Below are 56866 nucleotides of genomic sequence, written 5' to 3'. Positions count from 1 at the left end.
CTCATGGTCACCGTCGTCTTCGCGACGTACGCGGTGGGCGTGCTGGCCGCACTCCTGCTCGTCGGTCACGTGTCGGACGAAGTGGGCCGCCGCCGGACCCTGTTGCCGGGACTGCTGCTGGCGCTGCTCAGCACAGTCGTCTTCCTCACCGCTCACAACCTGGCGCTGCTCTTCGTCGGGCGACTGCTGTCCGGACTGTCGGCGGGCGTCTTCACCGGGACGGCGACCGCCGCGCTCGTCGACCTCGCCGGGGGCCGCAACACCGGCCGGGGCAGCCTCGTCGCCACGGTCGTGCAGATGGGCGGCCTCGGCAGCGGGCCCCTGGTGGCGGGGGTCCTCGCCGAGTTCGCGCCCGGGCCGCTGCGCCTCCCGTACGCCACACACCTGGTACTGGTCCTGCTGGTCGCTGCCGGGATGTGGTTCATGCCGGAACCGGTCGCGGGCGCCGTGCCGTTGCGGCGGGCCCGCCTGCGGGTGACGAAGCCGGGGATTCCGCAGGGGATGCGCGGCACGTTCGTACGGGCGGGGATCGCCGGGTTCGCGGGCTTCGCGGTGCTGGGGCTGTTCACGGCGGTGTCGCCGGCGTTCCTCGGGAAGCTGCTGGGGATCGGGGACTTCGCGCTCCAAGGTGCCGTGATCTTCACGGTGTTCGCGTCTTCCGCGGTCGGGCAGATCGCGCTGGTGCCGCGGTTCGGCGACGCGTCCCTGCCGCTGGGCTGCGCGGGGCTCGTCATCGGCATGGGGCTGCTGACGGCGGGATTCGCCGTGCTGTCCTTCGAACTGTTCGTCGCGGGCGCTGTGATCGCCGGACTCGGGCAGGGCACGAGCTTCCGCGCGGGGCTCGCCGCCGTCAACGCCGAAGCCCCCGTCGCACAGCGCGCCGACGTAGCCTCCACGTACTTCGTGGTGCTGTACGTGGCGCTGTCCCTGCCGGTGATCGGGGTGGGGGTGGCCGCGGACCTCGTGGGGCTGCGGATCGCGGGGATCGCCTTCAGCGTGGTCGTCGCGGCGCTGGCGGGCTCGGTGCTGGTGGCGCTGCGCCGCCGCGCCGCATGACGTACGTACGAGCCTCGTCACGTACGGAACTCATCACGTAGGGGCCCCATCACGTACGGAACTCATCACGTACGGATGAGGACTTGGAAAGAACCCGCCGTGCGCGGAACTCACCGCGCGGGCGCCTCCCGCTCCGCGAGCCCGACGTCCGTCTGCCGGGACTCCTCCGAGTACCAGAACGCCACCAGCGAGACCGCGGCCGTCGCCGCCATGAACGCCGCGACGAGCCACGGATCCCCGTCCGCGTACCCCAGCAGCGCCGCCGCCACGAACGGCGAGAAACCGGCGAGCGCGGCACCCGTCTCCCGTGACGCCGCGAAGCCGGTGTAGCGCACGCGCGCCCCGAACAGCTCGGCGTAGAAGACCGGTTGGACGGCGATCATCGGCGCCAGCCCCAGCGAGGTGGCCACGATCATCGCCAGCCAGATGACGACCGGGACCCCGGTGTCCAGCAGCAGGAAGAACGGATACGCGAAGAGCCCGGTGAAGATCACGCTGAAGAGGTTCAGCGGCCTGCGCCCGATGCGGTCCGACAGCGCCCCGTACAGCGGCTGCAACGCGATCACGACGATCCCGAAGGAGATCACGCCGGTCAGCGCGACCCACTTGGGCTGCTCGACCTGGACCGTCAGATACGACACGGAGAACGTCGCGTAGATGTAGACGACGGAGGTGTCGCAGATGTGCGCGCCGACCCCCACCAGGAAGCTCCGCGGATAGCGGCGCAGCGCCTCGCGCACGGGCAGCTTCACGACGTCGCGGTTCTCCTGCATGCGGCGGAAGACCGGGGACTCGGCGACGCGCAGCCGCAGATACAGCGACACGGCGATCAACAGGAAGCTGAGCAGGAACGGCAGCCGCCAGCCCCAACTCCGCATGCCCGCCTCCGGGATCATCCCCACGAAGAGGAAGACCACCATGCCGAGCACCAGGCCCGCCTGCACGCCCGTCTGCGCGAACGAGGCGTAGAACCCCCGGCGTTCGGCGGGCGCGTGCTCGGCGAGCAGCGTGGACGCTCCCCCGAACTCGGCGCCCGCGCCCAGCCCTTGGCACACGCGCATCAGCGTCAGCAGCACGGGCGCCGCGACGCCGATCGTCGCGTACGTGGGCAGCAGGCCGATGACGCCCGTGGACAGGCCCATGACGAGCGTGGTCAGTACGAGCGTCGAACGCCTGCCGATGCGGTCGCCGAGCGCCCCGAAGAGGAAGCCGCCGACGGGACGGAAGACGAAGCCGACGCCGAAGGTCGCGAGGCCGATGAGGGTGCCGGCCGCGGGATCGTCCTGGACGAAGAAGAGGTCGTTGAAGACGAGGACGACGGCCGTGCCGTAGATGAAGAAGTCGTACCACTCCAGCGCGGTGCCGACGACGGACGCGGTGACCACGCGCCGCAGCTCGCGGTCGGTGCGCATGGTGCGCGCGGCGCCCGTCTCCGCCGCCCCCGCCGTCTCCGCCGCTTCCGGCGCCCTCGCCGTCTCCGCCGACGCTCCGGGAGCCGGGGCGGGAACGGGGCCGGAAGCAGGAGTTGAGGTGGGTGCGGGGGTGGATGCGGGGGTGGGGGTCCCGGTCGGTGCTGGTTCCTCGGACATCGCCGTCTCGATTCATCCGTGCCGTACCTGCCGCCTGGGCCCGCCACCTTCCGTTCTGCTCAGCGGAATTCTGTTCCGGAAAACTGGCCCGGGGTGCCGAGATGGTGCCACAGCCCCCGGAGGCTGTGAACCCGCGCGGCAGCGCCGGGCGTCCGCCGGACGGCCACCCGCCCTCGCGGTCGCTGCTTAGACTGGGCCGATGGCCAGCGAGGGGCACCGTACGGCGGCGGACAAAACACTCGACGTGCTGGAGGCGCTGGCCGCCCACCGCAGCGTCGCGGAGATCTCCGAGGCCACGTCGCTGCCCAAGCCCACCGTCCACCGCATCCTCCAGACCCTCGTCGAGCGCGGCTTCGCCCGCTCGCTCGGGCGCGGCAGCTACGCGGGCGGCCCGCGCATCCTCACCCTCGTCGGCAGCCATCAGCACGAAGGCGATCTGGCCGACCAGGCCCGTCCCGTGCTGGAGGCGCTGCGCGAAGAGACGGACTGGACGGTCCACTTCGCGCTCCTCAGCGGCGACGAGGCGGTCTACGCGGCCAAGCTGGAGGCCGACAAGCCCTACCGGCTGGCCTCGCGCGTCGGCATGAGCCTCGCCCTGCACTCCACTTCCGTGGGCAAGTCGGTGCTCGCCACGCTCGCCGACGAGTCCGTCCTCGCCCTGCTCAAGCGCACCGGCATGCCCGCACGTACGGAACGTACGCACACCGATCCCGCGAAGCTGCTCGACGAACTGTCCGCTGCCCGCGAGCGCGGTTACGCAGAGGACCGCGAGGAGAACGAGGCGGGCGTGGTCGCCGTGGGCGCCCCCGTCTTCGACCACTCGGCGCGCGCGGTCGGCGGCATGAGCGCCGTCACCCTCAGCAGCTTCCCGGACGAGGCGTCGCTGGCCCGCTCGGGAACGGCGGTCGCCGCGGCGGCGGAACGCTTCTCGCTCACGCTGGGCGCACCGGCGCACCGCTGCGCGCTGGCTCCACGACGGGACTGAGGAAACGGGGCGAAGGGACTCAGGGGACGGGGCGGGGGCTCGCCGTCGGGGCGGAGTCGACGGGGCGCGGAGTCGGTGGACTCGGCGGCCGTGAGGCTCGGTTGAAGGCCGGACGCTTCTGGGAGAGGCTGTGGGACGGCCGCGCCTCCCGGCTACGGCCGTACCGGTAGGTGGCGCGAGGCGAGGAGGGCACGGTGGTACGTCGGGTACGCCGAGTCCGCCCTGTGCGCGATCCGATGACGCCCACGGCGGCCGGTGCGTACGGGACCGTGTCGCCGTACGAAGCCACCGCCTCGTACGGGCCCGCCTCGCCGGAGCCGTCCGCGTTCACGGCGTACTCGCGAAGGCGGCGGCGCCTGCCGGGCATCCTGCTCGCGGTGCTGCTCGCCGTGTTCGGCGGCTCCATGGCGGCGGCGCATCAGGTCGCCGCCGGCGCCCAGCGCACCCACGGCACCCAGGCCGTCCAACTCGCCCACGGCGGCGGGCAGTCGGCCGTCTCGCACCAGCACCAGGAACCGCCGCAGCATTTCCACGGCGCGATCGTCAATCCCGGGCACGCCGCCGCACAGGCGCCCCTGCCGCTGCTTCCCGCGGTGGAGCAGGACGCCCGGGAGCCCCGGCGCGGCTCCGTACTGCCGGACGCCCCACGGCTGTCCGCCACTCAACTCACCCACCGCTCGCCCCGCCAGGGACGCGCCCCTCCGGCCGGCACAGGCATCTGACGGCTGACGGCTGACGGCTGACGGCTGACGGCTGACGGCTGACGGCTGACGGCTGACGGCTGACAGATAACGGCTGACAGCTGACGGCTGACAGACAGCAACTTCTGTCATTCCACGACACCCCTCTCTGCGGTGTCGCATCCCCACCCGCGCCCCTCCGGGGCCCAGGTGTGCCTGTGTAGGAGGCAATCCCATGACTCGCGCCAACAGGGTGCGGGCGGTGATCGCGCTTGCCGTAATGGCCCTTGCCGCGGTCCTCGCCGTGACCAAGCAACCACGCCTCGGCATCGATCTCCGCGGCGGAACCCAGATCGTCCTGGAGGCACGCGACTCCGCGACGACCCAAGCGACCCCGTCCACGACCGACGACACCATGGAGGTGCTGCGCCAGCGCGTGGACGCACTCGGAGTCGCCGAGCCCAACCTCGTACGTTCCGGAGACGACCGCATCATCGTCGAACTCCCCGGCCTCCAGGACCCCCGGCAGGCCACCGAGGTCCTCGGCCGCACCGCCCAGCTCACCTTCCACCCCGTCGAGGGCGCCCCGGACCGCGGCTCCGCGAACCCCGGGCCCGCGCCCAGCCCCGGCCCCGGCAATGCAACCGACGAGCCCGGCGACGCCAACGGCAAGCAAGGCGACGCAACCGACCAGCCCGGCAAGAAGAGCGGCGAGGGCGGCGCCACCCCCCGCACCGACGAGTCGGGCCGCCCCGTCGAACTCGGCCGCACCGCCATGACCGGGGACGAGGTCAAGTCCGCCAGGGCGGCGGTCGACCCGCAGCGCGGCTCCGGCTGGTTCGTCGACCTCGGCTTCCGCGACGAGGGCGAGGACGCGTGGGCGGACCTGACCGGAAAGGCGGCCTGCTCACCGCCCGGAGACCCGCAGCGGCGGGTGGCGATCGTGCTGGACGACAAGGTCATCTCCTCGCCTCAGGTCGACCCGTCCGTCTCGTGCCACCACGGCATCTCCGGCGGGAACACCCAGATCACCGGCGACTTCGGCGAGAAGGAGGCGAAGGAGCTGGCGACCCTGATCGAGGGCGGCTCGCTGCCCGTACCCGTCGAGGTGATCGAGCATCACACCGTGGGCCCGACGCTGGGCGCCGACGCGATCGCGGCGAGCACCTGGGCCGCGGCCATCGGCGTCCTGCTCACCTCCGGCTTCGTGATCTGCGTGTACCGGCTCTTCGGCGCACTGACCGCCGTGGGCCTGCTCTGCTACGGGCTGATCTCGTACTCGGCGCTGCTCGCGTTCGGAGCGACGCTCACGCTCCCCGGCCTGGCCGGCTTCGTGCTGGCGATCGGCATGGCCGTCGACGCGAACGTCCTGGTCTTCGAGCGCGCCCGCGAGGAGTACGCGCAGGCCGGGCGCGGCAGAAGTCCGCGCAGTGCCGCGACGAAGGGCTTCCGCGGCGCGTTCGCGGCGATCGTCGACTCGAACGTCACCACCCTCCTCGCCGCGCTGCTGCTCTTCACGCTCTCCTCGGGGCCGGTACGCGGCTTCGGCGTGACGCTCTCCATCGGCGTGCTCTCCTCGATGGTGAGCGCGCTCGTCGTCACGAGAGCGCTTGTGGACTTCGCGGTCGCACGCCCTGCCGTACGGGCCAGGCCGCGGATCACGGGCCTCGCCGGTCTGGGCCGCGTACGGACCCGCCTGACGAAGCGGAACCCGGACTGGATGCGCTGCGGGAGGAGCTGGCTCGCGGTCTCGGCCGCGGCCGTCGTACTCGCGGTGTGCGGAATCGTGCTGCGCGGGCTGGACTTCGGCGTCGAGTTCACCGGCGGCAGGCTCGTGGAGTACTCGACCAGCCACGCCGTCGATCCGGAAGCCGCACGCTCCGCGCTCGCCGACGCGGGCCTCCCGGACACCGTCGTGCAGAGCTCCGGCGACGGAGGGGACGGCGGCAGCGAAGCCGCCGGGAGCGGAGAGGGGAGCGGGCACGAGATCACGGTGCGCTCCGAGGGACTGACCGACGGCCAGGAGGAGACGGTCCGTTCGACGCTGGACGGCCTCGGCGGGGACGCGGAGAAGGTACGCGACGAACTGTTCGGCCCGAGCCTCGGCGACGAGCTGCGGCGGAACGCGGTGATCGCACTCGGGGTGGCGCTCGGGGCCCAACTGCTCTATCTGGCCTTCCGGTTCCGCTGGACGTTCGGCGCTTCGGCGGTGCTCGCACTCGCCCATGACGCGGTGATCCTCGTCGGCGCCTTCGCCTGGCTGGGGAAGCCCGTGGACGGAGTGTTCCTCGCGGCGCTGCTGACCGTCATCGGCTACTCGGTCAACGACTCGGTCGTCATCTTCGACCGCGTCCGCTCCGAATGGCGGGACGGGCAGAAGAAGCCCTTCCGGAAGGTGGTCAACAACGCTGTCGTGCAGACGGTGCCGCGCACCATCAACACAGGCATGGGCGCGCTGTTCATCATCGCCGCGCTGGCGGTGCTGGGCGGAGACTCTCTCGGCGACTTCGCCCTCGCACTACTCATCGGGATCGCGGTCGGCTCGTACTCGTCGCTGTTCGTCGGCGCGCCGCTGGCCGTCGAGTTCGAGACCCGTACGTCCGGTACGCCCGCGCCACCACGCCCGGGCACCCGACGCACGGCCTCCGCGAAGCCGAGGCAGCGCCGCTCCCCGAACGACAACGGAGCCCGCGTCTGAGGAAGCCCATCCGACGGGGTGCGCCCGTGCACGCGCCTGCCCGGCGCACCCCGGCATCGCGCACACCGAGCGCGCACACACGCCGAGGGCGGCACCCCTTCCGGGATGCCGCCCTCGGTCCGTATCCGTGCCGGGAGGCCGGAGCTTCCGATCGCCGCGCGATCAGAAGTCCATGCCACCGCCCATGCCACCGGTCGGGTCGCCGCCACCGGCGGCGGCCTTCTCCGGCTTGTCGGCGATGACGGCCTCCGTCGTCAGGAAGAGCGCCGCGATGGAAGCGGCGTTCTGAAGCGCGGAACGGGTCACCTTGGCCGGGTCGTTGATGCCCTCGGCGAGCATGTCGACGTACTCGCCCGTGGCGGCGTTGAGCCCGTGGCCCGCCTTCAGGTTGCGCACCTTCTCCGTCACGACGCCGCCCTCGAGGCCGGCGTTGACCGCGATCTGCTTGAGCGGCGCCTCCAGCGCGAGCTTGACGGCCTGCGCACCGGTCGCCTCGTCGCCTTCCAGCTCCAGCTTCTCGAAGACGCTGGAAGCCTGGAGCAGAGCCACGCCACCACCGGCGACGATGCCCTCCTCGACGGCTGCCTTGGCGTTGCGCACCGCGTCCTCGATGCGGTGCTTGCGCTCCTTCAGCTCGACCTCGGTGGCGGCACCGGCCTTGATGACGGCGACGCCGCCGGCCAGCTTCGCCAGACGCTCCTGGAGCTTCTCGCGGTCGTAGTCCGAGTCGGAGTTGTCGATCTCGGCGCGGATCTGCGCGACGCGGCCGGCGACCTGGTCGCTCTCGCCCGCACCGTCGACGATCGTCGTCTCGTCCTTGGTGATGACGACCTTGCGGGCGCGGCCCAGCAGCTCCAGACCGGCGTTCTCCAGCTTGAGGCCGACCTCTTCGGAGATGACGGTGCCGCCGGTGAGGATGGCGATGTCGCCGAGCATCGCCTTGCGGCGGTCGCCGAAGCCCGGAGCCTTGACGGCGACGGACTTGAAGGTGCCGCGGATCTTGTTGACGACGAGCGTGGACAGGGCCTCGCCCTCGACGTCCTCCGCGATGATCAGCAGCGGCTTGCCCGACTGCATGACCTTCTCCAGCAGCGGAAGGAGGTCCTTCACGCTGCCGATCTTGGAGTTGACGATGAGGATGTACGGGTCCTCGAGCTCCGCCTCCATGCGCTCCATGTCGGTGGCGAAGTACGCGGAGATGTAGCCCTTGTCGAAGCGCATGCCCTCGGTGAGCTCCAGCTCGAGCCCGAAGGTCTGCGACTCCTCGACGGTGATGACGCCTTCCTTGCCGACCTTGTCCATCGCCTCGGCGATCAGCTCGCCGATCTGCGGGTCGCCGGCGGAGATGGAGGCCGTGGAGGCGATCTGCTCCTTGGTCTCCACGTCCTTCGCCTGCTCCAGCAGGGCGGCGGAGACGGCCTCGGTGGCGCGCTCGATGCCGCGCTTGAGCGCCATCGGGTTGGCGCCTGCGGCTACGTTGCGCAGGCCCTCCTTGACGAGCGCCTGGGCGAGGACGGTCGCGGTCGTCGTGCCGTCACCGGCGACGTCGTCCGTCTTCTTGGCGACCTCCTTGACCAGCTCGGCGCCGATCTTCTCGTACTCGCCCTCGAGCTCGATCTCCTTGGCGATGGAGACGCCGTCGTTGGTGATCGTGGGGGCGCCCCACTTCTTCTCCAGCACGACGTTACGGCCCTTGGGGCCGAGCGTGACCTTGACGGCGTCGGCGAGCTGGTTCATCCCGCGCTCGAGGCCGCGCCGCGCCTCCTCGTCGAACGCGATGATCTTGGCCATGTGAAGTGGTCCCTCCCGGACTGGGGATCCCCCTGCACAACCAGGGGACGGGTATACCGGACCGCGCTGGCGCCCGCGACGGACGGCCCGAGCCGCATGGTTCCTTGCTCCACCCGGCGAACGAGCCTCACCGACCCGGTCCTTGATTGTCACTCTCACTCATAGAGTGCTAACGCAATGATTAGCACTCGACCCCTGCGAGTGCAAGCGCCCCCAGGACATCACACCGGGCCGGGACGTACGCAAGCGCGCGGGAGCAGGGCACCCCTGGGACGTTCTCGCGGGCGCCCTCGCGCACGGAGCCGCGGCCGGACACAGCACCGAGCCGCACCCCACCGAGCCCCGACAGCGCACGGAGCCGGACAGCACAGAAGGGCCGTACCCCTTCCCGGAGTACGGCCCCTCGTACGGCTGTTGTTACGGCTGTTTGCAGCTCTGCGCAGTGTTGCGGGTGCTCAGGCAGTCACACGGACCATGTCCGCCTGCGGCCCCTTCTGACCCTGCGAGATCTCGAACTCGACCCGCTGTCCTTCGTCCAGGGTGCGGTAGCCGTCCATCTGAATCGCGCTGTAGTGGACGAATACGTCTGCACCACCGTCGACCGCGATGAAGCCGTATCCCTTCTCCGCGTTGAACCACTTGACGGTGCCCTGAGCCATCCCTAACTCCCCTATTACTGGCCCTTGCGCGAGCCCGCACTTCACGAACCCGGGTCAGACCTCACCTCCGGCAAGCCCCGCAGACAGGCGGATGCGAACGCGGAAGGCGTCGACCGCGGCTGAATGTATCTGTACGGACGCCCTCTGCAACAGGTCACGAAGACGAGAAATCTGCGTACCACTCGAAGCCCCAAAAGCCCGCAATCCCCGCACAAGCGGGGCAAGCAAGGCCGGGCATAGAGCACCAACGCGACAATTGCCGCCGCGAATTCGGGCACAAGTTGTCGCGTTCTCATATGCTCCCGGCACGTGCCGGGTGAGTCACTGGGGGTGGGATTCTGCGTAACCCTATCGCGTCCCCACACGCGGAACCGCCCCCTCCGTTTCGTTCACGTGTTCCCGGAGGAGGCGGTTCGACGGTAGGCGGATCGGGGCCGGGCGCAAGGGGCCTTCACCGACCTCTCACGAGACCTCAGCAGGGCCCCGCCACGGCGGACTTCAGCAGCCCCCGGCCACCGCCGGGATGATGGAGACGCTGGCGCCGTCCGGCGTGGGGGTCTCCAGGCCCTGCTCGAAGCGGACGTCGTCGTCGTTGACGTAGACGTTGACGAAGCGGCGCAGCTTGCCCGAGTCGTCCAGCACGCGGGCGCCGATGCCGGTGTGGTTCTTCTCCAGGTCGGCCAGCACCTCGGACAGGGTCGCGCCCTCGGCGCTCACCTCCGCCTGCCCGCCGGTGTAGGTGCGCAGGATCGTCGGGATACGGACGTTCACGCTCATGATGCGAGACCAGCCTCTCGGAAGGAGTCCAGGTTGGGACGGATGACGGCGGTCGGACCGGTGGTGGGAGCCACCGCGTCCAGGGTCTTCAGGCCGTCGCCGGTGTTGAGCACGACGGTCGTGAGGGTCGGGTCGAGCCGGCCCTCCTCGATCAGCTTCTTCGTGACGCCCACGGTCACCCCGCCCGCGGTCTCGGCGAAGATCCCCTCGGTGCGCGCCAGCAGCTTGATCGCGTCGACGATCCGCGGGTCGTCGACGTCCTCCACCGCGCCGCCCGTGCGGCGGGCGATGTCCAGCACGTAAGGGCCGTCGGCCGGGTTGCCGATGGCCAGCGACTTGGCGATGGTCTCCGGGCGCACCGGGCGTACGACGTCGTGCCCGTCCTTGTACGCGCGGGAGACCGGGGAGCAGCCCTCCGCCTGTGCGCCGAAGATCTTGTACGGGCTGGGGGCACCTCCCGGGCCGCCAGGCCCAGGGGGAGTCTCGACCAGGCCGAGGGCGATCAGCTCCTTCAGCCCCTTGTCGATCTTCGTCAGCTGGGAGCCGGAGGCGATGGGCACGACGAGCTGGTCGGGGAGCCGCCAGCCGAGCTGCTCGCAGATCTCGTACGCGAGGGTCTTGGAGCCCTCCGCGTAGTAGGGCCGGAGGTTGACGTTGACGAAGCCCCAGCCCTCGCCGGCGGGGTCGCCGATCAGCTCGGAGCAGAAGCGGTTCACGTCGTCGTAGTTGCCCTCGATGCCGACGAGTTCGCCGCCGTAGACGGCCGCCATGACGACCTTGCCCTGCTCCAGGTCGTGCGGGATGAACACGCACGAGCGCAGTCCCGCGCGGGCGGCGGCGGCTCCGACGGCGCCCGCGAGGTTGCCCGTGGAGGAGCAGGAGAGGGTGGTGAAGCCGAAGGCGCGGGCGGCCTCGACCGCTATGGCGACGACGCGGTCCTTGAAGGAGTGCGTCGGGTTCCCCGAGTCGTCCTTGATGTGGAGGGAGCCGGTGACGCCGAGCTCCCGGGCGAGCCGGTCCGCCCGTACGAGCTTGGTGAACCCGGGGTTGGTGTTGGGCTTGGCGGCCACGTCCTCGGGGACGGGCAGCAGCGGTGCGTACCGCCAGATGTTGTCGGGGCCGGACTCGATCCGTTCACGAAGCGCCGCCGGGTCGCCGCCGGGAAAGTCGTAGGCGATCTCCAGCGGCCCGAAACACGCCTCGCAAGCGAAGACCGGACCGAGCGGGGTGCGCTCGCCGCACTCGCGGCAGGAGAGCGCGGCGGCGGGACCGAGCAGGGCTCCCCCGGTGTCGGCGGGAGCGCTGGCGGCAGCTTGAACAGCCATGATTCGGCGAGGCCCTTTCTCCTCATCTTCCCCGTGACGTATCTCGCCACGAGACGGAATTGGCACCTTCCCGAGCCGGGAGCCTCGCGCTGTCATGTCACTGGTACGAGACCGGCTGGAGGGTTGCCGGGGCTTCAACGGGCCGTTCCCTCTGCCCCTCTGGATGAGCGGTGTGAAGTTGTACGTCGGTACGGGCGGCGCTTCGGTGCGGTCTCCGGGCCGGACCCGGCATGCGCTCGCCTTCCGCGTTGTTCAAGACTGTAACCGACAGGCCCGGGCGTTGAGACAGGCGTCCGAACCGCGAGATGGATCACAGGGAGTGGCCGGGTGCTGGACGAAGTCGAGCAGTGGTTGGAGCGCCGGTCGTACACATGCGCCGATCGTCCCATCCCGCGGCTGCTCGCGGCGAAGCGGGCCACCGGCTCCCGGGTCAGCGTCGTACTGCCCGCGCTGAACGAGGAGCGGACCGTCGGCGGGATCGTGTCGGTGATCCGGCGCGAGCTGATGGCCGCCTCCCACACGGCTCCCGCGGGGACGCCCCCGCTCGTGGACGAGCTGGTGGTGCTGGACTCCGGCTCGACGGACCGTACGGCCGCGGTCGCCGCCGAGGCCGGCGCGAGGGTCGTGCACCGCGACGAGGTGCTGCCGCGGCTGCCGGCGCTGCCCGGCAAGGGCGAGGTGCTGTGGCGTTCGCTGCTCGTGACGAGCGGCGACGTCGTCTGCTTCGTCGACGCCGACCTCCGCGACTTCACGGCCGACTTCGTATCCGGCGTCGTGGGGCCGCTGCTGACCGATCCGCGGCTGCGGCTCGTCAAGGCGATGTACGACCGGCCGCTCGGCGACGACCCGGCGGGCGGCGGCCGGGTCACGGAGCTGGTCGCGCGCCCGCTGCTCAACCTCCACTGGCCGCGGCTCGCGGGCTTCGTGCAGCCGCTCGGCGGAGAGTACGCGGCCCGCCGCACGCTGCTGGAGCAGCTGCCCTTCCCGGTGGGCTACGGCGTCGAACTGGGCCTGCTCATCGACTCGTTGCACACCGTGGGGCTCGACGCGCTCGCCCAGGTCGACGTCGGCGTGCGGCGCCACCGGCACCAGGACGGGATGGCCCTCGGGCGGATGGCGGCGGCGATCCACCACACGGCGCAGCTGCGGCTGGCGCGCGGCAGCCGGCTCGTGCGTCCGACGCTGACGCAGTTCGAACGGAGCGCGGGTGGCGGCGGCGCCGGCTCGGGCGCCGGGACCGGGACCGGGACCGGCACCGGCGGCTTCGAGGCGCACAGCCACGCCGTCGACACGGTCGAGCGGCCGCCGATGCGCGAGATCGAGGAGTACGCGGCGCGCCGGGCGGCCTAGGCGGCAGGCGGAACTTCGCCGGGCACGGCATTTCGCGGCACCGGCACGGCCCCGGCCCGTCCGCGCGGTCGACCGGACGTACGTCACGTTTGTGCGGAACGCGGCGCGGCTAGGCTCGGGCCATGGTCGCCGAACGCTCATCCCGGCAGGGCCGCGAGGCCCCGCGAGGCCTCGCGGACGTACTGGTCGCGTCGAACAGGGGCCCGGTCTCCTACTCCGTGGCCGGAGGCTCCGGGGGAGGCTCGCTCTCCGCCAAGCGCGGGGGCGGCGGGCTGGTCTCGGGGCTCTCCGCCATCGCGACGCAGCGCGAGGACGGTTCGGGCAACGGTTCCGGCAGTGGCTCCGGCAACGGTTCCGGCGGGGACGCCGTGTGGGTGTGCGCGGCGCTCGGCGACGGCGACCGCGAGGCGGTGCGACGCACGGGCGGCAAGCTCGACCCGGCGGACACCGGCGGCCACTCGGTACGCATGCTGGACATCCCCGAGGACACCTTCGCCGACGCCTACAACGGCATCGCCAACTCCGTGCTCTGGTTCGTCCACCACATGCTCTACCAGACGCCTCTGGAGCCCTCGTTCGACGCGGAGTTCGAGCGGCAGTGGGCCTCGTACGAGCGCTACAACGCGGCCTTCGCCGACGCCCTCGCCGAAGAGGCCGCCGACGGCGCCACGGTGCTCGTGCAGGACTACCACCTGACGCTGGTGCCGGGGCTGCTCCGCGAGCGCCGTCCCGATCTGCGCATCGGGCACTTCTCGCACACCCCGTGGGCGCCGCCGGACTACTACGGGATGCTGCCCGGCGCCGTCGCGGAGCAGGTGCTGCGCGGAGTGCTGGGCGCCGACCGCGCCGCGTTCCTCACCCGCCGCTGGGCGCGCGGCTTCGCCGACTGCTGCGCGCGGGTGCTGGGCGCGGCGGTCGCCGAGGACGAGTCGACCGGCGAGCTGGAGGTCGTCTGCGACGGCCGCAGGACCCGGCTCGGGGTGCACGGGCTGGGCGCGGACCCGGAGTTCCTGCGGGAGCGCGCCGGGCGCGAGGACGTCGGCGAGCGGATCGCCATACTGCGCGAGGAGATCGGCAGCGACCCCGAGGGCAGGCCGCGCAGTGCGGTCGTACGGGTGGACCGCACCGAGCTGTCGAAGAACATCGTGCGCGGGCTGCACGCGTACGCCCGGCTGCTGGCGGACCGGCCCGAGTGGCACGGCCGCGTCGTCCACCTGGCGCTCGCCTACCCGTCGCGGCAGGACCTGGCGGTCTACCGCGACTACATGAGCGAGGTCTCACGTGTCGCCGACGAGATCAACTCGACGTACGGGACGGAGAGTTGGACCCCGGTCGTGCTGTTCCTGAAGGACGACTTCGCGCGCTCGCTCGCGGCGTACCGGGTGGCGGACGTGGCGCTGGTCAACCCGATCCGGGACGGGATGAACCTCGTGGCGAAGGAGGTCCCGGTCGTCTCGGACGACGGCTGCGCGCTGGTCCTCTCCCGCGAGGCCGGGGCGTACGAGGAGCTGGGCGAGGACGCGATCGTGGTCAATCCGTACGACATCGCGGAGACGGCGCGCGCGCTGCACGAGGCGCTGACGATGGACCACGGGCGGCGCGCGGAGCGCACCAAGCGGCTGGCCGCGGCGGCGACGGCGACGCCTCCGACGCGCTGGTTCCTCGACCAGCTGCACGCCCTGCGCGAGGGCTGACCCGGCCTGGCCCGACCTGACCCGGCCGGGGACGACAGCGGCCGCAACGGCGGGCGCCGGCGGCGAGGCCGCGGCCAGCCGCGGACCCGAAACGAAACGGACCGCGAGCCCGGACCGCGTCTCCGGCCAACCGGCTAACCGGCCCATTCCTCCAGGGAGTCGGCCATCGCCTCCAGCAAGCCGACGAGGCCCGCGGGCCCTTCGACGACGATGTCCGCGCGGTCGGCCACCTCGGGCACCGACTCTCCCGTGTCGCCGCCGCTGCTGCACACCAGCAGACCGGGCACGCCCTCGCCGCGAAGTTTCTCCACGGCGGCGAAGGCGGCGAGGTCCCCGAGGTCGTCGCCCGCGTACAGCACCGCCCCGGCGCCGGTTTCACGAAGGTGGGCGGTGAGCGCGGCTCCCTTGTCTATGCCGGGTGCGCGCAACTCCATGACCATGCGGCCCGGTTCGACCACGAGGCCGTGCCGCTCCGCGAGCGCGTACAGGGGCGCCCGCAGCAACTCGAAGGCGGCGGCGGGGTCTTCCGTACGCCGGGTGTGCACCGCGACGGCCCGTCCCTTGTCCTCGGTCCAGGTGCCGGGCGGTGCGCCCGACTCCGCCAGCAGCGACGGGAGTTCGGCCCGTACGGCGTCGACACCGGGAGGCGGCGGGGCGGCGCTCAGCCTGCCGGTGGCGGCGTCCCAGCGCTCCGCTCCGTACGCGCCGAGCACGGTGAGGTGGTCCAGCCCCTCCGCGCCCACGAGACCGCCGTAGCGCACGGCCGCCTCGGCGGGGCGTCCGGTGACGACGGCCACCGAGCACAGGCGCGGTGCGAGGCGGGAGAGCACCGGCACGGCGCCGGGATGTGCCCGGGCGTCGGCGGGGTCTTCGACGATGGGGGCGAGGGTGCCGTCGAAGTCGACGGCCACGGCGGCTCGGCGGGGCCGGGAGAGGATCGCGGCGAGCCCCTCCCGGCCTGCGTCGGTACGGGGTGTCGGTAGCGCGGCCATGCCGCGACCATACCCGGCGGCGGGGGACGGGCAGCGCGGCTCGATGCGCGCCGCAGGTGCTCGGCGCCGCCGATCGCCGACTCCCGTCAGCGGCGGGCCCGTTGGGCCTCGCGGCGGCGGCGCAGGCGGTTGACGGTCACCGGGTCGTGCGCGAGGGCGCGCGGGTCGTCGAGCAGGGCGTTGAGCAACTGGTAGTAGCGGGTGGGCGACATGTCCAGCTGCTCGCGTATGGCGCGCTCCTTCGTTCCGGACCCGGACCAGCCGCGGCGTTCCATGGCGAGCACCGCGAGGTCACGCTCGGAGAGGGCGGACGGCGGCTGCGGCTGTGCGGGCGTCTGCGGCCGTGTGTGGCCGTCCCGTTCCCCACTCCCGCTTCCGTCCCGTGCCCCGTCGTCCGGCCCGACCGGCGGCGAGCCAGGCCCGTCCGGCTCATGCGGCCCGACCGGCCCGTCCGGCGTGCCGGGCCCGTCCGGCGTGCCGGGCCCGTCCGGCTGTACGTCGCTCATCCGTCCAACCTAACTCCGGGCCCGGAGCGGCACATCCGCGCGTTCAGCGCTCGCCGATCGCCGTGTCCTGCGCCTCCGCGCGCCGCTGGATGCCGCCCAGCACCTTCGCCGGGTCCCCGTGCGGGCCGACGGCCTTGCCGATGCTCCGCTTGATGTCCCCGCTCACCTTCGCCCACGAGACCTTGCCCACCGGGTAGAACTCGGCGCTCAGCAGCTCCTGTTGGAAGCGGCGCAGCGGCTTGTGCGCGGGCCGCTCGCGCATCCGGTCGTTCGCGGAGGTCGTCACCGGGAGCAGGTCGTAGCGGTCGGCGAACTCGTAGTGGTTCTCCTCGCTGAAGACGAAGTCCAGGAAACGGCCCACGTCTTCGCGCCTGCCGTTCTGCTTGAACGCCATCACCCAGTCCGCGACGCCCAGCGTGGCGCCCGAGGGTCCGTTCGCGCCCGGCGGCACCGCCGTGCCGTACTTCAGGCCGCGGCGCCGCGTCTCCCTCAGCAGCGTCGGATGGCCGTTGAGCATGCCGACGTCGCCGCGGGTGAAGGCGGCGAAGAGGTCGCGGCGGTCCGTGCCGCCCGGGTCGGGGTTGGTGAGCTTCGGCCCGACGAGGTTCTCGCGCAGCCAGTCGAAGGTCTTGATGTTCGCGGCGGCGTCGATGGTGTAGTTGCCGACCTTGTCGGTGTACGCGCCGCCGCCGCTGAGCATCCACATCAGCGCCTCCGCGGGGGCCTCCTCGGGACCGAGCGGCAGCCCGTACGGGATCTTGACGCCCGCGGCGTTCAACCGGGCGGCTGCGCGGGCGAGTTGGTGCCAGGTGCGGGGCGGGGTGTCCGGGTCGAGCCCGGCCTTCTCGAAGAGGGTCTTGTTGTAGAAGAGCAGCCGGGTGCTGGCGACGAAGGGCATCCCGTACTGCACCCGGCGCACCTCCCCGGCCTCCGCGAGCGCGGACAGGAAGTCGGCCTGCACGGGTATGGAGAGCACCTCGCCCGCGCTGTAGAGCTTGCCGGCCGCGGCGAAGTCGGCGTATGCGCCGATCTGCGCGATGTCCGGCGGTCTGCCCGCGTCGACCATCGCGGCGACCTTCCGGTCGACGTCCTTCCAGCTGAACACCTCGACGTCGACGTCGAGTCCGGGGTGCCGGCGGCGGAAGCGGCGCACGAGGTCGTCCCAGTAGCGCTGCGAGCCGTCGCCGCGGCCGGGTGCGCCGTAGTCCGCCGCCACGACCTTGAGGGCCGCGCTCTGCGTTCCCGTGTCGGCGCCGCAGCCGGCGGTGAGCACACCGCCCGCCGCCGCTCCTGTCGCCGCTGTCAGCCCGAGGAACCTGCGACGTTCCACAGCACTACCCCTCCACCCTGCGCACGGCACGTGCGTGTGCCGTGCTGCGCTCCGTACCACCCCCGCGTCCGGTGCCCGACCGGACGTGTACAGGACAGGAGTCTCCACGGGAGACGGTTGAAGGTCTACACCAAGGGCGAAATCTGTTTGCAACGGCCCCTCCCGTTTCTTCCGGTACCTCCAACGACGAGCATGGAAGCGGCAGTTCTCCATGCCAGACCAGGACACTTGCGGGCCTTCCGTGCCGGGCCGCGTCCGCCCGGCCTCGGGAATCTCAAAGAGATCGCAAGAGTGGACTAGACCTGTTATGGGTTATCGCGGGAGACTTGGCCCGTGACCACGACCTTCCGGAAAGAGCAGTACGTCATCGCCCTCGACGTCGGCGGCACAGGCATCAAGGCCGCACTCGTCGGCGGCGGCGGAGACGGCGAGCTGCTGTACGAGGCGCGCCGCGAGACCCGGCGCGAGCACGGCCCGGAAGCCGTCGTCGACGGGATCCTCGACTTCGCCGCCGAGCTGCACGCGCACGGCTCCGAGCGCTTCGGCGCGGGCCCGTCGGCCGCCGGAGTCGCCGTCCCGGGAGTCCTCGACGAGTCCGCCGGCACCGCCGTCTACTCCGCCAACCTCGGCTGGCGCGACGTACCGCTGCGCGCGCTGCTGGCCGAACGGCTCGGTGTCCCGGTCGCGCTCGGGCACGACGTACGCACCGGCGGCCTCGCGGAGGGGCGGATCGGCGCGGGCGAAGGCGTCGACAGGTTCTTCTTCATTGCGCTGGGCACGGGCATCGCGGGAGCCGCCGGCACGGACGGCCGGGTCGACCCGGGTGCGCACGGCGGCGCGGGCGAGATCGGCCACATCGTGGTGCGGCCCGACGGGCCCCGTTGCGGGTGCGGGCAGCACGGCTGCCTGGAGGCACTCGCGTCGGCGGCCGCGGTCGGCCGGGCGTGGGCCGCGGCGAGCGGCGACGCCTCGGCCACGGCCGCCGATGCCGCGCGGGCGGTCGAGGCCGGCGACGAGCGGGCGATCACCATCTGGCGCGACTCCGTGGACGCGCTGGCGGCCGGGCTGGTCACGGCCGTCACGCTCCTCGACCCGCGCACGGTGATCATCGGCGGCGGGCTGGCGGAGGCCGGCGACATCCTCTTCGTACCGCTGCGGGAGGCAGTGCGCGCACGCGTCACCTTCCAGCAGCTCCCCACGATCGTCCCGGCGGCGCTGGGGGACGCCGCGGGCTGCCTGGGCGCGGGACTTCTCGCCCGGGACCTACTCTCCGCGGAGGTTGCGAGCCGATGAGCCCGACGAGCCCGACTGCCCCGACCGGTACGGCCGGACCGACGCGCGGGCGCACCGTGCTGACCGGCGCGCGTGTGGTGCTGCCGGACGGCGTGGCGGACGCCGCGCTGAGGGTCGAGGGAGAGCTGATCACCGGCGTCATCGCGGGCGCCGGGCGCTCCGGGGAGTCAGGGGACGCCGGGCCCACCGGGCACGGACGGGAGGAAGCCCGCGAGCACGAACGCGGCGCGCAGATCGTCGACTTGAGCGGCCACTGGATCGTGCCGGGCTTCGTGGACATGCACGTGCACGGCGGCGGCGGCGCCTCGTTCTCCGCGGGCACGGCTGAGGAGGCGCTGCGGGTCGTCGCCACGCACAGACGGCACGGCACGACCACCATGGTCGCCTCGACCGTCACGGGCGAACTCGGCGACCTGGCCCAACAGGCGGGCGCGCTCAGTGAGTTGGCCGAGCAGGGCGATCTGGCCGGCGTCCACTTCGAGGGCCCGTTCATCTCGCCCGGACGCTGCGGGGCACACGACCCGGCGCTGCTGCGCCACCCCGACCCGACCGAGGTACGCAAGCTCGTCGACGCCGCGCGCGGCACGGCGAGGATGATGACCCTCGCACCCGAACTCCCGGGCGGGCTCGACTCGGTGCGGCTGCTCGCGGACAGCGGCGTCATCGCCGCCGTCGGCCACACCGACTCCACGTACGAGGCGACGGCGGAAGCCGTCGACGCCGGCGCGACGGTCGCCACCCACCTCTTCAACGCCATGCCCGCCCTCGGCCACCGCGCCCCCGGGCCCGTGGCCGCGCTGCTGGAGGACGAGCGGATCACCGTCGAGCTGATCAACGACGGAGTCCATCTGCACCCGGCTGTACTGGAGTTGGCCTTCCACCGGGCGGGCGCCGCCCGTGTCGCCCTGATCACCGACGCGATGGGCGCCGCGGGCATGGGCGACGGGCGCTACCCGCTGGGGCCGCTCGAAGTGGAGGTACGGGACGGCGTCGCACGGCTGACCGAGGGCGGCTCGATCGCCGGCTCAACGCTCACCCTGGACGTGGCGTTCCGCCGGGCGGTGACGCTCGACGGCATCCCGGTGGAGGACGCCGTGCGCGCGCTCTCCGCCAACCCGGCGCGGCTGCTGGGCGTGTACGACCGCACGGGCTCGGTGGAGGCCGGCAAGCACGCCGACCTGGTGGTACTGGACGCCGCCTTCGAGGTGGCGGGCGTGATGCGCCGCGGCGCGTGGACGGTACGCCCTGACGTGGGGTGACCCGGGGTACGTACGATGGCCCGTCACCGGGGCGCCGACCGGCCGGTAGGGGTCGCGACCCCGTAGATCAAATGGCATGATCCCTCGGGCGGTTGTCCCCCCACGCGTCTACGCGCGTCCCGCCCCGTCCCCCTGGAGTGGTCCCCCGTGATCCTGACGGTCACGCTCAACACCGCCCTCGACCTGACCTACCGCGTGCCCCGTCTCGACGTGCACGGCTCGCACCAGGTGCGCGAGGTGGTGCAGCGGCCGGGCGGCAAGGGACTCAACGTGGCGCGGGTGCTCGCGGCCCTCGGCCACGACACGGTCGTCACGGGCTTCGCCGGCGGCCTGACGGGCAGGGAGCTGCGCGAACTGCTCGCGGACGAGGGCGACATCACCGACGAGCTCGTACCGACGCGGGGCAGCACGCGACGCACGGTCGGCGTCGTCGACGAGGCGGGCGGCGCGTCCACGCAGTTCAACGAGCCGGGCCCGCACATCTCTCCGGAGGAGTGGTCCGCGTTCCGGGACGCCTACGCACGGCTGCTGCGCGAGCGCGGCGCGCAGGCGGTGGCGCTGTGCGGGAGCCTGCCGCCGGGCGTGCCCGTCGGGGCGTACGCACAGCTGACGCGGGAGGCGCACGCGGCGGGCGTGCCCGTCGTGCTCGACACCAGCGGCGAACCGCTGCGCCGCGGCCTCGCCGCGCGCCCCGACCTCGTCAAGCCCAACGCCGGTGAGCTCGCCGGGATCACCGGCACCACCGAGCCGCTGCGTGCGGCGCGCGCGGCACAGCGCCGCGGGGCGCACTCCGTCGCGGCGTCGCTCGGGCCCGAGGGCATGCTGCTGGTGACCCCGGATGGCACGTGGCAGGCGGGCCCACCGCGCTCCCTCACGGGCAACCCCACCGGAGCGGGCGATTCCGCGGTGGCGGGGCTGCTGTCCGGGCTGGTCGAGGGGCTGCCGTGGCCGGACAGGCTCGCGCGGGCGGTGGCGCTGTCGGCCGCGACCGTACGGGCGCCCACGGCAGGGGAGTTCGACGAGGAGGTCCATGCGGACCTGCTGTCGCGGGTGACGGTCGAGAAGAGCGGCGAACCGCTGCCCGAGTAGGGAAGCCCCCGCACCCGGAGGGCGCCGCTCGTCGCCGGGCCCCGGCCGGGCCGCCAGGTCGACCGCTCCGGTCCGCCGGGCCGATCCGGCCCGCGGGTCAGCGGATCTTGCCCGCCTTCAGCCAGACCTGGTCGAGGTTGAAGTCGCAGTTGTTGCCGTCCTCGCAGGAGATCTTGAAGGTGTTGGTCCCCTTCTTCAGATCGACGTAGGCGTACGTACGGGTCCAGCCCTTCTCCCAGTCGCCCTCCTCGGCCTGGGCGAAGTTGGACATGTTGAGCGGCTGCGACCGTGCCCGCCCGTTGACCGTGAGAGTCCCGTTCGCGTCCTTGCCGGGCACGCCGTAGCGCACATACAGGGTGTAGACGCCCGGCTTCGGCACGTTGTCCGCGGTCCATGTCGCGGAGGCGCCCGTCGCGTTCATGGAGCCGACGTACGAGCCGTCGCGGCCCACCGCCCCCGGTACGTCACTGGCCGCTGCCGCGCCGCCCGCGAGCTGGAAGGAGGCGGCGTCCTGCTTCTTGCCGATCTGCTTGCCCTTGCGCACCTGGCCGTCGGGCTGCTGCTGGTCCTTGCCGCCGTCGTCGGCGCCGGCGGAGGCGGCACCTGCGTTCTGGGCCTCGTCCTTGCCGCCGGAGTTGAAGTAGATCGCCGCGCCTATGCCCACGACGACGGCCGCGACGACCGCCAGCGCACCTATGAGCAGGCCGTTGCGGCTGCGCCCGGCGCCGTATCCGCCGTGCCCCCCGCCGCCGTTCACGGCGGCGTGCTGCTGGGTGGCCGCGCGCCCGCCGGGCATCGTCTCCGGTGCCGCGTAGTGCGCGTTGGGCTGCTGCTGGCCGTAGGGCGCGGTCTGCTGGGTGCCGGGACCGCCGCCGTACTGACCGCCGTACTGACCGCCGTAGCCGCCGTACTGGCGCTCACCGACGGCGCGGACCTGGTTGAACGAGCGCCTGGGGGCGCCGCCTTGGGGTGCGGGAGCGCCGTCGCCGCCCTCCTGGCGGTAGAGGTAGCCGAACGGGTCGTCGCCTTCCGGCGTCGTACCGGTGCCGTCGTTCTCGGCGGTCATCCCCTGTCACTCCCAACTGCGTCACGTATCCGGCCGAGCCTACCTCCCAAGGGTGAGGGCTACGCCAACGCTGAATGATCGCGCAATGACCGTCAGGGGTGGCGAAGCGCACTTCACGGCCACGATTCGCGGTCGTCCGCGCGAGCCCCGAGCTAGCCGGCCCTCCGCTGGCTCTTCGAACGGGAGCGCTTCTCCACGTACATCCGCTGGTCGGCCGACTGAAGGACCTCCTCGGCAGTCATGCCGCAGCCCGCCCAGCCGATGCCGAAGCTGGCGCCGACCCGCACCGCACGGCCGTCGACACGGATCGGCGGGATGATCGCGTTGCGCAGCCGGACCGCCAGGTCCTGTGCCTCCGCCGGACCCACCCCGTCGGTTAGCACCACGAATTCGTCGCCGCCCATGCGGGCCACGGTGTCGTGGTCGCGGACGCCGGCCGAGAGGCGGCGGGCGACCTCGACGAGCACGGCGTCGCCGCAGTTGTGCCCGAAGCGGTCGTTGATCGACTTGAAGCCGTCGAGGTCGCAGAAGAGTACGGCGAGACCTTTCTCACCCTGGACGGTGCCGGTCGGCGGCACCGCGTGCGTGTGATGCGGGTCATACATGCCCGTGGAGGCGAGGACTCCCGAGCCGGCGTCCTCGAACTGGAGGCCGGGGCCGAATCCCGCGCCGTCCGGGTCCCGGTCGGCGCCGCCCTCGCCGTTGAGGTCGGTGTGCATGACGCCTGAGATCACGGGTGTGGGGCGGGCGCAGAGCCTGCTGTTGAGACGGGCGCGCAGCTCGGCGCTGTTGGGCAGGCCGGTGAGGGAGTCGTGGCTCGCGCGGTGGGCCAGTTGCAGCTCGTGCCGCTTGCGGTCCTCGATGTCCTCGACGTGGGTCAGCAGGAAGCGCGGCCCGTCGGCGGTGTCGGCCACCACGGAGTTGCGCAGCGACACCCATACATAGGAGCCGTCGCGCCGGGCCAGGCGAAGCTCGGCACGGCCGCCCTCGGCGGACGTACGCAGCAGGGTCCCGATGTCCTCGGGATGGACGATGTCGGAGAAGGAGTACCGGCGCATCGCGGAGGCGGGCCTGCCGAGCAGCCGGCACAGGGCGTCGTTGATGCGTATCAGCCGGCCGTGCTGGTCGCCGCCCATCTCCGCGACGGCCATACCGCTCGGCGCGTACTCGAACGCCTGCCGGAAGCTCTCCTCGCTCGCGCGCAGCGCCGACTGCTCCCGCTCCAGCCGTACGAGCGCGCGCTGCATGTTGGAACGCAGCCGAGCGTTGCTCAGGGCGATGGCGGCCTGCGAGGAGTAGAGCTGGAGCGCCTCGCGGCCCCAGGCGCCGGGGCGCCGGCCGTTGCGCGGCTTGTCCACGGACAGGACGCCGAGCAGCTCGTTGTCCGACGCGTACAGCGGCGCGAAGAGGCGGTCCATCGGGTGCCAGTCGTCGCTGGTCTGCGGGGCGGGGCCGGCGGAGTGCCACTGCGGTACGTCGTCGTCGTCGAGGACCCAGCCCTCCGTGTAGGGGATGAAGCGCAGGTTCCCCCACGCCTCGCCCATCGACAGACGGCGCTCCCAGGAAGGGCGCGAGCCGACGCGGCCCGCCATCATCGCCTCGGCGCCCTGGCTGCCGGCGACGGCGGCGACGACGAGGTCGCCCTCGGGACGTACGAGATTGACGGCGGCGATCTCGAAGCCGAGCCCGTCGACCACGCCGTCGGCGACGGTCTGAAGGGTGTCGGCGAGGCTGCGGGCAGTGCTCAACTGGGCCACTACGAGGTGCAGTCGACGCAGGCTGGCAAGGCGGACGTAGGGCTCCGACTCGGTTTCCATCGCCCTCCCCCTGAGCCTCGTTCGTCAACTCCAGGTGTTCGCGGGACGTCGTTGTCCGACTGCCACGGCCACTGAATCACAGCGAGCTGTGCTCCAGGTACACAGGGTCAACAATTATTGCCCGCTGTGACTCAAGTCACAACTGTGTGCAGCCCGTTGACTCCTCTCCGTACAGCCTGGCACACCCTCCGGACCTCGGCCGACGCTCTCGACCGAATGACCGGTCATGAGACAGTACGGCCTTACCGGAGCGTAGAACGTCGAATGCGCCCCTTTTCGCGCCCCTCGTCTGCCGCCGGCGTGCGCCCCAAGTCCCCTACCCAGGACGGAACTTGACCACCAGCCGGTTTCCGCCCCGGCCATCGGCCGGTCACCGCTCACCCTTCATTCGTGCACACAAAAAGCACGATCCGGTCACAAATCCGCGCGGGCGGCCTCGCGCGGCATGTGGGCCGGAGGTCCTGGTCCCGGGGGCCGATGCGGGGGGCGCACGCCAGCGGTTAGCGTTTTTGACGTGTCACACGCAGTGCAGCAGCAGACGAGCCCGGCGCCGGATGTCCCGATGGCCCATGCTGATGGGGTGAGCGAGGACGAGTTCCGGGCCGCCATGGCGAGACTGGCGGCCGGCGTGGTGCTGGTGACGGCATACGACCCCGACGACGGCCCGGAGGGCGCGGACGTCGGCATGACCGCCACCGCCTTCATGTCCGTCTCACTGGAACCCCCGCTGGCCATGGTCAGCGTCCGCGACGGCTCCCGCATGGACGAACTGCTGGAGCGCCGCCCGCTGTGGGCCGCCTCCCTGCTCACCGAGGGCCAGCGCCAGACCGCGGGCCGCTTCGCGATGAAGGGCAGGCTGAGCGACAGGCTCCTCTTCCGCGAGCTGCCCCACACGCGGGGCGAGGCCTCCGAGGCACCGCTGGTCGACGGGGCGCTGGCCACGGTCGAGTGCCGCACCGAGCAGCGGGTGCGGGCGGGCGACCACACGCTCGTCATCGGGCGGGTGCTGGCCGTGGGGCTGCCGCATGCCGCGGACAGCGGGCCGCTCACGTACTTCCGGGGGCGCTACCACTCGCTGTCGAAGGGCGGTTCCTGACGGGCCCGCGGCGGCCCGGCGGATTCACGGGGCCCTGAGCCCCCGGGAGAGCCCGGGCCGGGTCATGTCCAATCGCGGCCCGAGCGGCCCCGCTTGAGGTCGCCGCGCTGCTTCTTCTGGCGCAGCCGCCGCTCGACGGCTCCCCTGGGCACCTTCTTCTTACGGCGCCTGGGCGGCGGCGGTGCCGTGGCCTCCGCGAGGAGCGCGGCCATGCGCGTGGCCGCCGCCTCCCGGTTGCGCCACTGGGAGCGGTGCTCGCCCGCCCGTACGACGACCACGCCGTCGACGAGCCTGCCCGTGCCCGCCAGCCGCTCCAGTGCGCGCTGCTTCCACACCTCCGGCAGCGCGTCGGTCGCGGCCAGGTCGAAGCGCAGCTCCGCACGGCTGTCGGCGGTGTTGACGTGCTGTCCGCCCGGCCCCGAGGAGCGCGTGAAACGCCAGACCAGCTCGGACTCCGGCAAGGAGACCGAACCGCGGATGACATAAGGGGACGGGGACATGTCCTCCATGGTCGCTCCACGGGCGCATCCGGTCATCGCCTTTTTCCGCGGGCGACCTGGAACCCGCCCATGGACGGCCTGCGTTGTGCAGAGGTAGGAACGACCTCCCACAGAGCGACTTCCGACTCTCCAATCGACCGATTCAGCCGATCACGCATCGGACTTCACCAACGGAAGGGCATCCCCATGGCTGTAAGCCTGTCCAAAGGCGGCAACGTCTCCCTCACCAAGGAGGCACCGGGCCTGACCGCCGTCACGGTCGGCCTCGGCTGGGACGTCCGCACCACCACCGGCTCCGACTTCGACCTCGACGCGAGCGCCATCGCGGTGAACCCGACGGGCAAGGTCTACTCCGACCAGCACTTCGTCTTCTTCAACAACAAGGCGACTCCTGACCAGAGCATCCTGCACACCGGAGACAACGTCACGGGTGAGGGCGAGGGCGACGACGAGCAGATCAAGGTCAACCTCGCCGGACTGCCGGGCGACGTCGACAAGATCGTCTTCCCCGTCTCGATCTACGACGCCGAGAGCCGCAGCCAGAACTTCGGCCAGGTGCGGAATGCCTTCATCCGCATCGTCAACCAGGCCGACCAGTCCGAGATCGCCCGCTACGACCTGAGCGAGGACGCCGCCACCGAGACCGCCATGGTCTTCGGCGAGCTGTACCGCAACGGCGCCGAGTGGAAGTTCCGCGCCGTCGGCCAGGGGTACGCCTCCGGACTGGTGGGCATCGCCCAGGACTTCGGGGTCAACGTCTGACGAGGCACGTCCGTGCGCCGGTACGTCTTCGAGGGCGGTGCTCGCCTCCGCGGGAGCACCGCCCTCGGCGTACGCGTACTCGGGTCCGCATTCACGGATACAGGGCCCTCTGTCCTCCGCCTCCCGGCCGGGGCGCCGGCGCCCCGTGACACCATCGGCCCGTGCTCGACATCGGCTATTCGCTCTCGCGGCGCTTCCCCGACCCTCCGCAGACCGACTACCGCACCGCGGACGTGCGGGCCTTGCGCCACGACCTGTTCAGCGGGGACGTGTATCTGGCCGACACGGAGACGGACCGCGAACTGTCCACATCCTGGGGATGGTTGCCCGTCCTCGACTTCGCCTGGGCGCTGTGCGACACCGCCGAACTGCTCGACGCCGATTCGCGCGGCAGCCGCGCACCGGGGCCGCAGCACGCGGAGGTGGACTTCACCGAGAGCGCCGAACGGATGCGCTTCGAGCGGCGGTTCGGCTGGGTGGACATCACGGCCGACTGGAGCGCGCGGGGCGAACCGCCCCTCACCTTCGGGCACGCCGAGCTGCGCCGCGAAGCCCGCGACTTCCTCCACGACCTCCTCGCGGACCTGACCGACATGCACGAGGGGCTCGCGGACAACCCGGCCGTGTGGACGCTGCGGGCCCGCTTCCCGCGCGTGTGATCGTCCCGCCCGGCACCACGGGTTACGCACCACCGGTTACGCACCACCGGTTACGGGCCGGGCGCGGGCGACACGTGATGCCCGGCAGTGCCGGGGTCCGGGCTCCCGGGATCCCCGGCCGCCGGACGCCCGGGCTCCCGAGCGCTCAGCCTCCGACCCGTACGTTCAGCTCGGCGGCGAACGCCGGTGCCAGATCCAGCAGTTGGGCCGAGCTGATCACCGAGCCGCCCAACTGCCCGACGCCCGCCGCGATTCCGAGCTCCGCCGCGTCCCGCAGATCCACATCCATGAGCGACGCACCGGAGAAGTCGACCCCGCGCAGCACGCAGCCGGGGAACGCGACCCGTTCGAGGGCGGCCCCGCCGAAGTCCGGCTCCACCAGTACGCAGTTCTCGAAGGTGACGTCCAGCAGCCGGCTCTGGCGGAGATTGAGGAAGTCGATCTTCCCGCCCCGCACCAGCACCCGGGACAGCCGCGCACCGTGCACCTGCACACCGCCCAACCGGGCGTCCAGCAGCTCGACGTCGCGCAGCTCCGCTCCGGCCAGATCCGTACCGGCTCCCGTCACGCCCTCCAGGACGCTGTCGAGCAGGCGCGCGCGCTCCCATCTCGCGCCGTCCAGCGAGCAGTTGCGCACGGCGCACTCCAGGAAGCGCGCTCCCGAGCCGTCGGTGCCGCCCAGATCCACGCCCTCGAAGCCCACCCCGTCGTAGTCCCCGTCGGGTGACAGGGCGGGCTGCGTCCCGTACGGACTCAGCTCGGGAAGGTCAACCTCCGGACGGCGCGGGGTGCGGACCGCGGTCCTGCCCGTACCGCCCGCCCTGTGCGCCGTCGCGCCCGCACCGCCCGTCGTACCGCTCGCTCTCGTGCTCGCCATCCGCACATCGTGCACCCGGCCACTGACAACGGAACGGAAACCGGGCTACGGGCGGGGAGCGGAAGCCGTGCCGTCCATACCCGCCGGAATCGCCGGCCTCCCCTTCTCCCCGCACATGGCGGCCGCGGGCGACGCCGATGTCCCGGCCTCCGCGTCGCCCGCGGTCACGTCCTCTCCCCGGCGGCGATTCCCGCCGGGATCAACTGCTCCCCACTCCCGGTGGTCCTGAAGTCCTGAGTGCCCGGGGACCCGGCGTCTCCGGCGTCTCCGCAGTCCCGCTCCGGGCTAGCCCTTCGCGTACTCCGCCGCCATCTGGCCTGCGAAGTCGTACAGGATGACGGGCTCGTCGCCGACGACCCAGGCGTCATGGCCGGGTGGGCAGACGAACACGTCGCCGGGCCCGACCTCCGTCTCCGTGCCGTCGTTCATCTTGACGCGCATTCGTCCCTGGACCATGAATCCGTTGTGGTGGATCTGGCAGGTCTCGGTCCCGACGATGCCGGGCATCGACTCCGTCCAGCGCCAGCCGGGTTCGAATGTGGCCACGGCGAAGTCCAGTCCGGAGAGGTGGAGGGCTTCGATGTGCCCGCGTGGGAAGTCGCGCCGTTCGTCCGCCTTGTCGATCGTCTTGACTTCGATCATGAGGTTTCCCTCCAATCACCCACTGCCCTTCCATGGTGCGACTGCGACGGCGCGAGCGGCGAACATCGGGGGCGGCGAATTCCGGATCCCGCAAACCGGAAGCCGGACGCCCGGGGCTTCGTTCCCGTCTCGCCTCCCCGGCCGCGCCCCGGAACGTGAGGGGCGGCCCCCCGGTCCGTTTCCCGGGAGGCCGCCGCCTGGTCGAGGGTGCGGGCGCTCAGCCGTTGGCGAGTGCCTGCAACCGCGCGTAAGAGCCGTTGAACCGGTCGTGGTCGCCGACCGTCTTCCCCGTCGACGTGTACTGCCAGAAGGTCTGGAACGGCCAGCCGCCCGGCAGCGTCCCCACCGAGGCGCCCCAGTTCGGCACCCACAGCGGGTTGGTCCCGCTGAACTTCGTGGAGTTCCCCGTGCAGGTCTTCCACCAGGTCGTGGAGGTGTAGATAACGGCGTCACGGCCGGTCCGCTGCTTGTACTTCCGCACGAAGTCGCCGATCCAGTCGACCATGGCCGACTGCGACTTCCCGTAACAGGCCGGGCCGTAGGGGTTGTACTCGATGTCGAGTGCGCCCGGCAGCGTCTTACCGTCCTTCGACCAGCCGCCGCCGTGCGAGGCGAAGTAGTCGGCCTGCGAGCTGCCGCTCGAATTCGAGGGCAGAGCGAAGTGGTAGGCGCCCCGGATCATTCCGCTCTGGTACGAGCCGTTGTACTGCTGGGTGAAGTAGGGGTTGTGGTAGCTCGTGCCTTCCGTCGCCTTGACGTACGCGAACCGCGTGCCGTTCGTCTTCAGCGTCGACCACGCCACGTTGCCGTTGTGGCTGGAGACGTCGACGCCTTCGACGGACGCGGTGAGGGTCCGTGACGACGCCGGCTCGGCGGACGCACGTCCTTCGTGGGCCCTGATCGTGGAGCCCATCCAGTCCTTGTCCGGGTGGGTGGGCCGTTCGTCGGCGCCTTCCGCCTGTGCGATTCCGGGCAGTACGAGGAGCAGGGTCAGGGCGGCGAGGAGAACGGCGGGCGTCCTCACCGTGCCGGGGACGGCACGGCGCGACGGGCCGGACCTGGTCAGGGGCATGCGTGCCTCCGTATGTGTCGATGAGTCGCGCAGCAGCAGGCCCGAATCTATCGGTATAAAAACGTACTAATTGGTTGCCTCGCCGAAGGAGCCTCGGGGCGCGACGGGGCCCGCCCCGGAATTCCGCTGCGGGACGACGTCGGCGGCATGGGCTCGGCGAGGGCTCGGCAGAGAGCTCGGCGAGGACTCGGCGAGGCTTCAGGGAAGGGTCGCTGACAGCTCGCTCAGCGCCTGGGCAGCCCGGCGGTCGCGGCCGCGCGGCGCAGCACGTCGCGGAGCATGTCCGGGGTGAGGGTGCGCGTGAACATGTTGCGCTGGCTCGGGTGGTAGCCGCCGACCAGCCGCAGCTCCCGCCGCCCGCTGCCGCGTCCCCCCGCGGCGTCTTCCGCCGACCGCCGCCGGCGGCCCGCGTCCGTGAGGCGCGTGTCCGTGAGGCGAACCTCCGTGCCGTGCCCGAACGCCGGGCGCGGCCGCGGCAGTCGCCACCCCGCCTCGGCGAGCACCGGCAGCAGCGCCTGCCAGGCGAAGCCGCCGAGCACGAGAACCGTTCGCAACGTGGGCCGGAGCAGCTCCAGCTCGCGGGCGAGCCAGGGGCGGCAGGTGTCGCGCTCGGCGGTGGTGGGCCGGTTGGCAGGCGGTGCGCAGTGCACGGGCATGGTGATCCGTACGCCGTACAGCTCCATGCCGTCGCCGCTGTGCGTGGCCGTGGGCTGCGAGGCGAGGCCGGTGTCGTACAGCGCGGCGAAGAGCGCGTCACCGGAGGGGTCGCCGGTGAAGACGCGGCCGGTGCGGTTGCCGCCGTGGGCGGCGGGCGCGAGTCCGACGACGGCGAGCGCGGCGTCCGGAGGGCCGAATCCGGGGACGGGGCGCGCCCAGTAATCCCAGTCGAGGTACGCCTTCCGCTTCGTACGGGCCGCTTCCTCGCGCCAGGCGACCAGCCTCGGGCACGCACGGCACGTGGACACGGCGGCGTCCAGCCCGTCCAGTCCGGCGGCGGTGGCAACGCGGGGAGCGGTCGCCGCGGGGAAGCCGGGAGCCGCGGGGTCGCCACCGGGCGGTGTGGACGCTGACACCTGATGTCCTCTCTGGAGTCGGGTCTCTTGACCGCCGGATCCAGGGGTCAAGCGGTCCGGCGGTCAGGGCGGGGCGGAGGGGCGCTCGGGACCGCCCGTGCCAGGGGCTCCGTAGGGCGGCCTTCGTCTGCGCTTCGCCTCCCCTTCGGGCGGGGGTACGGGAGCCGCTGGCAGACTCGGTCCCATGCGAATGCTCTCGTCCGGCGCTCGGGTACGGGAACACCTCCGAAGTGCTCGTGCCGCCGCCCTGCCGCCGTCCGCCGCCGGTGGCCGATGAGCACGGCCGCCCCGCTGGTGACCTTCGGCCACGGCGTCGCGAACCGCGATCAGCTCACCGACATCCTCCACGGCGCGGACGTCGCCGCCGTCGTGGACGTACGCTCGGCACCCGGCAGCCGCCGCAACCCCGACGCCCGCCGCGAAGAGCTGGCGTCCTGGATGCCGGAGGCGGGTCTGGAGTACCGGTGGGAGAAGCGGCTCGGCGGCTTCCGCAAGGCGGCGGCCGACTCGCCCGACGTCTTCTGGGAGCACGCCCAGTTCCGCGGTTACGCCGGCTACACCCGGGACCCCCGATTCCTGTCCGCCATGGACGAGTTGCTGCGGCAGAGCGCCGGGACGCGACAACGTACGGCGGTGATGTGCGCCGAGTCCCTGTGGTGGCGCTGCCACCGGCGGCTCATCGCGGACTTCGCGGTCCTGGCGCGGGACACTCCCGTACTGCACCTCGCACACGACGGACGGCTGACGGAGCATCCGGTCGCACCGGGGGCACGACTGGGGGACGACGGCCTGCTCGTCTACGACCGGTTGTGACGGTGCAGGTACGTGACGGGATCCGGCGCTGCGCGGCATCCATCGCTGTGCGGCATCCGTCGCTGTGCGACACCGAAGCCCTCGCCGCGCTGACCTCCGCGCCCGCCGGCGCTCTGTGGAAGCTGACCGAGCCGGGACGCCAACTCGACGCCGACGTCGTCCACTTGGAGCCGGGCCGCAGCGTCGCCACCCATGCCGAGCCCGAGCTCGACGTCATGCTCCTCGTCATCGCCGGACGGCACCCTCGGCACCGAGCAGGGCCCGCACGACCTGGCCCCCGGGAAGCTGTACTGGCTGCCGCACGGCTCGTCCAGCAGCCTCACCGCGGACGGCGAAGGCCTCCGCTACCTCACCGTTCACCGCCGCCGCCCGGGTCTGCGAATCCGAGGACGCGACGGAGGACCCGAATCCGCGGGCGCGTAGAACGGCTCACGGCAATCACGCCGACATAGCGACAAACGCATTCCCCAAGGGGTCATCACACACAGGCCCGTTCTTGTACCGCATCCCGGCCGCCGGCGCCACTCGGCAGAGATTTATGAATTCGTAAGGGAATTCGCATGTGAGTCGGCCGCGCCGACTTTCTTGATCTCAACCGGCCCGTGGCGACGGGGATTTGACCGATGTCGTCCGGCTACGGGCGGCCGGGCCCCGCGGCCGGCGCGGCCCGGAACCGCGCGGCAACGCCTCTGCGAATGTCCTGTGTTTTGTCTGTGCAGAAGGCCGTTTCGAAATTGCTCTCGGTCCTTCACTAAATACGGTTACTGGGAGTTGCACTGCCGTCGCCCGGGGGGCATAGTTCCCCGGACCAAAGCCCCGACTGCCCCTGCTGTCCCCGTTGTTCAGCTGCGTCGGCGGCTCCATGTCCCCTGGAAGGTTCCGGCTACTTGATCATGCATGTCTTGGGCTCGCGGGCCCGTCGGTCCGCGCTTTTGGGCGCCGCCACCGTGATGGTCGGCGGCGCGATGGTCACCGTGCCCGCCCACGCCGCTCCCGTGGACGGTCACTCCCAGTCGAACGGCAAGGCCACCGCGACCGCGGCCCGCGCCGACCTCGACGTATCCGTGGCGAACGCCGCCAAGGTCCCGGTCAGGGCGTCCCTCAACGACGTACAGGCACCTCAGAACGCTGAGAAGAAGCTGCTGACCGCCGAAGTGAACGGCGCCAACAAGGGCCAGCCCATCAGGCTGGTCCAGGCAGACATCGCCCGCTCCCGCGCCAAGGCCGGCGCGGACCGGTCCTCCGGCCACGTGAAGCTCGTCGGGCTGAAGGCCTTCGCGCCCGGTCTGCCCGGCACGCCGCTGGTGAGCGCCGACCTGCTGACCGCCACCGCGGCGTGCGCGGCGGGCGAGAAGCCCGTCGCCAAGGCGGACTTGGAGAACGTCACGGTCCTCGGCAAGCCGGTCAAGGTCGACGGAGTCGGCAGCCAGCAGATCAAGCTGCCGGGCCTGGGCGACGTCAACGTGTCGGTCGAGCAGGAGACCACGAAGACGGCCTCCGGCGCCGCCACGGCGCTGAAGCTGTCGTACGAGCTGAACCCGGGCAAGCTGAACGTCGTGAAGGCCTCCGGTGACGTCGTGCTCTCCGAGGCCACCTGCGAGACGCCGAAGGGCGACGGCGGCGGTACCGGCGGGGGCGGCAACGAACCCGGCCCGCAGACCGGCGGCGGCGACGGCGGCAGCGACGACGGCCTCGCGGAGACCGGTGGCAACTCCGCCACGCCGATCATCGCCGGCGTGGGCGCGCTGCTCGTCGCCGGTGGCGGCGCGATGTACCTGGTGCGCCGCCGGAGCGCCCGCAGCAACAGCTGAGGACCATCCGGAACCGGGGCACGGCCCTGACGGAACGAGGAAGCCCACCGCACTTCCACGACGGAGGTGCGGTGGGCTTCGCCGTGTCCGCGCCCGCGTCCCCGCGCCCGCGTCCCCGCTCCCGTGCCGCGGCGGAACGGCCCTCGCGCAGGGGAACAGCGCTCGGCAGGGCGAACGGCGAGAGCACCCGTGGCGGCGAGAGCGCACGTGGCAGGGTGTACGCATGTGCGGCAGATACGCATCGACTCGCAGCCCGGAGGACCTGGCCGGTCTCTTCGACGTGGACCGCTGGGAGCAGCAGCAGGCTCCGGCACCGACGCCGAACTACAACGTCGCCCCGACCGACGACGTATGGGCGGTGCTGGAAGCGGTCGACCGGGAGACGGGCGTGGTGGAGCGTCAACTGCGGCCGCTGCGCTGGGGGTTGGTGCCGTTCTGGGCGAAGAGCCCGGACACCGGCGCGAAGATGATCAACGCCAGGATGGAGACCGCCCACGAAAAGCCGGCGTTCCGCCGTGCGTTCGTCAAGCGCCGCTGCCTGCTGCCGGCCGACGGCTTCTACGAGTGGCGTTCCGTACCGGCGTCGGGGAGCCGGAAGGCGTACAAGCAGCCGTACTTCATCACTCCCGAGGACGGCGCGGTCATGGCGCTGGCGGGCCTCTACGAGATCTGGCGGGACCCGGAACGCGACAAGGACGATCCGGAAGCGTGGTGGCGGACCTGCACGATCCTCACCACCGAGGCCACCGATGCCGCCGGCCGGATCCACCCCCGCATGCCCCTGGCCATCGCACCCGCGGACCAGGCGTCCTGGCTGGATCCCGCCCACGAGGATCCGGACGAGGTGCGCGAGCTCCTGACCTCTCCGGCGGGCGGACATCTCGACGCGCGTCCGGTGTCCACCGCGGTCAACAACGTACGGAACAACGGCCCGCAGCTGCTGGAACCGGCGGAGGCGCCGCCCGAATGACCTGCCCCGACCGACCGGACTTTCCACGGCTGTCGTGTCCCGGCTGATGTGTGTTCCGGCTGACGTGTGGTGTCCCGACTGGCCCGCGTGTGGCGGCACTTGAGCGCATCCGGGATTGAACGCGTCGGGGCTTGAGCGCGTGCTCCCTGCCGTGGTGGCGGCCCCCGCCTGCGCGTCAGTCCCCGTCGCCGTCCCGGACCGTGCCGGTGCGCGTCGCCGCGACCGCCACGGTCGTGTAGCGCATCGTGAAGCTGCCGCCCATCGCGTCGACGGCGGCACCGGCGGCCTCCAGGATCTCCCCCATCCGTTCCTGCGGCAGCCTGGTGAAGAGCCCGAAGGTGGGCATCTGGTCGAGCCAGGCGTCACATGTGTACGACCACTCCCACTCGAACCGCCACTGCTCGGGCTCGCCGAACCCGCCCGTCTCTCCGAGCCCGTCGGCGACCTTGGCGAGCATCGGCGCGTACACCTCCACGCCCTGGTTCGTCATGGCACGGGGGTCGACCGGCGAGTCCGGCATGACGCGACGGCAGGCCTCCACGATGGGCTCGGCGATGCCGGACGGGAACTGGAACACGTTCCAGAACGCCGCCAGCAGGCCGCCCGGCCGCAGCACCTCCCTCGCCTTGTGCGCACCGGCCACCGGGTCGATCCAGTGCCAGGCCTGCCCGGCGACGACCGCGTCGAACTGCCGTCCTTCCGGATCCCACTCCTCGAACTTCGCGACGTCCGTCTCGATCCCGAACTGCCGTGCCACGGCGGCCATTCGGGCGTCCGGCTCGACGCCGAGCACACGGCACCCGGCCGCCTGGAACTGCCGGGCGGCGATTCCCGTACCGCATCCGGCGTCGAGGAGGTCCGGGCCGGGAGCGGCGGCGGCGATGCGCTCCACCAGGGCTTCCGGATAGCGCGGCCGTGCGCGGTCGTAGCGTTCGGCGTCGGTGCCGAACGACTCGGCCATCCGCCGGTGCCGGTGGGGTTCGTCGCGGGACGACGGTTCGGTGGGCATGCGCCCACTATGGACGGCCGCACACGCAGGCGTCACCATCGCCCGCACCCGTACCGGCACCCGTACCCGCAGCGACACCGGCACCCGTCCCGGGGACACCACGGGCCCGGCACACCCGCGGCAGCCGCCGGGGCTGAAGTCCCCTGCCGGCGGCTGCCGTTGAGCACGGCTCCGGTGCGAGCCGGGTGTGCGTCAGCCGGGCAGGCCGGGGAAGGCCGGCTGGCCCGGGACGTAGTCGAAGTGCGGCGTCAGCGTGCCGAACGGCGTGCCCGCGTCGGGGGCGTCGAGATCGCTGTACGTCTCGATCAGGTCCTCGGCCTCCTGCGTGAAGTAGAAGGGGATCCGCTCCAGGCGGAAGCCGGTCGGGCTGGGCCTGGCCCCCTCCATCGCCTCCACGTAGTCCGTGTCGGCGATCTGCGTCTCCTCGGAGATCGTCCGGCCGTTCAGCTCCACGCCCGCCGCGTAGCCCGGCCGCGGCATGACGCGGATCCAGGTCGGCTTCAGGGTGACCGTCTGGCCGGTGGCGGCGAGGTGGAGCCGCAGGCCGCCCGGATAGTAGATGCGGCCCTTGGAGTCGAGGCCGTCGCCCGCCGTCGATCCGATGGGCATGCTGAAGCCGTTGCCGTCGGGGTGCATCTTGAACGGGCTGATGGCCTCCACGGTGATGCCCTCCCGCTCCGTCCACTGCTTGAACTGCGGGGACATCGCGACGTCCGCGCTGCCCCACGGCGAGATGTAGGCGCCGGGGATCGGTCCCGCGGCGGAGGCGGTGTGTGCCGTGGCGGGCGCGGCGCCCGCCTGGGCGATCCCGAGCGGCAGGAGCAGCGCCGTCGCGGAGGCGAGCAGGGCAAGGCGGCGACGGAGTCCGTGCTTGAGCATGAAGTGAACCTTTCGGAGAACCGGGACACATGAAGCCAGCGCCGGCCGGCTCAGGACACGGAGCGCGGCACGGCATGCCGGAACCGGGAAGCCCTGAAGCGGCCTGAACAGGCCCTGGCCGGACGGGAGTCGGTGGACCCCGCGTCGCAGCGGCCCGGCTGCGCAGCGGCCCGGCCCACTCGTCCGTCCGTGATCCCATGAATAAGTCCTGGCGTTTCCGCATAGCCAGACAAAGCGGTGAAACCAGCTATTTCGTGTGTCGTTCGCCGCCCACGCTCCCTCGGCGTACGGCCGCCGATCACGGCGAAGCCGCTGCGTACCGGCGCTTCACCGAGACCCGGCCCCAAGTCCCCGTACTCCAAAGCGACTTGACGGTCCGTCAATTGATCACATGCGGAGGTACGTCCTCGCGGTGCACTGTTTCCCTCACGCGAGTGGCGCCGGCGGCGAACCCACCGGCAGGGCACGGCCTCACGACACGCTGTGGCTCCCGGACGCCTTTCCCGAGCTCACGGCAGGAGCACTCATGCGCTGGTTCCGCAGGCCCTGGTCCACCCGCCCCCACCGCCGCCGGATCGCCGTCGTCGCAGGTGCGACCGTCGTGGCGGGAGCGGCACTGTCGGGTCCTCTGATGTCCAGCAGCCAGGCCGGCGGCCACGTCGACGCCCCCTCGTCCCTGGCCGACCCGGCCGCCGACATCACCGACGTCTACGCCTTCACCAGCCCCGACGACCACGACATGGTCACCCTGATCGCCAACGTACGGCCGTTCCAGCTGCCGGGGAACGCGACCGGCTCCGTCGCCGACTATCCGTTCGCCACCGGTGCCCGGTACGAGATCAACACGGACGCCGACGGCGACGGGACGCCCGACACGACCTACCGCTGGACCTTCGCGAACGACGACCGCAGACCGTTCAAGGCGGGCCCCAAGGTCGGTCCCGGACAGGTGACTTCGCTCGACGACCCCTCGCTGCGGGTGCGGCAGACGTACAAGCTGGAACGCGTCCGGAAGGGAGCCGCGCCCGAGACCCTCGTCGGGGACGGCGTCGCCACCCCCACCCACGCGGGCCGCGCCCTCATGCCCGACTACGGCGGGCTGCGCCGGGAGGCCGTACGCCGGCTGCCGGGCGGGGGACGGGCCCTGGCGGGACAGTCGGCGGAGGCCTTCAAAGCCGACACGGAAGTGTTCGGGCTCTACACCGTGGGCACGGCGGGACCGGTACGCGGCTGGCTGCCCGATGCGCAGCCCCTGTCGGCGCTGAACGTCAACAGCCTGATCCTCCAGGTGCCCAAGAAGTCGGTGGCGCTGCGCAACGACCCGCGGCGCAATCCCGTCGTGGGCGTCTGGGCGTCGGTTTCGCGCCCCGGCGCCGATCTGAGCAGGAGCCTGTCCGGAGAGAACGAGGAGTTCCGCCAGGTGTCGCGGCACGGCAACCCGCACCTGGCCTTCGGCGTCTTCGGGTCGACCGTCGGACTGGCACGCCCCGGCGGCCCCGAGGACCGCTTCCAGCAGCGCGGTCCCCAGGACGACCATCTGGAGCGGGACTTCCTCGCGGCCGTGAACGATCCCGTACCGCCGCACCGCATCGAACGGGCCCACGGCGTCAAGGCCCCCGCCACGCCGCGCAAGGACATCGAGGCGCTGTTCTTGCGCGGCATCGGGAAGGACAACGGGGCCGAGTTCGGATACGACCTGAACACGCCCGCCATGAACGCCGACGCCGACCGGGCGAGGATCGTCCCCGCCGAGGAGATGCGGCTGAACCTCACCACTCCCGTGGCGAAGGAGCCGAAGCCCGGCGGCGTACTCGACGGCGACCGGCAGGGCTTCCCCAACGGGCGCCGCCCCAACGACACCATCGACGGGCCGCTGATCCGGATGCTGATGGGCGAGCCCGCGGGACCGTCGGCCCAACACCTGCTGCCGACACCGGACTTCAAGCTCCAGCCGGCCGACGCCCGGGACACCTTCCCCTACCTCAATCCGCCGCACGCCGCGCTGTGAGGTTCGTGAAGGGACCCGTGAAGCGGGTGAAGCGGCCCGTGAAGCGCAGGTACGCGGCGCTCGCCGGGGCCGTCGCCGTCGGAGCCTGCGCCGCGGGGCTCCTCACCATCGGGCCTTACGGTCCCGGCGGCGACGCCTCGCGGCCGGGACCTGGATCCCTCACCGCGCAGTCCCGGGACCGTACGGGCACGGGTGCGGGCTCGGGCACGGACGAGGTCGCGGGCGGCACGGGCGCCGATCCGCTCCGGGCCGCGCGCCGGGCCGTGGACAAGGCGCCTCAAGACCCGGTCGTCTGGTCGGAGTTGGGCCAGGCACTGATCGAGAGGGCCCGTACCACCCTCGACTCCGGCCGCCTCGACGCGGCCGGCAAGGCGCTGCGCCGCTCGCTCGACCTGAAACGCACCGGGAACTACGCCGCCACGACCGGCATGGGCCAACTCGCCGACGCCCGGCACGAGTTCGGCACCGGACGCAAGTGGGGTCTGCGCAGCACCCGGATGGCGCCCGACCGCGCGGCGGGCTACGGGGTGCTCGCGGACGCCGAGATCCAGCTCGGCCACTATCGCGCCGCCCGGACGGCCGTGCAGCGCATGCTCGACCTGAAGCCGACGGCCGCCGCGTACAGCCGCGCCGCCTACGACCTGGAGACCCACGGCCGTAACCGGGACGCCGCGGTCGCCCTGAGGCGGGCCGTCGAGGCCGCCCAGACCCCCGACGAGACGGCCTTCGCCGAGTCCCGCATGGGCGAACTAGCCTGGTCCCGAGGCGAGTTGAAGAGCGCCGGGCGGCACTTCGAGCGAGCCCTCGACGCCGTGCACGGACACCCCTACTCGCTCGCAGGGCGCGCCCGGCTCCAGGCCGCGCGCGGACACCGGGCGCAGGCGCTCAGGACGTACGGCCGGCTCGTCGAACGCACGCCGCTGCCGCAGTTCCTGCTGGAGGCGGCGGAACTTCGCGGGTCACGGCCGGGCGGCCGGGACCGTAAGGCACTCGCCGCCCTGAAGGCGCAGGCACGGATGCTGCGCGCCGACGGCGGCCCGGTCGACCCGCACCTCGCGCTGTACGAGGCCGACCACGGAAGGCCCGCCACAGCGGTCGCCATGATGAGACGCGAGTGGAAGCGTTCGCACGGCGTCATCGTCGCCGACGCTCTGGGCTGGGCCCTGCACCGCGCGGGGCGCGACGCCGAGGCGCTGCGGTACGCCGAGGCCGCCGCCCGCACCGGATGGAAGAACGCGCTCTTCCACTACCACCGGGGCGTCATCGAACACCGGCTGGGACGGCACGCCGCGGGCGACCGCCACCTGCGGCGGGCCTTGCGGCTCAACCCGCACTTCTCCCCCCTGCACGCGCCCCGCGCCGTCCGGCTGCTCCACCGGTCCGGCGGCCCGGCCACCGGGGACGGTGACCGCCGGTGACCCAGCGCCCCCGTACCACGCTCCCCACCGTCGTGCGGACGGCCTTCGCCGTCCTCGTGCTGACGGTCGTCGCGCTGCTGACCGGCATCGCGGCGGCGCCCGCCGCCCACGCACACCCGCTGGGCAACTTCAGCCTCAACCAGCACCACGGGCTACGGCTTTCGGCGGCGCACGTCGACGACACCGCCGTCGTCGACAGCGCGGAGATCCCCACCGCCCAGTACCGCGAGAAGGCCGACACGGACGACGACGGCCACGTCTCCCGCGCCGAGGCCGCCGCCGACGCCCGGCAGCGCTGCGCCCGGCTCGCCGGGACTTCGGAGGTGGCGGTCGACGGCCGTCGCAGCGAATGGCGCGTGCGCTCCAGCCGCCTCGAATACGGCAAGGGCGCGGCCGGTCTGCCCATCGCCCGGCTCACCTGCCGCCTCCGCGCCGGGGCCGACCTCTCCCACCCGGCGGCCGTCACCTTCGACTCGGGTGCGGACCGCGGCCGTACGGGCTGGAAGGAGATCACCGCGACGGCAGGGAACGGCGTGCGGCTGACCGCGTCGACCGCCCCCAAGCGGAGCAGGAGCGCGGGCCTGCGCCGCTATCCCTCCGGCGCCGCCGACGAGCCGCTGAACCAGACCACGGCGAGACTGCGCGCACGGCCCGGGGGCAACGGCCGGGGCCAGGGGGAGAGCGGCGGCGCGGGGGCGGAGAGCGGCGGCGCGGGGGTGGCGGGCGCCGGTCCCGGCGCGGCGCCTTCCGTCGCGGCCGGAGCCGCCGTGTTCCCTTCCCTGGAGCGGCAGTTGACGGCGCTCACCACCGACCGCGACCTCACGCTTCCCGTGGGACTTCTCGGCGTACTGCTCACCGTCGTGCTCGGCGCCGGTCACGCCGCCCTCCCCGGTCACGCGAAGCTCGCCGTCGCGGCATGCCTGGCCCGCCGCACGGGCGGTGTACGGGCCGCGCTGACCGTCGGTGCGACCGTGACCGCCACACACACCACGGGCGTGCTGATCGCCGGACTCGTACTCACCCTCTCCGGGGGGCTGCTGGGGGATCGGCTGATGGGCTGGCTGGGCACGGTCAGCGGACTGCTCGTCGCGGCCATCGGCACATGGCTCGTCGTCACGGCCGTACGCTCCCTCAAGACCGGCACACCGCCGGCGACGGGTCACCATCACGGTCACAAGCATGGGCACAGCCATGGCCACGACCACGAAGACGACCACGACCACGACCACGGGCCCCAACTTCCGTACCGCAAGGGCGGTTTCCCCGGCCATGGTCACGGGCGCAGTCACGGCACCAATCACAGCCACAGTCACAGTCACGGCCGTCCTTTCCCCCGCAAGGGCGGGCACCGGGACCGCTCCGCCCTCCGCCTTCCCTCGCTCGTCGGCGTCGGACTCGCCGGCGGACTAGTACCGAGCCCGTCGGCCCTGGTCGTACTGCTCGGCGCGGTCTCCCTGAGCCACACCTTCTTCGGCGTACTACTCGTACTCGGCTACGGACTCGGCATGGCGGCCACCCTCACCGCCGCGGGCCTGCTGCTCGCCACCGGCGGCGACCGCCTGACCGCCCTCACCGAGCGACGTCTTCCGGCGTGGTCCCGCTACACGCGCTACGGCACACTGCTCACGGCGCTGGCCGTTCTCACCGTCGGCCTGGGCCTCGCCCTCCGCAGCCTGCCGCCGCTGTGACCCGGCGCCCGCACACGGACGGGGACGGGGACGGGCGTACGGCCCCGGGAGAGAGACGATCATCACCGTCTTCCGGAGCGGTCGGAACTCACAGAGAATGGCACCGGCGCGAAGGGCGCGGCAGGGCGCGACGGGGACGGCTGACGGGGACGACGGGACGAGTGGGACCGGGGGGGGACGGGGGCGGCTTGACCATGGCTCACGGCGGACCACGTCTGCTCGCGCTCGTACTCCTCTTCCTCCACCCGAACTCGACCCGGTCCGGGCGTACTTCGGGCCGGTCCGGGCGTACTTCGGGCCGGTCGTCGCCCCGGCGCGGCGGCGCACCGTTCGTTCAGGGTCCGGCGAAAGAACCGGCGAAGAAGGCGAGACGAAGGCGAGGGGCCAGCAGAAGATGACGCCGATCACGGACACCGACTCCGCCGCCGCACCCGCCGTGGACACCGGCAGCCGCGAGAAGACCCGCATAGTCCTGCTGTTCAGCCTCTCCGGGCAGGTTCCGGTGGCGGAGGACGGCGACAACCGGCTGGCGAACCGGTTCGACTTCGGCCGCTTCGCACCGCACCTGGTCAACAGCTCGCCCGTAATGCCGACCGTCGCGTTCGCCGAAAGGCTGGAGCCGGGTGAACTGGAGCTGCCGGACGGCACGTCGAGCCGTATCGCACCCGTCTCCTCGGCGCTGGTCGTCCTCACGACGCCCCGTCAGGACGCGACCCTGCTGCTCGACTGCGAGTTCGCGGACGGAGTCACGCACGGCGAGGTCGCGGACTGGCTGGCCGCCACCTGCTTCACCCGGCAGGGGATGACCTGGTCCGGCGAGCCGTTACTGGCGGGGGTCACCGCGCGCATGGGCCTCGGCCTGCCACTCGAATTCGGCCTGAACGTGCACCAACTCGTGTTCGCGGGCGGCGAGTTGAGGGAGCTGCTGCTCGACGAGAACGCCGCCGTGACGGACACGGGCGAGGTCTGCGTACCGCCCGCGGTCAGCTCCGTCGTCTACCGGGGCAAGATGCAGCCCGGCTCGCAGGCCCAGCTCGGTGTGCGGATGCCGTCCGCGATGAACAGTCCGGGCAGCGCCCTGCTCGCCCACGGCCGCGGGGTGTCCGTCCACGCCGGCTGGGCGCCGCACGTCGAGAACGTACTCGCCCTGGTGGCGGCCACCATGCTCACGGCGCTCGCGGTGCTCCAGCGCACCCGCCTGGAGGCCTTCGCCATGCTGGACGCCAACCAGCGCGCGGTTCTCACCTCACCGACCGACGCACGCGACCTGATCTCCAGACTCGCCGACGGCGCCAACGAGCTCCAACTCGACCTGGCCTTCGGCGTGGAGGCGTACATCGACAGCCTGATGCTCCCGGAGATGATGGTCGAGGGCTTCCAGGTCTCGCTCCGGGACGCGCTCGGCATCACGGACAGCCTGGAGCACTCCTCCCAGATGGTGGACCGTCTCGTCTCCGTCATCGACGCCCGCTCGGCGACCCTGGAGGCCGCCCTCTCCGAGCGCGACGAACGCCGCGAACGCTCCTTCTCGGTGCTCATCGCCCTGGTCACGCTGATGTCGCTGCCGCCCGCGCTGCTCCTCGCGTACTTCGGCGTCAACGCCTCGGACATCGACCCCGAGCACTCGATCCTCGACATACGGCACTACGGGTGGGCATACCTCACGGCATGGGTGCCTTTCCTGCTCCTCATCCTGGTCGGCTACTGGCTGCGCAGAAGGGGCACAAGGATGACAGCCCCGGCATTCGCCTCGCGCCCGGGCGGACCGCCGGTCGTGCCCGCGCCGCGGTCGCCGGGAACGGCCGGATCGCGGTCGCCGGGAGCGGGCGGAGCGCGGTCGCCGGGAACGGCCGGATCGCGAAGCCCGGCCGGGTCGCGAGGCCCGGGCGGACCCCCAGGACCGACAGGAGCACGGTGACATGAGCAGAAGCACGGACACGCCGCCGAATGGCCACCGCCGTCCCGCGATCTCTGCCCACCGCGGCGGCTCCGACCTTGCACCGCCCGCCACTTGGGAGGCCTACCGCGACGCACCGCTGAGCGGCGCGGAGTACGTCGAGTTCGACATCAGGCGTACGAAGGACGGGGTGTTCGTCGTCTACCACGACGCCCGCCTCGACCACACCGGACCTCGACTCGCCACCCTCACGCACGCGGCGGCGAACGACCTCGCCGGCTATGAACTGCCGGAAGTGGGCAAGGTGATGGAACTCGCCGCGGAGTCCGGGCTGGTGGGCCACCTGGACCTCAAGGAGACGGGGGACGAGCGCGCGGTGGTCGGTCAGGCACTGGACGTCTTCGGCGTGGACGGCTTCGTCGCCACGACGCTGGAGGACGCGTCGATCGCCGCCATCTCCAGGGACTTCCCCGACGTACGCACGGCGCTGTCCGTGGGCCGCAACCGTAAGGAGATCCCGTTGCAGCGACTCGCGGCCGTCCGCCGCAGCGAGTTCTTCCCCCTGCGCAGGGTGCGGGCCTGCGGCGCCAAGGGGCTCGCCATCCACCAGCAGATGGCCAAGGCCACGGTGCTGCGGCAGTGCGCGGTGCACGGACTCTTCGCCATGGTGTGGACCGTCAACGACGACGAGGGCCTGAGGCACTTCCTCGGCGACGACCGTGTCGACGTCCTCATCACCGACCGCCCCCGGCGCGCACTGACCCTGCGCGACAGCGACGCGGGGCACGAGCCCCGCCCCGTGGGGTGACGGGGACGGGACCCGGGACGGGACCCGGGACGCCCGACCGGCAGCAACTTGGCGCCGCTGCCCAGGTGTTGGCGCCGATGCCCGGCTGCTCCGGCCCCGCCACGACTTCAGGGGTTCGGGTGAACGAAGGGTGTTCTGTCGCGGTACGGTGAGCGCCGACGCCGGGTGGGGGCCCGGCTCGTCACGGACTGGCGGGGGGGCAGAACGGACATGTCCGGCGGAACGAGAGTCGAGCAGGGTGCGCTGAAACAGGCCGCGGACTCCCTGGTGGGACTGCGGGCGGACAGCGACCGCGTCGACAACAAGCCGATCGAGAAGACCGTCACTGCGGCGCAGGGACTGAACAAGTCCAGCGGACCGGGCGAGACTTGGGAGTCCGCTGACGCGCTGATCGCCATGGGCGAGCGCTTCAGTGACTCCGTCTCGAATCTGAAGAAGATGCTCGGCGACATCAGCGCCAACATCCACGAGACGCACAAGGGCTATACGAAGGCCGAAGAGCAGGAGAAGGCCAAGTACGGCCACGGCGCCAATCAATCGATGTACGACGACTTCGGCTGATCACAAACGGGGGTGGATCCGGATCATGGTCTCCTACGCGTATCTGAACGACGCGGACTTCTCCGGGCTGGAGCGCTGTGCGCACTCCTGGAAGCTGTTGGAGAAGAAGTACCAGGGCATCGGCGACCAGTTCGAACAGCAGGTGCTGCAACGCCTCAAGGGAAAGTGGGAGGGCGAGGCAGCGGGCAAGGCCTTCAACCGGATGGAGAAGGTCAAGAAGGAGTACGAGGCGGCCGGCGTCGAGGCGGGCCGCATGGGCCGTCTGATGTCCGACGCGAAGGGCGAGTTCTCCGCCGCCCAGAAGCAACTCCACCGGCTCAGAGACGATTTACAGACGGAGCACTTCAAGTTCCACCAGGACGGCGCCATCGAGGACGTCGATCCCACCTGGGACAGCCCGACCGCCTCCGGCCAGCCCGGTTTCGCCGAGGAGCGCCGAAGGAAGCAGGAAGGTTTTGTGCGGGACCGCGACCGGATTCTCCGGCACGCCACCGAGCTCGACCAGGGCTACGCCGTCGCTCTGAAATCCGACAGGAACGGTGAGGACGAACGGGGCTTCAACAAGTCCGGCTACGGTTCCGACGACGAAGCCCGCAAGGCCCTCAAGGACGCCGACGACGCGGCGAATCTGATGCACAAGAAGGGCCCGCTGTCCCCGACCGAACTCGACCAGCTCAACACGCTCCTGGAAAGGCACAAGAACGAGCCCGACTTCGCGGCCCGCTTCGCGGAGAAGAGCGGCGCGGAGAACACCCTCGACAAGTACGGGCAGATTCTCAATCCGCCCCGCGGCGCGCACGTCACCCCCGCCCAGCGGGCGATGATGGCCAAGCTCCAGTCCAACCTTGGCACCACTCTCGGCACAGCCACGCGGGTCAACTCCTCGGGCATGGACAAGTTCGAGAACGACCTGCTCGGCGCCGTCAACCAGGACTACAAGGCACCGAACGGCAATCTGCCGCAGGGTTTCAGCGGCTACCAGCTCGCAAGCAGCCTCATGAGCAAGGGCGACTGGGACGACAACCTGCTCGACACCTACGGCGAGCAGATGATCGGCCGCGAAGAGCAGCTCGGCCCCCGCGCCGCCTGGGGCGGAATGGGCCGTACCACCTCGGGCATTCCCGCCCTCGATCCGATGAACGGCTTCATGGACGCCCTCGGCCACAACCCGCAGGCCTCCACGGACTTCCTCACCGGCGCGACCGCCACCCCGCAGGGGAAGGTCGTCGACAACCTCGACTACCTCCTCAAGGACCGCGACTGGCCCGAGGGTTCGCAGTGGACGGGCGACGCCGACCACCCCAAGGGCATCGCCACTCTGGGCCACGCTCTCGAGTCCGGGACCACCGGCGTTCCGTACGACTACAACGGCGCCGAAGTGCCGCCGCACACGGCCCAGGAGTCCGGCCTGGTCAACGAGTTGGTCACCAAACTCGGCGACAAGGAGAACGCCGACCTCATGGACGGCGACGGCCGCCTCGCCCCCATCAAGGGCAGCCTCGGCCACGTGACGGCCAACTACATGGGCGACTTCCAGAAGGCCTTCGCACCCAGCACCCAGGACCTGCCCACGAACGGAGTCCCCGTGGCGGGCAGCGACGGCATGGACTCCGGTCATGTCACCAACTTCCTTGCCACGGTGGGCCAGGACCCGCAGGCCTACAAGGACATCACCGCAGCGCAGACCGGCTACACCCAAGCCGCCGTGGACCAGGCCTTCGACGGTCACGGGAGCGGGTCCGACTACGCGCGAGCAGAGTCCGATGTGACAAGCGCGACCCAACCCGGAGCGACGGTCGCCGGCATCATGAGCGAGGCCCGAGCCGACGCCGTCTACGACAAGCAGGTCGCACAGGCGGACGACTTCAATTCCAACATCGACGAGGCGAACAAGTGGGTAGGCCGGGGCGCAGGAGTCGCCATCGGCACCATCGCCTCTCCTGTTGCAGGTACTGCCACCTCGATCGGATATGAAGAGTTGAGCGGTATGGCCGTGGAACACATCAAGGACGACCAGACCAGCGAAGGCGACTTCGCCGCTCGGGATACCTACGCCAAGGCTGCCAACTCCCATCAGGATGCGGTTGCCCAAATGGTGCAGCGATCGGCGGAGAAGCACGGCTATAACGCCGACGACCAGGGAAGGCTCGGTAGCCACGCAGCTGGCGAAGCGGAGACCACCTTCAAGGCCGGCGGGGCCGGGGCAGCGAAGAGAGGGTAGGCATGAAAGTACAGGGCAGCCGGTTCGGGATTCCGCTGTTCGCAGCCTTCGGGCTTCTTCTGATCACTTCCTGCTCCTCCTTCGGTGCGGGAGACGGAGAGGAGAGGACTGCCCGCCTGCCGCACCGGATATGCGGGACGGACATCAGCAGCGCTCCGATCGCCAGAATGTATCCGGGCCCCTACACGGAGGCCTCTATGCACGTGCCGAGCGAAGGGCGCATCGACCGCATCAGCACGTCCAAGGGGAAGACCGAGGGGGGATGCAGCATCGCGATCGGACAGACGAAGCCGGATGTCTACTCGGATCTGACAGTGAACGCCAGGACGTACCCAACGAGATCTATGAAGAACGTCCTTGCGGGGTTTGAGCACCAGTTCACCAGCAACGACGCAACCCTCTCCTTGGGACCCGCCCGCGGGCATGTAGCGCACGAATATGCACAGTTGATCCAGGAGTGCAAGCAGAGCGAAGGGGGTTCCGCAGGGCGCCCGTTCGCCGTCATTTCCGAGCTCTTTTTCCAGGACCGCTCCTCATACAAGATCAGCGAAGAAGACCTGAACAAGGGTGCCGCGGCTCAGGTGGCGAACGTCGCGCGCTACCTCCGCTCATCCGTACTCAAGTGCTCGGGCCCGGAGCTCCCGGACGGCACTCCCGAGATCACCAAGAGCGATTGACCTGACCGGAGTGCGCGTCCCACCTCACGTGCCCCCGACGAACACCGGCACCAGCCGGCGCCCGCCCCTCTGGCCGCACTGCCGCCGCGGCACCGAACGCAGCGGCACCGAAAGCAGCGCAGCCGGCTGCCGGGGCCGCACGGTCGAACCCCACGCCGCATGCCTGGCGCACCTCTCCGACGCCGACCGCACCGCCTACCTGTCAGGCCTCCGGCCCGGCACCGATGTCGATCACCGCGGCACCGTCTTCACCGAGGGGCTCTTGAGCGAACTGCTCGCCGCCCTCACGGATCCCGGCACAGGCCGCCCCCGTATGGGCCACGGCAGGTTCGACGAGGCCGAGTTCCGCGGTGACGCCCGGTTCGGCGAAGTGGAAGTCACCGGCGATGCCGGATTCCGTGGAGCGAAGGTCCGCGGAAGTGCGCGGTTCGGCAGGGCGCAGATGAGCGGCGAGGCGCAGTTCAGTGAGGCGAGGGTCGACGGCAATGTCTTCTTCAGCTGGTCGAGGATCGGCCGTGACGCCCTGTTCCAGGGGGCGGAGATCGGCGGCCACATCCGGTTCGGCGAGGCGCGGATAGGCGGTGACGCTCGATTCCACGGGGCGGCGATCGGCGGTAACGCCCACTTCCACGGGGCGACGATCGGCGGCGACGCCTTGTTCCATGGGACGACGGTCGGGGGGAAAGCCAGCTTTCGGCGAGTGACTTTCGAACGCGCCGCGCAGGTCGGCCCCCTGGCCTGTACCGGAGCGCTCGACCTGTCGGAGGCCGTGTTCAAGACGGCGGTGACGGTTGAAGCGGCGACGGCGGCCCTGATCTGCCGACGGACCCGCTGGGCCTCGGCAGCGGCGCTCCGCCTGCGTCACGCAAGAGTGGACCTGAAGGACGCGGTCCTGGAATTTCCGGTGAGCATCGCCTCCCAGCCGCACGCCTTCACCGTGGGCGTCCGGGAGTTGGCCGAGCCCGGTCTCACGGACCCTCGCGTGCGCGTCGTATCGCTGCGAGGGGTGGACGCCGCGCACCTGGTGCTCGCCGACGTCGACCTGACCGACTGCCGCTTCACCGGGACCATCCACCTGGACCAGCTGCGACTTGAAGGGCTGTACCGCCTGGCCACCGCACCCGGCGGTCTGCGCCGGCGCGGAGTGCTGCCCGTGCGCTGGACTCCGCGCAGGACGCTGGCCGAAGAGCAGCATTGGCGTGCGACTCGGCCCAGGGGTGCGGACGGCTGGGCGCCCGCGCCCGATGGGGAAGCGGCGCTGGAGCCCGCCGCGCTGGCACCGGTGTACCGGCAGCTGCGCAAGGCGTTCGAGGACAGCAAGCACGAGCCCGGCGCCGCCGACTTCTACTACGGCGAGATGGAGATGCGCCGCCACGCGGACGACGTTCCCTGGAGCGAACGAGCCCTGCTCGCTGCCTACTGGGCGCTCTCCGGCTACGGGCCTCACGTGCCCTCTGGTGGCTCGTCGCCGCCGTGACCGCGACCGTGCTGGCGATGATGCTGTGGGGCCTGCCGCAGTACGACCCGAAGCCCAGGACCACCAGCGTCCTGAGCGAGCCCCGCGTCACCGTGACCGCCGAGACACCCGGCCTGATCAATCCCAGGGGGAGCTACGGCGAGCGTCTCTCGACGGAGCGGTTCGACAAGTCCCTGCGGGTGGTCGTCAACTCCGTTGTGTTCCGCTCCGCCGGACAGGATCTGACCACGGCCGGCACCTACATCGAGATGGGCTCTCGCCTGGTTGAGCCGGTCCTCCTGGGCCTGGCGGTCCTGGCCGTCCGCAGCCAGGTCAAGCGCTAAGCGGCGGTGACCGCCGGTGCCGGTGCCGGTGCCGGTGCCGGTCTGGTAGCCCTTGTCCGCCGGCAGCCGGTCCGGGCGCTGACGTGGCCGTCCGGTCTCGCCGCACCACGAAGCGTCTACTGGTCAGACGGGATCGGTGAACGAGATCGGCTTGCCGGTGGCGTGGGCGTATGCGATCTCCCTGCTCGTGGACTCGCCGATGTATCCGCCTGGGTTGACGACCAGAACCCGGTCAGCCAGGTCGATCTTGCGCAGGTGGAGGGCGTCCAGCGCGGCCTTCTGCTCGTTGGTGATCAACTCGTCTGCTTCATGACCTTCGGCACGCAGGAAGACGCCTGGCGCGACGACGATGACGCCGGCGAAGGTCAGGTCACGGTTCGCCGCGCTCATCTCGTCCCCGAACCGGGTAGAGCCACAGATGCAGACAATCTCAGGTCGGTCGGGCACGGCTCAGTCCTTCGGGTCGAATGGGAACCGCCAGTGTGCGCGTAGACATCCCTTTAGCAACCCGCCCTGGGCGACGGTGACCGGCGGCGCCGACCCCCGGCCAGGTACCGATGCTCCGAGGTGCGAGGCGGGGCGGGGCGGAGATTCAGCGCGCATTCACCGACCGGGCATCGATCGTGTGACTTCAGCGGCTGCGCTTGAACGGGAGACCGGTGGTGGCGGTTCACCATGGTGACTTCACGCCACATATCCCACAGAACGGGGAAGCCGACCTATGTTCAAGGGTCCGCTGGCCGGCCGCTACCCCGTGGTGGCGGCAATGGTCGTTTTCGCCCTGGTGCCGTACCTGGCTCTCTCCGCGGCCCTGGGCCCGATCACGCCGATCATCGCCCATGAGCTGGAGATGAGCCCCCAGACGCTCAATGTGACGGTGGGTCTGGCCAACGCCGGCTACGCCGTGGGCACGGTCCTGGCCGTGCAGTTCGCCCAGCACCTCCCGCAGCGGCGCATGCTGATCGTCTACGGCTCCCTGCTCGTGATCGGCTCGGTGCTCACCGCGTCGGCCGTGAACGCCGGGATGTTCATCGTCGGGCACGTCCTTCAGGGCCTGTGCACCAGCCTGCTGCTGATCGCGGCCGTACCGCCGCTGATCACCGGATATCCGGAGGCCCGGCTGCGCGAGACCGCCGTGGTCCTGAACATGTGCATCTTCGGCGCAGTCGCGCTCGGTCCGGTGTTCGCCGGCATCCAAGCCGAATCCGACGACTGGCGGCCGCTGTTCTGGGTGATCGCCGGAATCGCCGTGGCGGCGCTCGTGCTGTCCGTCCTGACCTTCGAGTACACCCCGCCGGCCGGCAAGGGCACGAAAATCGACTCCATCGCACTCGGGCTTGCCAGCGCCGGATGTGTGGCAGGGTTCTTCGGCGCCTCCGAACTGCTCACCCACAGCTTCTCCGAGGCCAGGGTGTGGGCGCCGTTGATCGGCGGGCTGCTGCTGATCGTCGTCCTCTTCATCCGCGAGTACACGGCCGAACATCCGCTGCTGTGCGTGCGCAGCCTCTTCAGCACGTTCCCGGTCGCCGGGATCGTCGCCGCGATCTGCGCGGCGGGAGCGTCGGTGTCGGCGACGTTGCTGACCTCGACGGTGCTGACGGACCGCATGACGCCCCTGCACCTGGGACTGCTCTACCTTCCCGAGGTGGGCGGGGCGGTGATCGCCGCGATCGTCTTCGGCCGCGTCTTCCGCACCCGCCTGCTGCATTACTACGTCCTGGCCGGATTGACCTTCCTCAGCGCCGGCATCGTGGTCATGAACTCCGCCCAGCCGCCGACGTCCCCTCTCATCGCCGTGGGCTCGGGACTGGTCGGCGTCGGCGTGGGCTCCTCCGTGGTCCCGGCGCTGTTCATCGCCGGCTTCTCGCTGCGCTCCAACCAGGTCCAACGGGTGTTCGCGATCGTGGAGTTGATGCGTGCGGTGGCGGCGTTCCTGATCGCCCCGGTCCTGCTGTACGTCGCCACCACCGTCGAGAGCAATCCCGTCTCGGGCACGAGGGACGCCCTGTGGATCTGCCTCGGCATCAGCGTCGCGGGTGCGGTGCTCGGCGCCGCCCTGTACGCGCTCGGCGGCGTACGCCACCCACCGAAACCGTCGGTGTCGCAATGGATGACCGGCGAACGCCCCGGCTGGGACTCCCCACCGCTCTTCGCCCGACTCACCGGAAGCGACGGGGGCAACAGACCGGACGAGATCTGCTAGGCACCGCCGAGCGGTCGGGGCGGTCACGCGACCGGTTGCTACAGCTGCCTGCGGCTGCCAACGGGGGCGCCTTGGCGTCGGCGCCGGTGCCGGTGCCGGTGCCGGGAAGACACGCTCTTATCCGGTCACCGGTACGCCTGGAAGGATCGTGGTATGTCCAGCGACCGTCTCATGCGCATCCACGGGGCCGAGTTCAAAGCCATGGCCGAGAGGGTCCTTCGGGTCACCGAACTCACCTCACGCCTGAACATCCTGCCCTTCGAGGACGAAGACGGGAAAGCGGAACTGTTCGAGCAGATCCTCGGCAAGCCACTGCCGACGAGAGTCACGATCTATCCGCCCTTCTACACGGACCACGGCCTCCATCTCGACCTCGCCGAGCGCGTGTTCATCAACCAGAACTGCACGTTCCTGGACTACGCGGGGATCCGTCTGGGCGAGCGCGTGATGGTCGGCCCGAAGGTCACGTTCATCACCAGCGGCCACCCCGTCGATCCCGAGGAGCGGCGGCTCTATCTCACCGGTGCGCCCATCGACGTGGCGGAGAACGTGTGGATCGGCGCCGGTGCCACGATCCTTCCCGGCGTCAGCATCGGCCGAGATGCCGTGGTCGCCGCCGGCGCGATCGTGACCGATGACGTTCCGCCGGCAAGCCTGGTGACCGGCACCAAGGCGACCATGCACCGACGATGGTGACGACCTTAGGGCTGCCACCGGGCGGCTCCCGCAGTCAGTGACCATCGGCTCACGCAGCGATCACCCTCGTTGCTGTACAGCACACAGAGGCCCCGTTCCGATCATGGAACGGGGCCTCTGAGCTGGTACGTATCCGGAGCCGCCTGTCGGATTCGAACCGACGACCTTCTGTTTACAAGACAGATGCTCTAACCAGCTGAGCTAAGGCGGCGGGCTGTGCCCGTGCAGTCTACCCACCGGTCGTGGCGGGGCCGCGATGCGGTTTCGTTGCCCCCCGAGTGCTGACAAGACGAGCGTCGGCGGGTTAGCGTCACCGCACGTTCACAGCCGTGAAACGTACTCCCCTTTACAACGGATCGTCCGGCACGTACCTGCCGGTGAAGGAGACAACAACATGGCCACGGTCACGTACGACAAGGCGACCCGGATCTACCCGGGTGGCGACAAGCCCGCCGTCGACAAGCTCGACATCGGCATCGAGGACGGCGAGTTCCTCGTCCTGGTCGGCCCCTCCGGGTGCGGAAAGTCCACCTCCCTGCGGATGCTCGCGGGTCTCGAGGACGTCAACGAAGGCGTGATACGCATCGGCGACCGCGACGTGACGCACCTGCCGCCGAAGGACCGGGACATCGCCATGGTGTTCCAGAACTACGCGCTGTACCCGCACATGACCGTCGCCGACAACATGGGCTTCGCGCTCAAGATCGCGGGCGTGAACAAGTCCGAGATCCGCAAGAAGGTGGAGGACGCGGCGAAGATCCTCGACCTAACCGACTACCTCGGCCGCAAGCCGAAGGCGCTTTCCGGCGGTCAGCGCCAGCGCGTCGCGATGGGCCGCGCGATCGTGCGTGAGCCGCAGGTCTTCCTCATGGACGAGCCGCTGTCGAACCTCGACGCGAAGCTCCGCGTGCAGACCCGTACGCAGATCGCGGGCCTTCAGCGCCGCCTCGGCATCACCACCGTGTACGTGACCCACGACCAGGTCGAGGCCATGACCATGGGCGACCGGGTCGCCGTGCTGAAGGACGGACTGCTTCAGCAGGTCGACACCCCGCGCCACATGTACGACCGCCCCGCGAACCTCTTCGTCGCCGGCTTCATCGGCTCTCCCGCCATGAACCTCGTCGAGGTGCCGATCGCCGACGGCGGCGTGAAGTTCGGCAACAGCGTGGTGCCCGTCGAGCGCGAGGCGCTGTCGGCCGCCGTCGACAAGGGCGACAAGACCGTCACGGTCGGTGTGCGGCCCGAGCACTTCGACGTGGTCAACGGCGAGGGTTCCGACAAGGCCGTCTCCAAGGACGAGCCCGCCGGTGTGGCCGTCACGGTCAACGTCGTCGAGGAGCTCGGCGCCGACGGTTACATCTACGGCACCGCCAAGGTCGGCGGCGAGGAGTGCGACCTGGTCGTCCGTGTCGCCGGCCGCAAGGTGCCGGAGAAGGGCGCGGTCGTGAACGTGGTGCCCCGCGGCGGCGAGACGCACGTCTTCTCCACCTCCAGCGGCGAGCGCCTCAGCGACTGATCGCACCGTCGCGCTGACGCGCGCACCGTCGCACTGACGCACCGTCGTGCTGACGCGCTGACGCGCTGAGCGCGAGCTGCCCGAGACGCCGCTGCCGCACGCAGCACAGGGGCCGTACGCCTGCAACTCCCAGGCGTACGGCCCCTTTTCGTGGGCGCGACCCCCTGATCTCGCCCCGGGCGCCCGGTGCCGTCAACTCCGATTACGAACGCGCCCGTGCGCCGTCGCTCGGCAGGGTGACCGAATGTCGCCAAATCACCACTCTTCGCTACGATCGCGGGCGTGAACCACGTAGCACGCCGAATCGGCCGATCCCTCGCTCTCGTTCTTCCCGTCGTACTCGTACTGTCCGGCACGCTCGCCGTCGCGCGCGTGCCATGGGGTTCGTCGTCCTCCGGTACGCAGATGCTCACGGCGTCCGAGCGCAAGGCGTCGACCCCGGCCACGGACGCTTCCCCGCGGACGACCCAGGAAGCACTGCGCGACCGGCTCGTCGCCGAGTTGCAGGAGAAGGACCCGGGGGTGGCCCTGACCAGCCTCCAGCGGGAGATGGCACAGCACCCCTCGCTGGCCGGGCACTGCGCGTCGCTGGCGCGTGCGCTGGGCCGGGCCGCCGTGCAGAAGTACGGCAGTGTGCAGCGCGCGGGGCGCTGGTCGCGTCCGGTGTGCGACACGTCGTTCGCCACCGGTGTGTCCCGGATGAGCTGAGCCGGTCCGTTCTCGACCGGCGCGTACACGGCCCGCCCGTGCCCCACCGGTCCGTTCACGACCCGTGCGTACGCGGCCGCCCGTACCCCGCAGATCCGTACGCGACCGGCACGCGCCCGCCCCGGCGGTGACGTCGGCCATCGGTCATCGGTCGTCGGTCATCGGCCGCATAGGGTGCGCTGCATGATGCAACTCCCCACCCAAGCCGTGATCCTGGCCGGCGGCCAGGGGTCACGGCTGCGGCCGTACACCGACGACCGTCCGAAGCCGATGGTCGAGATCCCCGGCACCGGTACGCCCATCATCGGGCACCAGTTGGCCTGGCTGGCGGCCGAGGGCGTCACCGATGTCGTCGTCTCCTGCGGGCACTTGGCCGATGTGCTGGGCAACTGGCTGACGACGGCCGAGCTTCCGGCGGGGGCAGGGGGAAGTCCCTTGCGTACCACGGTCGTTGTGGAGGAGAAGCCGCTGGGCCGGGGCGGGGGCCTGAAGTACGCGGCCGCCTCGCTGCCACGGCCGGACGAGCCCTGGTACGCGACCAACGGCGACATCTGGACCCGCTTCGCCCTGCGGGAGATGGCCGCCTTCCACGCGGAACGGGACGCGGTCGCCACGCTCGCGCTCGCCCGGCCGCGCATCCCGTGGGGGGCGGTGGAGACCGATCCGTTCGGTCACGTCCTCGACTTCATCGAGGCGCCGCCGTCCCCGTATCTCGTCAACGCCGGTGTGTACGTGTTCTCTTCGGCGTTCGCCGGGATGCTGCCGGACCGGGGCGACCACGAGCGTACGACGTTCCCGCGGCTGGCCCGCGAACGCACGCTCGCGGGCTTCCAGTTGCCGCAGGGCGCGTACTGGCGGGCCATCGACACCGCGAAGGATCTGGAGGAGGCGGCGAAGGAGTTGAGGGAGGCGCGGGGCTAGGGCGGCCTCCCGGCTCCCTCACCCCTTACCGACCGCGCCTGCCCGCCAAGCTCTGCCCGCCAAACCTCCACCGCTTCCGTCAGCCGAGAAGGCCGCCCAGACCTCCGCCGCTGCCACCGGATGACGAGCCGCCCGTGCTGCCGCCCGACGCCGAACTCCCGCCCGTGCTCCCGTAGTCGGAGCCGCCCGAGCCGCCGCTGTTCCCGCCGCCCGTGCCGGCACCGCCGCCCTGCGCGGACCCGGTGCCCGGCGCCGACTGCCGCGGCGGCTGCGCGCCGGGAGCGGACTGCCGCGGCACCTGTACGGTCTCCCGCTGGCTCGGCCTGGAGGTGTCACCGCGGCGCCCCTCACCGGGCGAAGCCGAGGACGAGGGACTACCGGAACGGCTGCTGCCCGCGCCCGCGTCGGCGCCCTGCGTGTGTCCGCCGGCGGGGCGTCCGCTGTCCGTACGGGCCCCGGGCTCCTTCGGCACGGGCGAGCCGGGCAGCCGGTTGGCCGGCGGCTCGCTCGGCTCCGGGAGCTTGGCGGTGTGCGCGGCTCGTACGGCGCCGCCCAGCATCGAGCCGGTCAGCAGCGCGAGGCCGGTGATCAGGGTCGCGATCACCGCGCCCCGGCGGAGCACCCGGCGCCGCAGGTCGGTGAGCCCGGCGCGGGGGCCAAGCTTGCGCCAGGCGTCCGCCGCGAGCCGGCCGTCGACGGAGTAGACCGGTGCGCCCGCGATGATCAACGGGCTCCACGCGGCGAGGTAGATGATGTCCGGCGCCTCGTAGGCGGGTCCCGAACTCCAGCTCACCGTCATCAGCAGGGCCGCGGACAGCAGAGCGCCGATGGAGGCCGCGAGCCGCTGCCACAGGCCGCACACCGTCAGTACGCCGATGATGATCTGGAGGAACGCGACGGTCAGCCCGGAACCGACGGGGTGCGCGAGCGCGAAGTCGCGCAACGGCGAGGCGATGGCCCACGGTTCGAGCGAGCGCAGCCAGGTGACCATCGAACCGCGAGCGTCCCCGTCGAAGTAGACCGGGTCGCACAGCTTGCCCATCCCGGCGTAGACCGAGATGAAGCCGAGGAAGATCCGCATCGGCAGCAGTACGACACCGAGGTTCATCCGGCGGCCCGGGTAGTACGCCTGGCGCCGCGCGGTCTCCGCCGGCTCGGGGCCGCGGGCGGCGCTGCCCGCTTCCGCGTTCCCGAACTGCCCGTCCACGGGCGGCTGTTCGCCGTACGGATCCTGCTCGCCGAAGCGACCGTCCTCGTACGGGCCGTGCCCGATGTCGCCGTACGGGCCGTACGGTCCGTACTCGCCGGAGTCCGGCCCGTCGAAGGCCCCGCGTGCCGGGCGCACCCCGTGCAGCAGGGAGCGCTGCTGTGGCTGCGGCTGGGTCGTCTCGACCGGACGCGGGCCGCGCGGGCCGACGACCGTCGGCGGCGCGAGCGCGTCCTCGTCGATCCGCGGCAGCACCTGCGTGGTGGAGCCGGCCGGTTCCGGGAACTCCAGGCCGGGGCGGGCCACTTGGGACAGCCGCGACGCACCGAAGCCGTCGGCGTCCGTACGCACGGAGCCGCCTGTGCGTACGGAACCTTCCGTGCCTGCGAGGCCGTCGGCGCGCACCGCTCCGTCC

The 56866-nt window shown here is 71.4% G+C and carries 49 protein-coding genes, 1 tRNA gene, 3 pseudogenes and 1 riboswitch (2 of these 54 cut by a window edge); of the genes and pseudogenes, 33 read left to right on the top strand and 20 right to left on the bottom strand.

Features of this window, described 5'->3' with window-relative positions:
- On the top strand, window positions 1-1056 hold the 3' portion of the coding sequence (locus HCC61_RS16080; RefSeq protein ID WP_169136157.1) for an MFS transporter. It extends 162 nt beyond the left edge of the window; only the last 1056 of its 1218 coding nucleotides appear in the window; its start codon lies beyond the left edge, outside the window; the stop codon is at window positions 1054-1056.
- 110 nt (window positions 1057-1166) lie between these two features.
- Here HCC61_RS16080 and HCC61_RS16075 read toward each other — a convergent pair whose 3' ends face one another.
- Window positions 1167-2645: an MFS transporter gene (locus HCC61_RS16075; protein WP_206322577.1), complete on the bottom strand. Its 1479-nt coding sequence runs from the start codon at window positions 2643-2645 to the stop codon at window positions 1167-1169.
- 199 nt (window positions 2646-2844) lie between these two features.
- Between HCC61_RS16075 and HCC61_RS16070 the strand changes: the two genes are divergently transcribed.
- The 3 genes from HCC61_RS16070 to secD all read left to right on the top strand — a co-directional run bounded on the left by HCC61_RS16070 (window position 2845) and on the right by secD (window position 7008).
- A complete protein-coding gene (locus tag HCC61_RS16070; protein ID WP_169136156.1) occupies window positions 2845-3630 on the top strand; it encodes an IclR family transcriptional regulator in 786 nt (261 codons plus the stop codon).
- A gap of 224 nt (window positions 3631-3854) precedes the next feature.
- Window positions 3855-4352, top strand: a complete 498-nt coding sequence (locus HCC61_RS16065; RefSeq protein ID WP_169136155.1) for a hypothetical protein — start codon at window positions 3855-3857, stop codon at window positions 4350-4352.
- Between the two features lie 193 nt (window positions 4353-4545).
- Window positions 4546-7008 carry a protein translocase subunit SecD gene (secD, locus tag HCC61_RS16060; RefSeq protein WP_169136154.1) on the top strand — a complete coding sequence of 821 codons (2463 nt, stop codon included), beginning with the start codon at window positions 4546-4548 and terminating at the stop codon, window positions 7006-7008.
- Between the two features lie 162 nt (window positions 7009-7170).
- On the opposite strand, the gene groL is transcribed toward secD, so the two are convergent.
- The 4 genes from groL to thrC form a co-directional block, all read right to left on the bottom strand.
- The gene (gene groL, locus HCC61_RS16055) at window positions 7171-8799 is read right to left on the bottom strand and encodes a chaperonin GroEL (protein ID WP_169136153.1); all 1629 of its coding nucleotides are present in this window, start codon (window positions 8797-8799) and stop codon (window positions 7171-7173) included.
- A gap of 455 nt (window positions 8800-9254) precedes the next feature.
- Complete coding sequence (locus HCC61_RS16050; RefSeq protein ID WP_028429801.1) at window positions 9255-9458, bottom strand: cold-shock protein; 204 nt, start codon at window positions 9456-9458, stop codon at window positions 9255-9257.
- Between the two features lie 498 nt (window positions 9459-9956).
- Window positions 9957-10235: a MoaD/ThiS family protein gene (locus tag HCC61_RS16045; protein ID WP_169136152.1), complete on the bottom strand. Its 279-nt coding sequence runs from the start codon at window positions 10233-10235 to the stop codon at window positions 9957-9959.
- Complete coding sequence (gene thrC / locus HCC61_RS16040) at window positions 10232-11560, bottom strand: threonine synthase (protein WP_169136151.1); 1329 nt, start codon at window positions 11558-11560, stop codon at window positions 10232-10234. The genes HCC61_RS16045 and thrC overlap by 4 nt, the downstream gene beginning before the upstream one ends.
- A gap of 19 nt (window positions 11561-11579) precedes the next feature.
- A riboswitch (SAM riboswitch) is annotated at window positions 11580-11730 on the bottom strand.
- A gap of 157 nt (window positions 11731-11887) precedes the next feature.
- Between thrC and HCC61_RS16035 the strand changes: the two genes are divergently transcribed.
- On the top strand, window positions 11888-12910 hold the full coding sequence (locus HCC61_RS16035; protein ID WP_169136150.1) for a glucosyl-3-phosphoglycerate synthase: 1023 nt from the start codon (window positions 11888-11890) through the stop codon (window positions 12908-12910).
- Between the two features lie 122 nt (window positions 12911-13032).
- Entirely contained in the window at window positions 13033-14604 is a 1572-nt protein-coding gene (locus HCC61_RS16030) for a trehalose-6-phosphate synthase (RefSeq protein WP_169136149.1), read from the top strand.
- 134 nt (window positions 14605-14738) lie between these two features.
- Here HCC61_RS16030 and otsB read toward each other — a convergent pair whose 3' ends face one another.
- The 3 genes and pseudogenes from otsB to HCC61_RS16015 form a co-directional block, all read right to left on the bottom strand.
- Complete coding sequence (gene otsB / locus HCC61_RS16025) at window positions 14739-15596, bottom strand: trehalose-phosphatase (RefSeq protein WP_169136148.1); 858 nt, start codon at window positions 15594-15596, stop codon at window positions 14739-14741.
- A gap of 86 nt (window positions 15597-15682) precedes the next feature.
- A pseudogene (locus HCC61_RS16020) lies at window positions 15683-15901 on the bottom strand (DUF3263 domain-containing protein); the annotation flags it as partial.
- A 244-nt stretch (window positions 15902-16145) separates the two neighbouring features.
- A complete protein-coding gene (locus tag HCC61_RS16015) occupies window positions 16146-17432 on the bottom strand; it encodes an extracellular solute-binding protein (protein WP_346777229.1) in 1287 nt (428 codons plus the stop codon).
- A 333-nt stretch (window positions 17433-17765) separates the two neighbouring features.
- Here HCC61_RS16015 and HCC61_RS16010 point away from each other — a divergent pair, with 333 nt between their 5' ends.
- The 3 genes from HCC61_RS16010 (at window position 17766) to HCC61_RS16000 (ending at window position 21073) form a co-directional block, all read left to right on the top strand.
- Window positions 17766-18725 (top strand): ROK family protein, encoded by a 960-nt coding sequence (locus HCC61_RS16010; RefSeq protein WP_169136147.1) that lies wholly within the window; start codon window positions 17766-17768, stop codon window positions 18723-18725.
- Window positions 18722-19984 (top strand): N-acetylglucosamine-6-phosphate deacetylase, encoded by a 1263-nt coding sequence (gene nagA, locus HCC61_RS16005; protein ID WP_169136146.1) that lies wholly within the window; start codon window positions 18722-18724, stop codon window positions 19982-19984. Before HCC61_RS16010 ends, nagA begins: the two co-directional genes overlap by 4 nt.
- A 147-nt stretch (window positions 19985-20131) precedes the next feature.
- A complete protein-coding gene (locus tag HCC61_RS16000; protein ID WP_169136145.1) occupies window positions 20132-21073 on the top strand; it encodes a 1-phosphofructokinase family hexose kinase in 942 nt (313 codons plus the stop codon).
- Between the two features lie 97 nt (window positions 21074-21170).
- On the opposite strand, the gene HCC61_RS15995 is transcribed toward HCC61_RS16000, so the two are convergent.
- A complete protein-coding gene (locus HCC61_RS15995; protein WP_169136144.1) occupies window positions 21171-22139 on the bottom strand; it encodes a hypothetical protein in 969 nt (322 codons plus the stop codon).
- A gap of 152 nt (window positions 22140-22291) precedes the next feature.
- Window positions 22292-23956 carry a diguanylate cyclase CdgB gene (cdgB, locus tag HCC61_RS15990; RefSeq protein ID WP_169136143.1) on the bottom strand — a complete coding sequence of 555 codons (1665 nt, stop codon included), beginning with the start codon at window positions 23954-23956 and terminating at the stop codon, window positions 22292-22294.
- 562 nt (window positions 23957-24518) lie between these two features.
- Between cdgB and HCC61_RS15985 the strand changes: the two genes are divergently transcribed.
- Window positions 24519-25052: a flavin reductase family protein gene (locus HCC61_RS15985; RefSeq protein ID WP_169136386.1), complete on the top strand. Its 534-nt coding sequence runs from the start codon at window positions 24519-24521 to the stop codon at window positions 25050-25052.
- Between the two features lie 62 nt (window positions 25053-25114).
- Here HCC61_RS15985 and arfB read toward each other — a convergent pair whose 3' ends face one another.
- The gene (gene arfB / locus HCC61_RS15980) at window positions 25115-25561 is read right to left on the bottom strand and encodes an alternative ribosome rescue aminoacyl-tRNA hydrolase ArfB (protein ID WP_169136142.1); all 447 of its coding nucleotides are present in this window, start codon (window positions 25559-25561) and stop codon (window positions 25115-25117) included.
- Window positions 25562-25738: 177 nt separating this feature from the next.
- Here arfB and HCC61_RS15975 point away from each other — a divergent pair, with 177 nt between their 5' ends.
- Together HCC61_RS15975 and HCC61_RS15970 are read left to right on the top strand one after the other, a co-directional pair.
- The gene (locus HCC61_RS15975) at window positions 25739-26314 is read left to right on the top strand and encodes a TerD family protein (protein WP_169136141.1); all 576 of its coding nucleotides are present in this window, start codon (window positions 25739-25741) and stop codon (window positions 26312-26314) included.
- Between the two features lie 161 nt (window positions 26315-26475).
- The gene (locus HCC61_RS15970) at window positions 26476-26973 is read left to right on the top strand and encodes a hypothetical protein (RefSeq protein ID WP_169136140.1); all 498 of its coding nucleotides are present in this window, start codon (window positions 26476-26478) and stop codon (window positions 26971-26973) included.
- 145 nt (window positions 26974-27118) lie between these two features.
- On the opposite strand, the gene HCC61_RS15965 is transcribed toward HCC61_RS15970, so the two are convergent.
- The 4 genes from HCC61_RS15965 to HCC61_RS15950 all read right to left on the bottom strand — a co-directional run bounded on the left by HCC61_RS15965 (window position 27119) and on the right by HCC61_RS15950 (window position 30637).
- A complete protein-coding gene (locus HCC61_RS15965) occupies window positions 27119-27850 on the bottom strand; it encodes a pentapeptide repeat-containing protein (protein ID WP_169136139.1) in 732 nt (243 codons plus the stop codon).
- Between the two features lie 285 nt (window positions 27851-28135).
- Window positions 28136-28492: a cupin domain-containing protein gene (locus HCC61_RS15960; RefSeq protein ID WP_169136138.1), complete on the bottom strand. Its 357-nt coding sequence runs from the start codon at window positions 28490-28492 to the stop codon at window positions 28136-28138.
- Between the two features lie 217 nt (window positions 28493-28709).
- Window positions 28710-29564, bottom strand: coding sequence for a lysozyme (locus HCC61_RS15955; RefSeq protein ID WP_169136137.1), 855 nt, complete (start codon window positions 29562-29564; stop codon window positions 28710-28712).
- 224 nt (window positions 29565-29788) lie between these two features.
- Window positions 29789-30637, bottom strand: coding sequence for a uracil-DNA glycosylase (locus tag HCC61_RS15950; protein WP_169136136.1), 849 nt, complete (start codon window positions 30635-30637; stop codon window positions 29789-29791).
- 273 nt (window positions 30638-30910) lie between these two features.
- Between HCC61_RS15950 and HCC61_RS15945 the strand changes: the two genes are divergently transcribed.
- The 4 genes and pseudogenes from HCC61_RS15945 (at window position 30911) to HCC61_RS15930 (ending at window position 34231) form a co-directional block, all read left to right on the top strand.
- Window positions 30911-31450: a DUF488 domain-containing protein gene (locus tag HCC61_RS15945; RefSeq protein ID WP_169136135.1), complete on the top strand. Its 540-nt coding sequence runs from the start codon at window positions 30911-30913 to the stop codon at window positions 31448-31450.
- A 41-nt stretch (window positions 31451-31491) separates the two neighbouring features.
- Window positions 31492-31873 (top strand): annotated as a pseudogene (locus HCC61_RS15940) (hypothetical protein).
- Window positions 31874-32382: 509 nt separating this feature from the next.
- The gene (locus HCC61_RS15935; RefSeq protein ID WP_169136134.1) at window positions 32383-33261 is read left to right on the top strand and encodes an SCO1860 family LAETG-anchored protein; all 879 of its coding nucleotides are present in this window, start codon (window positions 32383-32385) and stop codon (window positions 33259-33261) included.
- A gap of 223 nt (window positions 33262-33484) precedes the next feature.
- On the top strand, window positions 33485-34231 hold the full coding sequence (locus HCC61_RS15930) for an SOS response-associated peptidase (RefSeq protein ID WP_169136133.1): 747 nt from the start codon (window positions 33485-33487) through the stop codon (window positions 34229-34231).
- 175 nt (window positions 34232-34406) lie between these two features.
- On the opposite strand, the gene HCC61_RS15925 is transcribed toward HCC61_RS15930, so the two are convergent.
- Window positions 34407-35240 (bottom strand): class I SAM-dependent methyltransferase, encoded by an 834-nt coding sequence (locus HCC61_RS15925; RefSeq protein ID WP_240969036.1) that lies wholly within the window; start codon window positions 35238-35240, stop codon window positions 34407-34409.
- Between HCC61_RS15925 and HCC61_RS15920 the strand changes: the two genes are divergently transcribed.
- Entirely contained in the window at window positions 35239-35403 is a 165-nt protein-coding gene (locus HCC61_RS15920) for a hypothetical protein (protein ID WP_169136132.1), read from the top strand. The genes HCC61_RS15925 and HCC61_RS15920 overlap by 2 nt on opposite strands.
- 29 nt (window positions 35404-35432) lie before the next feature.
- Here HCC61_RS15920 and HCC61_RS15915 read toward each other — a convergent pair whose 3' ends face one another.
- Window positions 35433-36119 (bottom strand): hypothetical protein, encoded by a 687-nt coding sequence (locus HCC61_RS15915; RefSeq protein ID WP_169136131.1) that lies wholly within the window; start codon window positions 36117-36119, stop codon window positions 35433-35435.
- Between the two features lie 526 nt (window positions 36120-36645).
- Here HCC61_RS15915 and HCC61_RS15910 point away from each other — a divergent pair.
- The 11 genes and pseudogenes from HCC61_RS15910 (at window position 36646) to HCC61_RS31505 (ending at window position 49197) form a co-directional block, all read left to right on the top strand.
- Complete coding sequence (locus tag HCC61_RS15910; RefSeq protein WP_169136130.1) at window positions 36646-38127, top strand: DUF4331 domain-containing protein; 1482 nt, start codon at window positions 36646-36648, stop codon at window positions 38125-38127.
- Between the two features lie 38 nt (window positions 38128-38165).
- Window positions 38166-39545 carry a tetratricopeptide repeat protein gene (locus HCC61_RS15905; protein ID WP_169136129.1) on the top strand — a complete coding sequence of 460 codons (1380 nt, stop codon included), beginning with the start codon at window positions 38166-38168 and terminating at the stop codon, window positions 39543-39545.
- Window positions 39542-41233: a nickel transporter gene (locus HCC61_RS31220; RefSeq protein WP_206322575.1), complete on the top strand. Its 1692-nt coding sequence runs from the start codon at window positions 39542-39544 to the stop codon at window positions 41231-41233. The genes HCC61_RS15905 and HCC61_RS31220 overlap by 4 nt, the downstream gene beginning before the upstream one ends.
- A 394-nt stretch (window positions 41234-41627) precedes the next feature.
- Window positions 41628-43151, top strand: coding sequence for a hypothetical protein (locus HCC61_RS15895; RefSeq protein WP_206322574.1), 1524 nt, complete (start codon window positions 41628-41630; stop codon window positions 43149-43151).
- Between the two features lies 1 nt (window position 43152).
- Entirely contained in the window at window positions 43153-43938 is a 786-nt protein-coding gene (locus HCC61_RS15890; protein WP_169136128.1) for a glycerophosphodiester phosphodiesterase family protein, read from the top strand.
- Window positions 43939-44148: 210 nt separating this feature from the next.
- Complete coding sequence (locus tag HCC61_RS15885) at window positions 44149-44499, top strand: hypothetical protein (RefSeq protein WP_169136127.1); 351 nt, start codon at window positions 44149-44151, stop codon at window positions 44497-44499.
- 25 nt (window positions 44500-44524) lie between these two features.
- Window positions 44525-46720 carry a DUF6571 family protein gene (locus tag HCC61_RS15880; protein WP_169136126.1) on the top strand — a complete coding sequence of 732 codons (2196 nt, stop codon included), beginning with the start codon at window positions 44525-44527 and terminating at the stop codon, window positions 46718-46720.
- Window positions 46721-46722: 2 nt separating this feature from the next.
- On the top strand, window positions 46723-47397 hold the full coding sequence (locus tag HCC61_RS15875; RefSeq protein ID WP_169136125.1) for a hypothetical protein: 675 nt from the start codon (window positions 46723-46725) through the stop codon (window positions 47395-47397).
- 313 nt (window positions 47398-47710) lie between these two features.
- Window positions 47711-47941: pseudogene (locus tag HCC61_RS31515) on the top strand (pentapeptide repeat-containing protein); the annotation flags it as partial.
- Window positions 47942-48097: 156 nt separating this feature from the next.
- Window positions 48098-48874, top strand: coding sequence for a hypothetical protein (locus tag HCC61_RS31510; protein ID WP_346777252.1), 777 nt, complete (start codon window positions 48098-48100; stop codon window positions 48872-48874).
- Complete coding sequence (locus tag HCC61_RS31505; protein ID WP_346777228.1) at window positions 48871-49197, top strand: hypothetical protein; 327 nt, start codon at window positions 48871-48873, stop codon at window positions 49195-49197. Before HCC61_RS31510 ends, HCC61_RS31505 begins: the two co-directional genes overlap by 4 nt.
- A 123-nt stretch (window positions 49198-49320) precedes the next feature.
- On the opposite strand, the gene HCC61_RS15865 is transcribed toward HCC61_RS31505, so the two are convergent.
- On the bottom strand, window positions 49321-49644 hold the full coding sequence (locus tag HCC61_RS15865) for a hypothetical protein (RefSeq protein ID WP_169136124.1): 324 nt from the start codon (window positions 49642-49644) through the stop codon (window positions 49321-49323).
- A gap of 274 nt (window positions 49645-49918) precedes the next feature.
- Here HCC61_RS15865 and HCC61_RS15860 point away from each other — a divergent pair, with 274 nt between their 5' ends.
- Complete coding sequence (locus tag HCC61_RS15860) at window positions 49919-51400, top strand: MFS transporter (protein WP_169136123.1); 1482 nt, start codon at window positions 49919-49921, stop codon at window positions 51398-51400.
- A gap of 153 nt (window positions 51401-51553) precedes the next feature.
- Window positions 51554-52096, top strand: coding sequence for a sugar O-acetyltransferase (locus tag HCC61_RS15855; RefSeq protein ID WP_169136122.1), 543 nt, complete (start codon window positions 51554-51556; stop codon window positions 52094-52096).
- Window positions 52097-52233: 137 nt separating this feature from the next.
- Here HCC61_RS15855 and HCC61_RS15850 read toward each other — a convergent pair.
- A tRNA-Thr gene (locus HCC61_RS15850) sits at window positions 52234-52307 on the bottom strand.
- A gap of 183 nt (window positions 52308-52490) precedes the next feature.
- On the opposite strand from HCC61_RS15850, the gene ugpC reads away from it, so the two are divergent.
- The 3 genes from ugpC (at window position 52491) to HCC61_RS15835 (ending at window position 55244) form a co-directional block, all read left to right on the top strand.
- Window positions 52491-53615, top strand: coding sequence for a sn-glycerol-3-phosphate ABC transporter ATP-binding protein UgpC (gene ugpC / locus HCC61_RS15845; protein WP_169136121.1), 1125 nt, complete (start codon window positions 52491-52493; stop codon window positions 53613-53615).
- A gap of 282 nt (window positions 53616-53897) precedes the next feature.
- Complete coding sequence (locus HCC61_RS15840; protein WP_169136120.1) at window positions 53898-54323, top strand: hypothetical protein; 426 nt, start codon at window positions 53898-53900, stop codon at window positions 54321-54323.
- A 183-nt stretch (window positions 54324-54506) separates the two neighbouring features.
- On the top strand, window positions 54507-55244 hold the full coding sequence (locus HCC61_RS15835) for a nucleotidyltransferase family protein (RefSeq protein ID WP_169136119.1): 738 nt from the start codon (window positions 54507-54509) through the stop codon (window positions 55242-55244).
- A 79-nt stretch (window positions 55245-55323) separates the two neighbouring features.
- On the opposite strand, the gene HCC61_RS15830 is transcribed toward HCC61_RS15835, so the two are convergent.
- Window positions 55324-56866 carry the 3' portion of a DoxX family protein gene (locus HCC61_RS15830; RefSeq protein WP_206322572.1) on the bottom strand. 179 nt of this gene lie beyond the right edge of the window, so 1543 of the gene's 1722 nt are visible here — the last part of the coding sequence; its start codon lies off the right edge, out of view; it ends in the stop codon at window positions 55324-55326.

The sequence above is a fragment of the Streptomyces sp. HNM0575 genome, assembly GCF_012726265.1.
Classification (GTDB): Bacteria; Actinomycetota; Actinomycetes; order Streptomycetales; family Streptomycetaceae; genus Streptomyces.
The sequence above is the reverse complement of the archived record's forward strand: the minus strand, read 5'-3'. Positions and strand labels throughout refer to the sequence as shown.

What these genes read in the sequence shown, in the direction of transcription:
- HCC61_RS16075 (WP_206322577.1), bottom strand. Translation starts at nt 2,645, where the DNA reads ATGTCCGAGGAACCAGCACCGACCGGGACCCCCACCCCCGCATCCACC.
- HCC61_RS16070 (WP_169136156.1), top strand. Translation starts at nt 2,845, where the DNA reads ATGGCCAGCGAGGGGCACCGTACGGCGGCGGACAAAACACTCGACGTG.
- secD (WP_169136154.1), top strand. Translation starts at nt 4,546, where the DNA reads ATGACTCGCGCCAACAGGGTGCGGGCGGTGATCGCGCTTGCCGTAATG.
- groL (WP_169136153.1), bottom strand. Translation starts at nt 8,799, where the DNA reads ATGGCCAAGATCATCGCGTTCGACGAGGAGGCGCGGCGCGGCCTCGAG.
- HCC61_RS16050 (WP_028429801.1), bottom strand. Translation starts at nt 9,458, where the DNA reads ATGGCTCAGGGCACCGTCAAGTGGTTCAACGCGGAGAAGGGATACGGC.
- HCC61_RS16045 (WP_169136152.1), bottom strand. Translation starts at nt 10,235, where the DNA reads ATGAGCGTGAACGTCCGTATCCCGACGATCCTGCGCACCTACACCGGC.
- thrC (WP_169136151.1), bottom strand. Translation starts at nt 11,560, where the DNA reads ATGGCTGTTCAAGCTGCCGCCAGCGCTCCCGCCGACACCGGGGGAGCC.
- HCC61_RS16030 (WP_169136149.1), top strand. Translation starts at nt 13,033, where the DNA reads ATGGTCGCCGAACGCTCATCCCGGCAGGGCCGCGAGGCCCCGCGAGGC.
- otsB (WP_169136148.1), bottom strand. Translation starts at nt 15,596, where the DNA reads ATGGCCGCGCTACCGACACCCCGTACCGACGCAGGCCGGGAGGGGCTC.
- nagA (WP_169136146.1), top strand. Translation starts at nt 18,722, where the DNA reads ATGAGCCCGACGAGCCCGACTGCCCCGACCGGTACGGCCGGACCGACG.
- HCC61_RS15995 (WP_169136144.1), bottom strand. Translation starts at nt 22,139, where the DNA reads ATGACCGCCGAGAACGACGGCACCGGTACGACGCCGGAAGGCGACGAC.
- cdgB (WP_169136143.1), bottom strand. Translation starts at nt 23,956, where the DNA reads ATGGAAACCGAGTCGGAGCCCTACGTCCGCCTTGCCAGCCTGCGTCGA.
- HCC61_RS15985 (WP_169136386.1), top strand. Translation starts at nt 24,519, where the DNA reads ATGGCCCATGCTGATGGGGTGAGCGAGGACGAGTTCCGGGCCGCCATG.
- arfB (WP_169136142.1), bottom strand. Translation starts at nt 25,561, where the DNA reads ATGGAGGACATGTCCCCGTCCCCTTATGTCATCCGCGGTTCGGTCTCC.
- HCC61_RS15975 (WP_169136141.1), top strand. Translation starts at nt 25,739, where the DNA reads ATGGCTGTAAGCCTGTCCAAAGGCGGCAACGTCTCCCTCACCAAGGAG.
- HCC61_RS15965 (WP_169136139.1), bottom strand. Translation starts at nt 27,850, where the DNA reads ATGGCGAGCACGAGAGCGAGCGGTACGACGGGCGGTGCGGGCGCGACG.
- HCC61_RS15960 (WP_169136138.1), bottom strand. Translation starts at nt 28,492, where the DNA reads ATGATCGAAGTCAAGACGATCGACAAGGCGGACGAACGGCGCGACTTC.
- HCC61_RS15955 (WP_169136137.1), bottom strand. Translation starts at nt 29,564, where the DNA reads ATGCCCCTGACCAGGTCCGGCCCGTCGCGCCGTGCCGTCCCCGGCACG.
- HCC61_RS15945 (WP_169136135.1), top strand. Translation starts at nt 30,911, where the DNA reads ATGAGCACGGCCGCCCCGCTGGTGACCTTCGGCCACGGCGTCGCGAAC.
- HCC61_RS15930 (WP_169136133.1), top strand. Translation starts at nt 33,485, where the DNA reads ATGTGCGGCAGATACGCATCGACTCGCAGCCCGGAGGACCTGGCCGGT.
- HCC61_RS15920 (WP_169136132.1), top strand. Translation starts at nt 35,239, where the DNA reads ATGCGCCCACTATGGACGGCCGCACACGCAGGCGTCACCATCGCCCGC.
- HCC61_RS15925 (WP_240969036.1), bottom strand. Translation starts at nt 35,240, where the DNA reads ATGCCCACCGAACCGTCGTCCCGCGACGAACCCCACCGGCACCGGCGG.
- HCC61_RS15915 (WP_169136131.1), bottom strand. Translation starts at nt 36,119, where the DNA reads ATGCTCAAGCACGGACTCCGTCGCCGCCTTGCCCTGCTCGCCTCCGCG.
- HCC61_RS15910 (WP_169136130.1), top strand. Translation starts at nt 36,646, where the DNA reads ATGCGCTGGTTCCGCAGGCCCTGGTCCACCCGCCCCCACCGCCGCCGG.
- HCC61_RS15895 (WP_206322574.1), top strand. Translation starts at nt 41,628, where the DNA reads ATGACGCCGATCACGGACACCGACTCCGCCGCCGCACCCGCCGTGGAC.
- HCC61_RS15890 (WP_169136128.1), top strand. Translation starts at nt 43,153, where the DNA reads ATGAGCAGAAGCACGGACACGCCGCCGAATGGCCACCGCCGTCCCGCG.
- HCC61_RS15885 (WP_169136127.1), top strand. Translation starts at nt 44,149, where the DNA reads ATGTCCGGCGGAACGAGAGTCGAGCAGGGTGCGCTGAAACAGGCCGCG.
- HCC61_RS15880 (WP_169136126.1), top strand. Translation starts at nt 44,525, where the DNA reads ATGGTCTCCTACGCGTATCTGAACGACGCGGACTTCTCCGGGCTGGAG.
- HCC61_RS15875 (WP_169136125.1), top strand. Translation starts at nt 46,723, where the DNA reads ATGAAAGTACAGGGCAGCCGGTTCGGGATTCCGCTGTTCGCAGCCTTC.
- HCC61_RS15860 (WP_169136123.1), top strand. Translation starts at nt 49,919, where the DNA reads ATGTTCAAGGGTCCGCTGGCCGGCCGCTACCCCGTGGTGGCGGCAATG.
- HCC61_RS15855 (WP_169136122.1), top strand. Translation starts at nt 51,554, where the DNA reads ATGTCCAGCGACCGTCTCATGCGCATCCACGGGGCCGAGTTCAAAGCC.
- ugpC (WP_169136121.1), top strand. Translation starts at nt 52,491, where the DNA reads ATGGCCACGGTCACGTACGACAAGGCGACCCGGATCTACCCGGGTGGC.
- HCC61_RS15835 (WP_169136119.1), top strand. Translation starts at nt 54,507, where the DNA reads ATGATGCAACTCCCCACCCAAGCCGTGATCCTGGCCGGCGGCCAGGGG.